Origin of the sequence: Caproicibacter sp., from assembly GCF_046707225.1 — a bacterium.
Classification (GTDB): domain Bacteria; phylum Bacillota; class Clostridia; order Oscillospirales; family Acutalibacteraceae; genus Caproicibacter.
Genome location: NZ_JBJKOP010000056.1, coordinates 1 through 47,977, shown reverse-complemented (window position 1 = coordinate 47,977; position 47,977 = coordinate 1). Strand labels below are relative to the sequence as shown.

The 47,977-nt window shown below is 54.8% G+C and carries 50 protein-coding genes and 1 pseudogene; 24 read left to right on the top strand and 27 right to left on the bottom strand.

The annotated features are described in order from the left end of the window. Positions 1–152: 152 nt before the first annotated feature. From ACLQ3M_RS15240 to ACLQ3M_RS15230, 3 genes are all read right to left on the bottom strand, one after another. The gene (locus ACLQ3M_RS15240) at positions 153–1,019 is read right to left on the bottom strand and encodes a carbohydrate ABC transporter permease (protein WP_411678556.1); all 867 of its coding nucleotides are present in this window, start codon (positions 1,017–1,019) and stop codon (positions 153–155) included. Positions 1,020–1,031: 12 nt separating this feature from the next. Beyond that, positions 1,032–1,919 (bottom strand): carbohydrate ABC transporter permease, encoded by an 888-nt coding sequence (locus ACLQ3M_RS15235; protein WP_411678555.1) that lies wholly within the window; start codon positions 1,917–1,919, stop codon positions 1,032–1,034. A gap of 113 nt (positions 1,920–2,032) precedes the next feature. Continuing rightward, positions 2,033–3,358 carry an extracellular solute-binding protein gene (locus ACLQ3M_RS15230; protein ID WP_411678554.1) on the bottom strand — a complete coding sequence of 442 codons (1,326 nt, stop codon included), beginning with the start codon at positions 3,356–3,358 and terminating at the stop codon, positions 2,033–2,035. A 189-nt stretch (positions 3,359–3,547) separates the two neighbouring features. On the opposite strand from ACLQ3M_RS15230, the gene ACLQ3M_RS15225 reads away from it, so the two are divergent. The 4 genes from ACLQ3M_RS15225 (at position 3,548) to ACLQ3M_RS15210 (ending at position 7,820) form a co-directional block, all read left to right on the top strand. Further along, positions 3,548–3,790 (top strand): hypothetical protein, encoded by a 243-nt coding sequence (locus ACLQ3M_RS15225; protein ID WP_411678553.1) that lies wholly within the window; start codon positions 3,548–3,550, stop codon positions 3,788–3,790. After that, positions 3,744–5,918: a glycoside hydrolase family 3 C-terminal domain-containing protein gene (locus ACLQ3M_RS15220; protein WP_411678552.1), complete on the top strand. Its 2,175-nt coding sequence runs from the start codon at positions 3,744–3,746 to the stop codon at positions 5,916–5,918. The genes ACLQ3M_RS15225 and ACLQ3M_RS15220 overlap by 47 nt, the downstream gene beginning before the upstream one ends. 310 nt (positions 5,919–6,228) lie before the next feature. Next, a complete protein-coding gene (locus ACLQ3M_RS15215) occupies positions 6,229–7,461 on the top strand; it encodes an ammonium transporter (protein ID WP_411678551.1) in 1,233 nt (410 codons plus the stop codon). Positions 7,462–7,478: 17 nt separating this feature from the next. Beyond that, positions 7,479–7,820 carry a P-II family nitrogen regulator gene (locus ACLQ3M_RS15210; protein WP_411678550.1) on the top strand — a complete coding sequence of 114 codons (342 nt, stop codon included), beginning with the start codon at positions 7,479–7,481 and terminating at the stop codon, positions 7,818–7,820. 147 nt (positions 7,821–7,967) lie between these two features. On the opposite strand, the gene ACLQ3M_RS15205 is transcribed toward ACLQ3M_RS15210, so the two are convergent. Continuing rightward, complete coding sequence (locus ACLQ3M_RS15205; protein WP_411678549.1) at positions 7,968–8,588, bottom strand: HAD family hydrolase; 621 nt, start codon at positions 8,586–8,588, stop codon at positions 7,968–7,970. Between the two features lie 135 nt (positions 8,589–8,723). On the opposite strand from ACLQ3M_RS15205, the pseudogene ACLQ3M_RS15200 reads away from it, so the two are divergent. After that, positions 8,724–8,876: pseudogene (locus tag ACLQ3M_RS15200) on the top strand (hypothetical protein); the annotation flags it as partial. 112 nt (positions 8,877–8,988) lie between these two features. Here ACLQ3M_RS15200 and ACLQ3M_RS15195 read toward each other — a convergent pair. Continuing rightward, positions 8,989–10,011 carry a hypothetical protein gene (locus tag ACLQ3M_RS15195; RefSeq protein WP_411678548.1) on the bottom strand — a complete coding sequence of 341 codons (1,023 nt, stop codon included), beginning with the start codon at positions 10,009–10,011 and terminating at the stop codon, positions 8,989–8,991. Positions 10,012–10,356: 345 nt separating this feature from the next. On the opposite strand from ACLQ3M_RS15195, the gene ACLQ3M_RS15190 reads away from it, so the two are divergent. The 7 genes from ACLQ3M_RS15190 to ACLQ3M_RS15160 all read left to right on the top strand — a co-directional run bounded on the left by ACLQ3M_RS15190 (position 10,357) and on the right by ACLQ3M_RS15160 (position 14,319). After that, positions 10,357–10,635, top strand: coding sequence for a FeoA family protein (locus ACLQ3M_RS15190; protein WP_411678547.1), 279 nt, complete (start codon positions 10,357–10,359; stop codon positions 10,633–10,635). Between the two features lie 29 nt (positions 10,636–10,664). Beyond that, on the top strand, positions 10,665–10,889 hold the full coding sequence (locus tag ACLQ3M_RS15185) for a FeoA family protein (RefSeq protein ID WP_411678546.1): 225 nt from the start codon (positions 10,665–10,667) through the stop codon (positions 10,887–10,889). 62 nt (positions 10,890–10,951) lie between these two features. After that, positions 10,952–13,108 carry a ferrous iron transport protein B gene (feoB, locus tag ACLQ3M_RS15180; RefSeq protein WP_411678545.1) on the top strand — a complete coding sequence of 719 codons (2,157 nt, stop codon included), beginning with the start codon at positions 10,952–10,954 and terminating at the stop codon, positions 13,106–13,108. Between the two features lie 26 nt (positions 13,109–13,134). Beyond that, entirely contained in the window at positions 13,135–13,311 is a 177-nt protein-coding gene (locus tag ACLQ3M_RS15175) for a FeoB-associated Cys-rich membrane protein (protein WP_411678544.1), read from the top strand. A gap of 120 nt (positions 13,312–13,431) precedes the next feature. After that, on the top strand, positions 13,432–13,575 hold the full coding sequence (locus tag ACLQ3M_RS15170) for a hypothetical protein (RefSeq protein WP_411678543.1): 144 nt from the start codon (positions 13,432–13,434) through the stop codon (positions 13,573–13,575). 13 nt (positions 13,576–13,588) lie between these two features. After that, entirely contained in the window at positions 13,589–13,714 is a 126-nt protein-coding gene (locus ACLQ3M_RS15165; RefSeq protein ID WP_267459224.1) for a CPC_1213 family protein, read from the top strand. Continuing rightward, positions 13,711–14,319 carry an HDIG domain-containing metalloprotein gene (locus ACLQ3M_RS15160; RefSeq protein ID WP_411678541.1) on the top strand — a complete coding sequence of 203 codons (609 nt, stop codon included), beginning with the start codon at positions 13,711–13,713 and terminating at the stop codon, positions 14,317–14,319. Before ACLQ3M_RS15165 ends, ACLQ3M_RS15160 begins: the two co-directional genes overlap by 4 nt. Before the next feature lie 12 nt (positions 14,320–14,331). On the opposite strand, the gene ACLQ3M_RS15155 is transcribed toward ACLQ3M_RS15160, so the two are convergent. From ACLQ3M_RS15155 to hcp, 4 genes are all read right to left on the bottom strand, one after another. After that, positions 14,332–15,252, bottom strand: a complete 921-nt coding sequence (locus ACLQ3M_RS15155; protein WP_411678540.1) for an N-acetylmuramoyl-L-alanine amidase — start codon at positions 15,250–15,252, stop codon at positions 14,332–14,334. 82 nt (positions 15,253–15,334) lie between these two features. Continuing rightward, entirely contained in the window at positions 15,335–16,540 is a 1,206-nt protein-coding gene (locus tag ACLQ3M_RS15150; RefSeq protein ID WP_411678539.1) for a DUF438 domain-containing protein, read from the bottom strand. Positions 16,541–16,556: 16 nt separating this feature from the next. Continuing rightward, entirely contained in the window at positions 16,557–17,780 is a 1,224-nt protein-coding gene (locus ACLQ3M_RS15145; RefSeq protein ID WP_411678538.1) for an anaerobic nitric oxide reductase flavorubredoxin, read from the bottom strand. A gap of 110 nt (positions 17,781–17,890) precedes the next feature. After that, positions 17,891–19,456, bottom strand: a complete 1,566-nt coding sequence (hcp, locus tag ACLQ3M_RS15140; protein WP_411678537.1) for a hydroxylamine reductase — start codon at positions 19,454–19,456, stop codon at positions 17,891–17,893. A gap of 215 nt (positions 19,457–19,671) precedes the next feature. Here hcp and ACLQ3M_RS15135 point away from each other — a divergent pair, with 215 nt between their 5' ends. From ACLQ3M_RS15135 to ACLQ3M_RS15105, 7 genes are read left to right on the top strand one after another with little or no spacing between them, the layout of a single operon-like run. Continuing rightward, positions 19,672–20,655, top strand: a complete 984-nt coding sequence (locus tag ACLQ3M_RS15135; protein ID WP_411678536.1) for an NTP transferase domain-containing protein — start codon at positions 19,672–19,674, stop codon at positions 20,653–20,655. A 25-nt stretch (positions 20,656–20,680) separates the two neighbouring features. Next, complete coding sequence (locus ACLQ3M_RS15130; protein WP_411678535.1) at positions 20,681–21,700, top strand: XdhC family protein; 1,020 nt, start codon at positions 20,681–20,683, stop codon at positions 21,698–21,700. Then, positions 21,697–22,278, top strand: coding sequence for a nucleoside-triphosphatase (locus ACLQ3M_RS15125; RefSeq protein ID WP_411678534.1), 582 nt, complete (start codon positions 21,697–21,699; stop codon positions 22,276–22,278). The genes ACLQ3M_RS15130 and ACLQ3M_RS15125 overlap by 4 nt, the downstream gene beginning before the upstream one ends. A 4-nt stretch (positions 22,279–22,282) precedes the next feature. Further along, entirely contained in the window at positions 22,283–23,296 is a 1,014-nt protein-coding gene (locus ACLQ3M_RS15120) for a FecCD family ABC transporter permease (RefSeq protein WP_411678533.1), read from the top strand. Further along, positions 23,293–24,093, top strand: a complete 801-nt coding sequence (locus tag ACLQ3M_RS15115) for an ABC transporter ATP-binding protein (protein WP_411678532.1) — start codon at positions 23,293–23,295, stop codon at positions 24,091–24,093. Before ACLQ3M_RS15120 ends, ACLQ3M_RS15115 begins: the two co-directional genes overlap by 4 nt. Further along, on the top strand, positions 24,077–24,826 hold the full coding sequence (locus ACLQ3M_RS15110; protein WP_411678531.1) for a Rossmann-like domain-containing protein: 750 nt from the start codon (positions 24,077–24,079) through the stop codon (positions 24,824–24,826). Before ACLQ3M_RS15115 ends, ACLQ3M_RS15110 begins: the two co-directional genes overlap by 17 nt. Next, complete coding sequence (locus tag ACLQ3M_RS15105; protein ID WP_411678530.1) at positions 24,823–25,941, top strand: ABC transporter substrate-binding protein; 1,119 nt, start codon at positions 24,823–24,825, stop codon at positions 25,939–25,941. Before ACLQ3M_RS15110 ends, ACLQ3M_RS15105 begins: the two co-directional genes overlap by 4 nt. 271 nt (positions 25,942–26,212) lie before the next feature. Here the strand turns inward: ACLQ3M_RS15105 and ACLQ3M_RS15100 are convergent, their stop codons facing one another. From ACLQ3M_RS15100 to ACLQ3M_RS15080, 5 genes are all read right to left on the bottom strand, one after another. Next, the gene (locus ACLQ3M_RS15100) at positions 26,213–26,710 is read right to left on the bottom strand and encodes a phosphatase PAP2 family protein (protein WP_411678529.1); all 498 of its coding nucleotides are present in this window, start codon (positions 26,708–26,710) and stop codon (positions 26,213–26,215) included. Positions 26,711–27,106: 396 nt separating this feature from the next. Then, entirely contained in the window at positions 27,107–27,409 is a 303-nt protein-coding gene (locus ACLQ3M_RS15095; RefSeq protein WP_411678528.1) for a LiaF transmembrane domain-containing protein, read from the bottom strand. Continuing rightward, on the bottom strand, positions 27,402–27,926 hold the full coding sequence (locus ACLQ3M_RS15090; protein WP_411678527.1) for a hypothetical protein: 525 nt from the start codon (positions 27,924–27,926) through the stop codon (positions 27,402–27,404). The genes ACLQ3M_RS15095 and ACLQ3M_RS15090 overlap by 8 nt, the downstream gene beginning before the upstream one ends. After that, positions 27,907–28,359 (bottom strand): anti-sigma factor family protein, encoded by a 453-nt coding sequence (locus tag ACLQ3M_RS15085; protein WP_411678526.1) that lies wholly within the window; start codon positions 28,357–28,359, stop codon positions 27,907–27,909. Before ACLQ3M_RS15085 ends, ACLQ3M_RS15090 begins: the two co-directional genes overlap by 20 nt. After that, the gene (locus ACLQ3M_RS15080) at positions 28,356–28,871 is read right to left on the bottom strand and encodes an RNA polymerase sigma factor (protein WP_411678525.1); all 516 of its coding nucleotides are present in this window, start codon (positions 28,869–28,871) and stop codon (positions 28,356–28,358) included. The genes ACLQ3M_RS15085 and ACLQ3M_RS15080 overlap by 4 nt, the downstream gene beginning before the upstream one ends. Positions 28,872–29,527: 656 nt before the next feature. Between ACLQ3M_RS15080 and ACLQ3M_RS15075 the strand changes: the two genes are divergently transcribed. Next, positions 29,528–30,238 carry a hypothetical protein gene (locus tag ACLQ3M_RS15075; protein ID WP_411678524.1) on the top strand — a complete coding sequence of 237 codons (711 nt, stop codon included), beginning with the start codon at positions 29,528–29,530 and terminating at the stop codon, positions 30,236–30,238. A gap of 17 nt (positions 30,239–30,255) precedes the next feature. Then, the gene (locus tag ACLQ3M_RS15070; protein ID WP_411678523.1) at positions 30,256–30,543 is read left to right on the top strand and encodes a hypothetical protein; all 288 of its coding nucleotides are present in this window, start codon (positions 30,256–30,258) and stop codon (positions 30,541–30,543) included. Between the two features lie 72 nt (positions 30,544–30,615). On the opposite strand, the gene ACLQ3M_RS15065 is transcribed toward ACLQ3M_RS15070, so the two are convergent. The 13 genes from ACLQ3M_RS15065 to ACLQ3M_RS15005 form a co-directional block, all read right to left on the bottom strand. Then, the gene (locus ACLQ3M_RS15065; protein WP_411678557.1) at positions 30,616–31,944 is read right to left on the bottom strand and encodes a pyrimidine-nucleoside phosphorylase; all 1,329 of its coding nucleotides are present in this window, start codon (positions 31,942–31,944) and stop codon (positions 30,616–30,618) included. 2 nt (positions 31,945–31,946) lie between these two features. Continuing rightward, positions 31,947–32,378, bottom strand: coding sequence for a cytidine deaminase (locus ACLQ3M_RS15060; protein WP_411678522.1), 432 nt, complete (start codon positions 32,376–32,378; stop codon positions 31,947–31,949). Between the two features lie 124 nt (positions 32,379–32,502). Continuing rightward, positions 32,503–33,168: a deoxyribose-phosphate aldolase gene (gene deoC / locus ACLQ3M_RS15055; protein ID WP_411678521.1), complete on the bottom strand. Its 666-nt coding sequence runs from the start codon at positions 33,166–33,168 to the stop codon at positions 32,503–32,505. A gap of 16 nt (positions 33,169–33,184) precedes the next feature. After that, complete coding sequence (locus tag ACLQ3M_RS15050; RefSeq protein ID WP_411678520.1) at positions 33,185–34,111, bottom strand: ABC transporter permease; 927 nt, start codon at positions 34,109–34,111, stop codon at positions 33,185–33,187. Next, a complete protein-coding gene (locus ACLQ3M_RS15045; RefSeq protein WP_411678519.1) occupies positions 34,101–35,228 on the bottom strand; it encodes an ABC transporter permease in 1,128 nt (375 codons plus the stop codon). Before ACLQ3M_RS15045 ends, ACLQ3M_RS15050 begins: the two co-directional genes overlap by 11 nt. After that, entirely contained in the window at positions 35,203–36,753 is a 1,551-nt protein-coding gene (locus ACLQ3M_RS15040; RefSeq protein ID WP_411678518.1) for an ABC transporter ATP-binding protein, read from the bottom strand. The genes ACLQ3M_RS15045 and ACLQ3M_RS15040 overlap by 26 nt, the downstream gene beginning before the upstream one ends. Positions 36,754–36,850: 97 nt before the next feature. Continuing rightward, complete coding sequence (locus ACLQ3M_RS15035) at positions 36,851–37,945, bottom strand: BMP family ABC transporter substrate-binding protein (RefSeq protein WP_411678517.1); 1,095 nt, start codon at positions 37,943–37,945, stop codon at positions 36,851–36,853. 140 nt (positions 37,946–38,085) lie between these two features. Beyond that, positions 38,086–38,796, bottom strand: a complete 711-nt coding sequence (deoD, locus tag ACLQ3M_RS15030; protein ID WP_411678516.1) for a purine-nucleoside phosphorylase — start codon at positions 38,794–38,796, stop codon at positions 38,086–38,088. A 60-nt stretch (positions 38,797–38,856) separates the two neighbouring features. Then, complete coding sequence (locus tag ACLQ3M_RS15025) at positions 38,857–40,026, bottom strand: phosphopentomutase (protein WP_411678515.1); 1,170 nt, start codon at positions 40,024–40,026, stop codon at positions 38,857–38,859. Positions 40,027–40,042: 16 nt separating this feature from the next. Next, on the bottom strand, positions 40,043–41,035 hold the full coding sequence (locus ACLQ3M_RS15020; protein WP_411678514.1) for a LacI family DNA-binding transcriptional regulator: 993 nt from the start codon (positions 41,033–41,035) through the stop codon (positions 40,043–40,045). Between the two features lie 107 nt (positions 41,036–41,142). After that, positions 41,143–41,979: a YjjW family glycine radical enzyme activase gene (locus tag ACLQ3M_RS15015; protein WP_411678513.1), complete on the bottom strand. Its 837-nt coding sequence runs from the start codon at positions 41,977–41,979 to the stop codon at positions 41,143–41,145. Then, a complete protein-coding gene (locus tag ACLQ3M_RS15010; protein WP_411678511.1) occupies positions 41,976–43,481 on the bottom strand; it encodes a YjjI family glycine radical enzyme in 1,506 nt (501 codons plus the stop codon). The genes ACLQ3M_RS15015 and ACLQ3M_RS15010 overlap by 4 nt, the downstream gene beginning before the upstream one ends. A gap of 50 nt (positions 43,482–43,531) precedes the next feature. Beyond that, a complete protein-coding gene (locus ACLQ3M_RS15005) occupies positions 43,532–44,233 on the bottom strand; it encodes a Crp/Fnr family transcriptional regulator (protein ID WP_411678510.1) in 702 nt (233 codons plus the stop codon). Between the two features lie 189 nt (positions 44,234–44,422). Here ACLQ3M_RS15005 and ACLQ3M_RS15000 point away from each other — a divergent pair, with 189 nt between their 5' ends. The 3 genes from ACLQ3M_RS15000 to ACLQ3M_RS14990 all read left to right on the top strand — a co-directional run bounded on the left by ACLQ3M_RS15000 (position 44,423) and on the right by ACLQ3M_RS14990 (position 47,814). After that, on the top strand, positions 44,423–45,541 hold the full coding sequence (locus ACLQ3M_RS15000) for a PfkB family carbohydrate kinase (protein WP_411678509.1): 1,119 nt from the start codon (positions 44,423–44,425) through the stop codon (positions 45,539–45,541). Between the two features lie 32 nt (positions 45,542–45,573). Then, the gene (locus ACLQ3M_RS14995; protein ID WP_411678508.1) at positions 45,574–46,506 is read left to right on the top strand and encodes a pseudouridine-5'-phosphate glycosidase; all 933 of its coding nucleotides are present in this window, start codon (positions 45,574–45,576) and stop codon (positions 46,504–46,506) included. Positions 46,507–46,629: 123 nt separating this feature from the next. Beyond that, positions 46,630–47,814 (top strand): iron-containing alcohol dehydrogenase, encoded by a 1,185-nt coding sequence (locus ACLQ3M_RS14990; RefSeq protein ID WP_411678507.1) that lies wholly within the window; start codon positions 46,630–46,632, stop codon positions 47,812–47,814. The last annotated feature ends 163 nt before the right edge of the window (positions 47,815–47,977 follow it).

Below are 47,977 nucleotides of genomic sequence, written 5' to 3'. Positions count from 1 at the left end.
AGCTTAGCACTGCCGTGTCTGTTTGACCGTTTATCTCGCAGAATTTTCAACAAAAATATCGAAATCGCTGACTTTTCAACAGAAAAAGGAGCTGCCCCAAAACTTTCGTTTTGCAACAGCCCCTTTGTATAGGAAGAAAGTGAAGAGGAAGATTAACCTTTTATCGCGCCTGCAATCACGCTCTTTTGAATCTGGTTGCTGAACATCAGGTATATGATCAGCGTGGGGACCGTGGCGATAACAAGACCGGCCCCGATCGGCCCCCACTGGGTACCCTGTTGGCCGGAAAGCGACATAATGCCGACCGTGAGGGTTTTTATTTTGTCGGCGCTGATAAAAGTATTTGCAAACATCAATTCGTTCCAGGAGGAAAGAAAAGTGAAAATGGCGACGGTCGCGATGGCCGGGCGGACCAGGGGCAGAGAAATGTAATAAAATATGCGGTAGATGCCGCATCCGTCCAGACAGGCGGACTCTTCCAGTTCCTTCGGGATATTCTGCAAAAAGCCGACCAGAATAAAGATTCCCATCGGCAAAGCAAACGCAACATAGGGCAGGATGAGGGAAAAATAACTGTTGAGCAGGCTCATGTTCTTTAAAACAATGAACAGCGGCAAAAGCGTGGCGTGAAGGGGAACCATCATACCAAGAAGGATATAAGTCAGAAAAAGATGATTCCATTTCCAGTGCATCCGCACGATGGCATACGCGGAGGTCGTCAGCAGGATGGTAGAAACAATAATGGTAGCCCCTGTTACGATGATGCTGTTCATAAGGTAGACGGCAACGTTTCCGCTTGTCAGCACCGTAAAGTAATTGGAAAATCTCCAGACTTTCGGGATTCCCATGGCGTTTCCGCTGTAAATTTCATTGTTGTTCTTAAAAGAGAAAAGAAAAAGCCAAATCAGGGGGTAAACCTGTATCAGCGTATACAGCCCCAGAAAAGCGAACAGGACAATCGAAGAGACTTTAACTTTCTTCTGCTTTTTTAGAGCAGGATGGTCGGAATGTATTTTCATATGTATCACCACTTAAGATTCATCTTGGTCGTTGCTGAAGAGTTTTTTGATTACCAGTGTGAACACAAGGCATTCCGCAATGATAAAAATGGCCATTGCGCTGCCGTATCCGTATTGATAGCGGGAAAAAATGGTCGTGTACATTAGTGTAGTGGGAACTTCCGTAGAATGCAGCGGACCGCCGCCCGTCATTACGTAGATCAGGTCAAATGCCTTAAACGACCCGGTGACGGCAAAGATGATACAAACGCATAGGATTGATTTCATCAGGGGAATTGAAATATGAAAAGCAATTTTTAGCTCGCTGGCCCCGTCGATGCGCGCCGCTTCGTAAATGTCCGGTGAAATTGATTTTGCGCCTGCGTAAAGCAGCAGCATGTGGTATCCGACGTATTGCCACAGCATGGCGGCGAAAACACAGGCCAGGGCGGTTTTTGAGTCGGCCAGCCAGGCGTTTGTAAGGGAATCGAGGCCGACCGCCCTTAGAACCCCATTGAGCATTCCGTAATCGGAATTGTAGATTTTCATCCATAATTGCCCGATTACGACCGTGGAGATGATGACCGGGATGAAGTACACCGTCCTGAAAAAACGTTCCCCTTTGACTCCTCTCGCAAGAATCAGCGCCAACAGCAGTGAAATCGGAAGCTGGATGCCGACCGAAATCAGGGCCAGAACCAGAGAATTGACGACCGACTGCATAAAGCCGTCGGTATTGTTAAGAAACAGATTTTTATAATTTGTAAATCCGACGAATACTCCTTTGGAAAAGCCGTCCCAGTCCAGGGTGCTGTAATGGATCGAGAAAAAAATGGGTAAAACGACAATGATCGTAAAAAGGAGGAATGTTGGAAAAGTGAAAAGAAAAATTGCTTTTTTATCGCGCAGCATTTTTTCCATGATAGTTAGCCTTCTTTCCTGAATCTTTCACAGCGGACATTTTTTAGTAGGAAAGGGATTTTCCCTGTTAAACTTGCATAACAGGGAAAATCAGACTTTTCCGTCGGGCAGATTCAGGACTTGTTGACTTTTTGCTGCATTTGTTTGGCAAAATCCTGCGGGGAAATTTGTTTTCCGAACAGGCTTTGCACAAGGTCCAGATGGGTCTGCGCGTCGTCCCCGGTCAGATACAGGTCCCAGGCGGGAACGCTGCCGGTCGAGCCCTTGACGATATTATCCATGATCTCTTTGGACAGAGGATCGATTTTTGACTGGTCGAGAGAATCGTATTTCCATTCGGGCAGACCGCCGCCCGTCAGATACATGCCGCTCGAAAATTCGGAGGCGAGGTATTTGATAGCCTGAACCGCTTCGTCCTTATGCTTGCTGTTCGCGCTGACGCACAGGGCGTCGGCACCGCCGCCGAGGTATTCGGTATCCGTCCCTTTCGCGCCCGCGATCGTCGGGAATTTCACCGCGCTGACCTTTCCCTTCAGGGAATCGTCGATGACCTGCGCGTCAAAGTTACCGCCGAAATACATCGGGATTTTGCCTTGGGTAAACATTGCGACGGATTCGTCGCGCGTAACTCCCAGGACATCCTTAGGGAACGCCCCCGCGTCCACCAGGTCCTGCAGCTTTTGCGCCGCTTCGGCAAACGCCGTCTGATCGTAGGATTCCTTCTTGTTCAGGGCATCCAGACAGAGCTGAGCGCCGCCCTCGCGGAGCGCGATCATGTCGTAATACCACATGCCGGGCCATTCGTCTTTTTCTCCGACCGTCATCGGCGTAATTCCTTTTGATTTAAATGTTTTGACCGCGGTCAGCAATTCGTCAAAAGTGGTCGGCACTTTGACGCCGTTCTGCTTGAACAAATCGTCGTTTACATAGAGCGCGCCGGCTTGCTGATTGTAAGTAAGCCCGTATATCTTTCCGTCAAAAGTGATGTTGGTCAGCGCGCCGGACAGCAATTTATCCTTTGTGCCGTCGTTCAGATAATCGTCGAGGGGCAGAATCTTTCCCGCCTTGGCGAAGGGCTCGGTGAAGCCGCCGGCCCAGGTGTAGATGATGTCCGGGGCGCTGTCCGCCGCAATTGCGGTTTTGATTTTGGTTTTGTAGGCGTTGTTTTCAGTGGAGCTCGCTTCGATCTGAATATTCGGGTGATCCGAATTCCACTGCTTAATGGTATTCTCCATGGTGTGCTGGGTGTCGTTCGTGTAGTTGTTCCAGAATGTCAGCGTGATTTTTTCAGCGGGGGCCGACTGAGAAGCCGTCCCTGCCTGCGACGAATTTTCCGTGCTTTGCGCGCTGCCGGCGGATGGGGAACCGGCACATGCGGTAACCGTTGTCAATAAGACGGACAAACTCAGTATGCCAGCGAAAAGATGCTTTGCCTTCATAATTTCTCCTCCTTAAAATAAGTCCGAATCAAAAAAGGCGGGATACGAAAGATTCACGGCCTTTTTCTGATTAAGCGGCGTGTTGTAAAAGTGGTCACATTTGCAGATCTGTTCCCGTCAAAATATTTGACCGGAACGAAATATGGCAAAGGCATTAAAAATGATTTATCAGTTTTCAATTAAAAGAGTATGCAAATTAACGAAATATTATTTAATTGCTCTAATGCCTTTCGTGAACATTATAAAAAGGTTCTATCTTTTCTTCAATACGCTTTGCCAAATAGAGCAAAAAATGAGCAAAAATCGGCAAGGGCTGATAAGACTACTACCTCTCAAAACGATAAGATAATATCAAACGCTGCAATTACAGATTTGGAGGCATTCCATGACGACGAATTTACCGCACTACCTGAACGAGGAGCTGAGTTTTGAAGAAAGGGCCGGGGACCTTGTCTCGCGCCTGACACTGGAAGAAAAGATCTCCCAGATGCAGTATGAGTCACCGGCGATTGAACGTCTCGAAATACCGAGTTACAACTGGTGGTCAGAGGCGTTGCACGGGGTTGCGAGGGCGGGGGTGGCTACGGTGTTTCCGCAGGCGATCGGAATCGCCGCAACCTTCGACGAGCGTCTGGTTCAAAAAATGGCGGACTTGATTTCCACCGAGGGCAGGGCGAAATACCATGAATACCAGCGCAAGGGCGACCATGATATTTTTAAGGGGCTGACGTTCTGGTCGCCCACCATTAATATTTTTCGCGATCCGCGCTGGGGGCGCGGGCAGGAGACCTACGGCGAAGATCCATGTCTCACCTCCCGGCTTTGCGTCTCTTTTATCCGGGGCATTCAGGGCAATCACTCCAAATATCTGAAAGCGGCCGCCTGCGCCAAGCATTTTGCCGCTTACAGCGGCCCGGAGGACGGACGCCACAGCTTTAACGCGGAGGTTTCCCAAAAGGATTTGTGGGAAACCTACCTGCCCGCTTTTGAGGCGGCGGTCTGCGAAGCCGGAGTAGAGGGCGTGATGGGGGCTTACAACAGGCTGAACGGCGAGCCTTGCTGCGGCAGCAGAACCCTTCTGGTCGAAATTCTTCGGGACGAATGGGGATTTAAGGGTTACACCACGTCGGACTGCTGGGCGATCAAGGACTTTCACGAGGCGCATCGAGTGACACAAAATATTGAGGAATCTTCCGCTCTTGCGCTGAAAAACGGCTGCGACCTCAACTGCGGCTGCGCGTTTGCCAGCCTGGTCAAAGCCTACCGTGCAGGATTGGTGACGGAACAGCAGATTGACGGGGCGGTTTATCGCCTTATGCTGACCAGAATGCGTCTGGGGATGTTCGACAAAGCCGAGCACGTGCCCTACGCATCCATTCCATATGAAAAAAACGATTGTGAAGAGCATCGGGAGTTTTCCGAACAAACGGCGGAAAAGTCGCTGGTGCTGCTGCGCAACCGGAACGGAATCCTTCCTTTGGACAGAGAGCGGCTCCGTTCCATTGCCGTAATCGGCCCCAATGCCGACAGCCGGACCGCTCTACTCGGGAACTATTTTGGGACTCCGTCCGAATCCGTAACGGTACTGGAAGGAATCCGGCGGTCTGTCGGCCCGGAAACGAGGATCTATTATGCGGAGGGCTGCCATCTTTATCAAAACAGCATGATCCACCTCTCATGGAAGAACGACCGTCTGGCGGAAGCGGTCTCCGCCGCGGAGCGGGCGGACGTGGCCATCGTCTGCCTGGGATTGGACGCCAGCCTTGAAGGGGAGGAGGGCGACACTTCCAATGAGTTTTCCTCCGGCGACCGGCAAAACCTGAAACTGCCGGGCAATCAGGAGACGCTCCTGGAGGCTGTGCGGGCCACGGTCACGCCCGTCGTAGTCGTGCTGATGTCCGGCAGCGCTCTCGCGGTCAGTTGGGCGGATGAACACGCCGACGCGATTTTGCAGGCCTGGTACCCCGGGTCTCAGGGCGGAAGGGCAGTCGCGTCCCTGCTGTTCGGCGACTTTTCCCCCGCGGGAAGGCTGCCCGTGACCTTTTATCGCTCCGACGACGACCTGCCGGATTTCAAAGATTATTCCATGGAGAACAGGACTTACCGATTTTTTCATGGAACACCTTTATATCCGTTCGGTTACGGCCTGAGCTATACCACATTTTCTTATGAGCAGCCGGTAGTGGAAAAAGAAATTTCAGTCGGTTCCGACGCCGAAGTTACGTCGTGGGTCCGAAATACCGGAACACGGGAATCGGACGAGGTCGTCCAGGTGTATCTGCGGGATCTGAAGGCAAGCGTACGGGTCCCAAGGTATCAGTTGGTGGGATTCCAAAGAATCCATTTAAAGCCGGGAGAGAAGGCACAGGTGAAATTTATCATTTCCGCGCGCCAGATGGCGCTGATTGACAACAGCGGAAACTGTATTCTGGAACCGGGAGAATTCCGCGTTTTCGTGGGCGGAAGCCAGCCGGACGAACGGAGCGCGGAGCTTTTGGGGGAGGCTGTTCCCTCAGCGGTCTTTACGGCGACGGGCTCCCCTTTAAAAATGCGAAGATAATTGCCGCCAAACGGATGGGCCGCGTTGCAGGGCGGCAAACGACGGATGACCGTCAAAATCCTTGTTTTCTGTAAAAAATCTAAATAAGGAAAAACCGGGGAGAAAAGTTACATTTTTCAGTTTGCACGAACATTTATTAATTTTAAGCCTTGATTTCCTTAAATAAATATGCTATTATGCCTCTATCATATTGTTTGGCAATGAGGCCGGCAATTCCTTTTGGGGATTGCCGGCTTTCTTTTTTTAATGCTGGCCGGTCGGATAGCACTTATCCCCGGCCGCGGGAAACGGAAGATGGAGGATGTTTTGAATGAATCACGGGGACGCGGCATGGATGCTGACAAGCTCGGCGCTGGTTTTATTGATGACGCCGGCTCTTGCTTTGTTTTATTCCGGGATGACCAAACGAAAGAACACGGTAAATACCATTATGAGCTGCATTCTCACGATGGGGCTTTCTGCGGTGCTTTGGATTTTAGTCGGATTTTCCCTGTCTTTCAGCGGGGATCTCGGCGGTGTGATCGGCAATCTTCAGTGGGCCGGCATGGATTTTAACACGCTTTCCGATTCGTCCTATCCCCCCAATACGCTGATTTTCGCGATCTTTCAAATGATGTTCGCGGTGATTACTCCCTCGCTGATTGTAGGCGCTATTGTGGAACGAATGCGCTTTTCCTCGCTGTTTATATTTATCGCGGTCTGGTCGTTTTTGGTCTATTTCCCAATGGCGCATATGGTTTGGGGCGGGGGATTCCTGATGAAAATCGGCTCGGTCGATTTTGCGGGAGGCAACGTGGTTCACATCACCTCGGGCGTGAGCGCGCTGATTCTTTCCATTGTTTTGGGCAAGCGGAAAAATTACGGAAAAATATCCTACCACCCGCACAATGTTCCCTTTGTTTTTCTGGGCGCGGCGCTTCTCTGGTTCGGATGGTTCGGGTTTAACGCCGGAAGCGCCGGGGCGGCAAACGCGCTGGCGGCTCACGCATTTATGACAACGAATACCTCCGCGGCCGCCGCGATGCTGTCCTGGATTTTTATTGAGAAGTACAAAGACGGCGCCCCTACTCTGGTGGGCGCCTCCACGGGTCTGGTGGTCGGGCTGGTCGCGATCACTCCAGGTTCCGGCTTTGTGCCGATCTGGGCTTCTCTTGTCATCGGCGCGCTGGCGAGCCCGATTTCTTATTTCTTTATTTCCGTCGTTAAGAAGCGCTTCGGGTACGACGACGCGCTCGATGTATTTGGATGCCACGGGATCGGCGGAATTTGGGGCGGCATTGCGACCGGCCTGTTCACGCAAAGTTCCATTAATTCTTCCGCAAAGTGGAACGGTTTGTTTTTCGGCAGCACGGAGCTGTTTCTTCGGCAGATCGCGGCGATCGGCGTAGCGGTAGGATTTGCCGTTGTCGGGACGCTCCTCGCTGCTGCGATTGCAAAGTTGGTGACAAAGGGGCTCCGCGTCTCGGAAAAGGAAGAGGCGATTGGCCTGGACATTACGGAACACGGGGAACCGGCTTATCCGGCTTTTAACGGAATGGATTGATCGGAGGAGGATTGGGAATGAAGAAAATTGAAGCATATATTCGCCCGGAACAGCTCGAGGATGTGAAGGAAGCTTTAAAATCGATGAATGTCAACGGAATCAGCGTGACTCAAATCATGGGCTCCGGCTGTCAGCGCGGTTACCGCGAGTTCATTCGGGGAACGGAAGTCGATTATAATTTTTTGAAGAAGATTAAAATCGAGCTGGTCGTGCCGGATTCCCGCTTGGAAGAAATTTTGAGCAAAATTATCGAGACGGCCAAAACCGGAAAGATCGGCGACGGTAAAATATTTATCTCGGAAATATCGGACGCGATCCGGATTCGTACCGGCGAACGCGGCGAATCGACGGTACGCTGAAAATCAAGAGGTCACATCCGCAATCAGAGGGAACACATTGCTGCCGGTTTTCAGAAGAAACAGAGCGGCCCCGCTTTGCCCGGGGGCCGCTCTGCTTTTCGTAATCGGGAAAAGGACCGAATTCCCCGATTATCGTTCTTTCATCCTTTAACGCGTAAGTTCCAAAACTTCTTTAATGCTGTCGATTTTCTTCGTAGCCTCCGGAACGTTCCCAAAGCCGTACGCTGCGTAGAGAAAGGGGATTCCGGCTGCCGCCGCCGCGTCGCAGTCGCCCTGCGTGTCGCCGATGTAGACCGCGTCTTTCAGACCGTTTCGCTCCATCAGCAGGCGGATGTTTTTCCCCTTGCTTTTGCCCGTGTTCCCAAAAGATTCAAAATCGGAAATATAACGCTGCGTTTCGCTCTTTTTAAGGAACAGTTCGATGTATCCGCACTGGCAGTTGCTTACGATGAAAAGACGGTGGTCTTTGGAGAGTTGTTCAATCGTTTCTTTGGTGCCGGGATAAAGCAGGTTTTCCGTGTTTTCCTCCAGAGCCTCCTGCTCGTTTTCGCAGCACTGACGGATCAGCAGTTTTTTTGTATGCGAATCCGCTTCGCGGAACAGATCGTCCGCAATGATGTCCATGGATTTGCCGAATTCTTTTTTCAGAACAGCCGGTGTGATTTCCGCGGAGATTCCTCCGACTTCCCGGACCGCTTTGGCCCATGCGGTTGCGACTACTTTTGTGGAATCCCATAGAGTTCCGTCAATATCAAAAATAATATTCATGCTAAAACCCATTCCTGTTATTTATTGTTGTTACTAGTATCATAAAATACAATGTCCGTTTGGTCAATACCCGGCGGATGCTTGTCCGCCTAATTTGCCGGAAACCGCCGATTTGTTACAGGAGGGAGTTGTTGGATCAGACAGTTATTCAGCCTGCATGTATCCTGCGAGTCACGCGGCGGCGGAATCGGCAAAAGCCTTTTCCGGGCAGTCTGTGAGAGCGCAAAGAGCCTTGGCGAAAAAAACTCTATCTCTCGCGCATTATCCGAAGGATCACAGGCTTTTTATCGCCGTAGGGGGCTGTACGGAGGCGAAAGAAAAAGCTCACGGAAGCCGATCCTGCGGCTGCCGGAGGGAGCCTCTTCTCACTTGAAAATTAGGACAGGATGGAAGAATTCCGTTAGTTCAGCTTCAGGATTTCTTCTGCGATTCTTTGGCTGCCGAATCCGTCGAGATACGAGTTCATCCGCACAGCCGTTTCCCTTCGCAGGGAATTGTTTTCCGTCAGACTTTTCAGGTGTGCTGTGATGCGAAACAGGCAGGCGTCATAATTGCCGATGATGTCGCCGGCGTAAGGCGCGATGCGGTCAAAATGGAACTGCTTGCCGCACTCGGACTGTTCCGCCGTCAAGGCAAAGCACACGGTGGGCGTCCCGCAGGCGCACAGCTCATACAAGTGCATGCCGCAGGCCGATACGGCGGCGTCACAGTTTCTCATCACAGCAGCCATATTTTCGGGATTTGCAACAAGCTCCACATTCCTCAGCCGCGACGCCTGCTTTTCCAGAGGAGATATTCCACGGTTCAGGAATTCCGGTGCGAGAATAAAATTTAAATTCGGAAAAGCGGAGGAAAGGTCTTCGGCAAGCCTCCCGACAGGACCGGTTTCGGCAAATTCCCCTACGGGCATCAATATATTCATCACCCGGTCGCGGACAATGGGCCGCAGTTCGCGAAATTCTTTTCGCAGCGGGATATACCGGGCGCCCAAAAGCAGTTTCGTGCTGCCTGCGCAATATGCTTCCGAATAAAAATCGATGCGGCAGGCGTTGCTGTAATTGATCAGCAAATGAATTCCCGGAAAAACCTGCTCCTGCTGCATTCCAAGATAAATCAGCTCGGCGGCCTGGTTCAGCGATTCAAAATAACCGGCGGAGATATGGGGAAGATCGACCAGAAGTTTCGCGGCCTTTTCCTTTTTCAAAAGAGGTATCAGGCGCTCCGCCTCGGATTCCGGGTTGTTAAGGTGATCTAAAACAATGGATTGGAATCCGCTCCGTCTGATTGGTTCCGATGCGTTCGCTTCCGTTAACAGGAACACGGAGTGTTCCCCGCGCCGGCGGAGCTCTTCCGCAATCGCAAGGCATTCGGTAAGGTGCTCCGGCGCGGTTTCAATGTCCGCGTCGGTTCTGATATACAGCATGTTAACCTCTCCTCTGCTCCGCTGCCGATCCGCCGGTTCGCTCCGTTCAGGCCTTTGGCAAAGATCGCTGAGCCTCACCTTGATCTGATGGGGATTGTCTATCCATTCATATTCCGCGAACCCGCGGGATATTCGCGTTTGCATTTGGTAACGGTCCGGTACCCCGGCAGCGGTGTTTTCGTCCGTTTTTCCGGGGGAAGAACAGGCGAGCGCCGGGAAGGGGGGATTTTTTTAACCGAATGTACTTGACTTTTTGAGTTAGCAGAGGTAAACTAAACACACAAGTTAGCATATGCTTACCAAACGGGAGCAGAACAGGCAGTTGGATTTAACGGAGGTAGCGGCATGAATATGGAGCAGACGGTCTTAAGGGAACGAATTGGAAACAAGGCTGCGGGTTTTTCGGGGGTTATGCCTTTAAACATGGTCCGCCCGGGGCAAGCGGTATCGGTTCATTCCATACGCGGCGGAGATGAAACCCGGCGCTTTCTTGCAAGCCTGGGCTTTGTAACGGATGCGGCGGTCACCGTCGTTACGGAGCTTGGCGGAAATATTATTGTGAATGTCAAAGGGACCCGCGTGGCAATCGGCAGGTCGATGGCGAGCCGCGTTTATGTCGGTTGATTGAATGAAAAGTAAAGGGGGAAAGTCGAATGAAAACCTTGAAGGACGCAAAATGCGGTCAGACGGTGACGGTGGCAAAACTGACGGGGGCCGGCGCGCTAAAGCGCAGAATTATGGATATGGGAATCACAAAAGGTGCTGAAATTCTGATCCGCAAGGTGGCACCGCTTGGTGACCCGATTGAGGTGAACGTTCGGGGCTACGAGCTCTCCATCCGCAAGTCGGAAGCGGAAAACATTCTTGTGACGGAATGAGGAGAAGAAGATTTTTTTCGCAGGCTAGTTAGCGTATGCAAACCATTAAAGGAGGTAAATTGATGGAGATAAAGATTGCGCTTGTAGGCAACCCGAACTGCGGCAAAACGACGATGTTTAACGACTTGACGGGTTCCAGCCAATATGTGGGCAACTGGCCCGGCGTGACGGTGGAAAAGAAAGAGGGAAGGCTGAGAGGGCATCGGGACGTCACAATTACTGATTTGCCGGGAATTTATTCTTTGTCGCCCTATACGCTGGAAGAAGTGGTCAGCCGAAACTATTTGATCAACGAGCGGCCGGATGCAATCATTAATCTGGTGGACGGAACCAATCTGGAGCGCAATCTCTACCTGACCACACAGATTCTGGAACTGGGGATTCCGGTTGTTCTGGCACTGAACATGATTGACCTGGTGCGAAAAAGCGGGGACAGGATCGATGCCGAAAAGCTGGGGGAAGCCCTGGGCTGCGAAGTGGTCGAAACCTCTGCCCTGAAAGGAACCGGTTCCCTGCAGGCTGCGGAAAAAGTAATTAAACTCGCAAAGGAAAAAAAGCATTCGACTCCGCAGCGTAAATTCGGCGAAGAGGTGGAGCGCGCTTTGGATGCTATCCGAGATCTGGCGAATGGAGCAATCAAACCGGAGCTTGCGCGCTGGTATGAAATAAAGATTTTTGAGCGCGATTCCAAAGTAATGGAAGCGCTGACTTTGCCGCAGGAAACCGAAAGCAAACTGGATTCCGTCATTGCGGAAGTCGAAGAAAAAATGGACGATGACAGTGAAAGCGTCATTACAAACGAACGGTATGAGGCCATTGCAAAACTGATGAAAACCTGCGTCCATAAAAAACGCGTCGGTATGAGCACTTCCGATCAAATAGACCGGGTGGTGACGAACCGCTGGCTTGCGCTTCCGATATTCGCGATCGTCATGTTTGTCGTTTATTATGTTTCCATCTCTTCTCTGGGAACCATTGTAACGGATTGGACGAACGACACCTTGTTCGGCGGGTGGATTCAGCCGGCGGTTGCCGAATGGATGACCGGCGTCGGCGCCGCCGACTGGATCAGCGGGCTGGTGGTCGACGGCGTCATCGGCGGTGTCGGCTCCGTGCTGGGATTCGTTCCGCAGATGTTCATCCTGTTCTTTTTTCTCTCGATTCTGGAGGACTGCGGCTATATGGCGCGCGTTGCCTTCATCATGGACCGCATTTTTCGGAAATTCGGCCTCTCGGGCAAAAGCTTTATCCCGATGCTGATCTCTTCCGGATGCGGCGTGCCCGGGATTATGGCAACCAAGACGATTGAAAACGAAAAAGACCGCAGGATGACCATTATGACGACGACTTCCATTCCGTGCGGTGCGAAGCTTCCGATCATTGCGTTAATCGGGGGAGCAATGTTCCCGAATATTGTGTGGATGGCCCCGGCAATGTACTTTATGGGGGTTCTGGCCATCGTCATTTCGGGAATTATGCTGAAAAAGACAAAGCTGTTTGCGGGAGAACCCGCTCCGTTTGTCATGGAGCTGCCGCAGTATCACATTCCGGCCCCGAAAGGCGTTCTGATTCATATGTGGGAACGCGGCAAGGCGTTTATCGTGAAGGCCGGTACGGTAATCTTTGTCGCTTGCGGCGCGATCTGGTTCCTTTCCAGCTTTGGATTCGCTAACGGCGGCTTCGGCATGGTGGATGAAAACGCGAGTATCCTCGCCGCCTTCGGGCGCGTGATCGCGCCTGTTTTCGCCCCTCTGGGTTTTGGCAACTGGCAGGCCGCGGTCGCCACGGTTTCCGGGTTGGTGGCAAAGGAAAACGTTGTGGGAACGTTCGGCGTGCTGTTCGGAATCGGCGGAGATGTGGCGGAAGACGACCCCGGCCTGCTCAGGCAGATAGCGATCATGTTCCCCTACGGCTCGGCGGCGCTCGCCTTCCTGGTTTTCAACCTTCTGTGCGCCCCGTGCTTCGCTGCCATCGGCGCCATGAAGCGGGAAATGGCCAGCTCAAAGTGGACATGGTTCGCGCTTGGGTATCAGACGGTATTCGCGTACTCTGTCGCGCTGATGATTCACCAGTTCGGCGGCCTGATCTTCGGAGGCGTCTCCTTTGGCGGAGGAACCGTTGCCGCGCTGGCTGTTTTGGCCGTCCTGCTTTACTTTTTGTTCCGGCCGAACCCACAGGATCAGGTCAGGCAAGGTTCCGCGGCGAGCGCGGCTTTATAAGGCAAAGCGAAAAGAGGTTTGACAGTATGTTCCAGTGGCTTGCCGCAAACGCGGCTACAATTTTAATCAGTATCGCATTGGCGTCTTTGTTCGTTCTGGCTGTCAGGAATATGCGCAAAACCCGGAAAAGCGGGGGATGCGCGGGCTGCGGCGGCGACAGGTGCAGTCGCTGCTCCCAGGCGGAGCAGAGTCCAAAGCGGTAAAATCATGATGAAAGGGGCTGCCGTTCAAATTGAACGGCGGCCTTTTTTCATGTCTGCACAAGGCCCGGCTCCGGAATAAACGCGGCGGGGAGAGACACACTACCCTTCGAGGTGAATCTTATGGCGGAACAAAAGAAAAAGAAAACGCAAAACCCACAGAAAAAATTAAAGGACGCCGTTTTGAACGACGCCGGAAACCAAACTGATTTTAATCCAAACCACAATACGCGCAAGGTCGCCCTGGGACCCAACACAAAACGCTGAAGGAGGAGACGGAATGGGGAATCGCACGAAAAACGAAAAGAAGCATGACGGAAAATTTCCGTCCAAACATGTGAATCACGACCCGCGTACGGAAAGCGCGAAAGCGGTATTTCCGGCGGAAGATAAAAATAAAAAATGAACGGCAGGGAACTGTATCTTGAGTTGAACCGGCATTTGCTGCGGGACGCGGAGCCGTCCCGGTATCTGAACCGGATTTGCGGCGACCCGCTTTTCCGGCAGGTGCCGTTTGATATGCTCGACCGGCTCAGGCAAACCGCGCAGTCCCCGATCTATCATCCCGAAGGCAGCGTCTGGAACCATACCATGCTGGTGGTGGACGAGGCGGCAGGACAAAAAGAAAAAAGCGCCCGTCCCGCGGTTTTTCTGTGGGCGGCGCTTTTGCACGACATTGGAAAACCCGATGCTACAACAATCCGGAAAGGGAAAATAACCTCTTACAACCATGAAATCATCGGAGAAAGGCTTGCCGTTGAATTCCTCAGGTGTTTTACAGATGACGAAGACTTTATCCGCGCGGTGGCGGCACTGGTCCGCTGGCATATGCAGATTCTGTTTGTTGTCAAGAGCCTTCCGTTCGCGGATCTGGAGGGAATGAAGAGAGAGGCCGATTTTCATGAGATTGGTTTGCTTGGCTTTTGCGACCGGATGGGCCGGCTGAATGCCGACAGGGAAAAAGAAAAGAAAAACCTCAGACTGTTTTATAAGCAGTGCGGGCCGCGGTGAAAATCAACTTTATCAGGTGACCGTGACCAGACACTGGGCGGTCAGGCCGTTGCCGGTTTTTGCCTGAATCGTCGTGCAGCCCTTTGAAATGCCCAGAACCGTCCCGTTCTGAACGACCGCGACCCTGGAATTGCACGAGCTCCAGGACGTGCGGTTGTCGTACACATTGCCGTTGATCAGCGTAACCGCGGAATTCAGCTCACAGGTTTTTCCCGCCTTGACACTGACGGCGGTCTTGTCCATTTTGACGGAAACAGGGATGTATTCGTTCAGAGCGACGCACCGGGCAAGACTTTGCGCGATGGCGTCCGTGTTGCTCTCGATCCAGGCGACATCCTGCGGATTGTCGTGATACGCCGTTTCGATCAGGCAGTGCGTCATTTTCGGCATATACATCTCCCACAGCGCGTCGTTGGTGTCAAGGCTGACGGCGCTTTTGTCCGGATAAATAAAATTCGTCTTCAACAGGTTGGCAAAACGCAGGCTTTGAGCACTGTCCGACGGATAAAAAATCGTGGTGCCGTTCGTTTTGGGGCCGTCGTCCCGCGCGTTGGAGTGAATCGCAAGATAAAGGTCGCAGCGGTTTTCCTCCGCCTGCCTGACCCGGCTGACAATCGTGTTTCGCTGATTTTCACGGCTGCCGGTTTGGGCGCTTGCAAGGACGTAACCGATTCCATACTGCCGGAGATAGGGGATCATGGCAAAGGCAACCTCCCGCATATGGAGCTCCTCACTGCCGGAACCGTCGCAGTAGGGATTCCAGGTCTGGCAGGAGGGGCTTAAATAGACGCGGTATGTAGGAACGGAATAGGTTGGGCGGGTAGTAAAAATTCCGTTCCGTTCGGCGGCCGATGCCTGTTCGACGGCGGAGCCCAGTACCGCGGCCGCCGTCAGGGCAAGGCAGAGCATTATTTTCAGTTTTTTCAGACGCATCGTGAGTCACAGGCTTTCCTTTTTTTATATCTTAATTATAGAACATTTTTCCCGAAACTTCTACAGGATGCGCCTGCTTTTTTTAATCGGACATCAATCGCTTTTCCCCCGTAATTTCCTGAATCGGCTGAATATCCTGCGTTACCTCCAGAACTCCGAGGTATTCCTTTTTTTCGTTTCTGACGGCAAAATACCGGATGTAGATATATCTGCCGCCCATTTTGATCCAGAAATCCTCGTGATCTTTTCTGCCGGCTTTCAGATCCTCCACGATTTTTTCCACGATATGCACGCTCGCCGGCGGATGGCAGTTCGCCACCTTGCGGCCGAGAATTGCCTTGGTTCTGGGGAATACCCGCTCTGCTCCCTGTGAAAAATATTTGACCGTGTCATCCCGACCCACAAAGGTCAGGTCTACCGGGAGGGTGTCAAGAATCCGGATCAGCTCCTCGATTTTCAGAGTGCCCGTGGGCAGCGCCACGGTTCCCGGCAGGCTGGTTTCTTCCTTTAACCGGTCGGCACCGCCTTTTTGTGGGCCGGGCTTCCACACAGGCGCTTTTTCAATCAGGCAGAGCCCGAAATCTCCGCTTTCCTCGTCGATTTGTTTCCACTCGTCCTCCGTCAGGTTTTCCAGAAGCATGGGCAGCATGATATTTTCTTCTTTGAAAATCATTTCGGCAATTTGATTCAAAAGGGCTTCGATCGGTTCTTTCAGCTGCCCGGATTCCCGCAGATTCAGATTTCGGCTGATTTGCTTAATTTGTGCTCTGATTTCGTCGTCGACGCCCCACATGACCTTCGGCGGGGCGGTAATGCCGTAATGCTCCAAATAGGGAAACAGGAGATTCTCTTTTTTCAGATAATGCCGGTCGATTTCCGCCAGCTTTGCAAATCGGGCCTTGACGGCCTTCTCCGCGTCTTCCTCCGGAAGTTGGGGCAGATAGCTGCGGATTTCACCGAGCAGCCGATCCACCGCCCTGTTTTCGGCTTTCAAAACATTCGCCGGATGTCCCGGTATTTTCGAGGGATCCGCCGGCCGGTGGATTTCTTCGATCGATCCCTTGAAAACGGCCGCGTGAACGTCGCAGAGGCGTTGTACTTCAGAGACCGGCAGGCCATCCGCAACCAGAGCCTGCTCCGCCTGAGCGATTTCCTCTGCGGAGACCCCCTCAAAGGTTTTTGCAAACTGCCCTTTGACCTCTTCCACACTTTTGCCCGACTGCAGCTGTGCGATCAGGTCTTTGATCACTTTCTGACGGTATTCCCGGTTGTTGATTTCTTCGCTCATTCAATCTCCTCCTTATCTATTGCGGTCTGTCTTCCGAATCCTGCGCCTGTTTTTTCAGCAGGGCGGCAAACTGTCTGCCGTATTCCTCACACGCCGAACGCTCGGCACGGTCTGGCACCCAAAGGCTGCGGCGGCCGTCGTTCAGAATTTGAAAACCGCAGGCGGCAAGCTCCCCTGTCATCTGCTTCACCGCTTCTCCGCTCCAGCCGTAACTGCCGAAAGCCGCGGCACTTTTTGCCTGAAATTTCAGGCCTTTCATCATTTCCAGAATCCCGCCGATGGAATACAGGTATCCGTTGTTGATGGTGGGGGAACCGAGAAGAACTGCCTTAGAACGGAAAACTTCGGTGATCACGTCATTTTTATCTTTTTTGGAGGAATTCATCAGCTTTACGGTAACCGTCGGGTCTTCTTTCCGGATGCCTTGGGCGATGGCTTCGGCCATTCTCCGGGTCGAATTCCACATGGTGTCGTAAACAAGGGTGATCTGGTTCTCCCGGTACCGGCCGGCCCATTCCAGATATTTGCCGACTATCTGAACGGGGTTGTCCTTCCAGATGACGCCGTGGCTGGGACAGATCATTGAAACGGGAAGTTTCAGCGTAAGAACTTCGTTGATCTTCCTGGTTACAAACCGGCTGAACGGCGTGAGGATGTTCGCGTAGTATTTCAGCGCTTCCGCCCAAAGCTCCGCCTGATCCACCGTATCGTTGTAGAGCGATTCCGTCGCAAAGTGTTCGCCGAACGCGTCGTTGCTGAACAGGGCGTTTTCGCCTGTCAGATAGGTAAACATGGAGTCCGGCCAGTGAAGCATGGGGGCTTCCACAAAGAGGAGCGTGCTTTCCCCAAGCTCCAGTTTATCGCCGGTTTTGACCACTTTAAAATTCCAGTCGCGGTGGTAGTGTGCTTTCAGGATTTTCGCTCCGTTGGCCGTGCAGTAGATCGGCGTTTCCGGGATTTCGCGCATCAGTTCCGGCAGGGCGCCGCTGTGGTCGATTTCGCTGTGGTTCGCAATGATGTAATCAATGCGGTTCAGATCGGTTTCCTTTTTCAGCTCGGCGACGAATTCTCTGCCGAACGGCTGCCATACCGTGTCGATCAGCGCCGTCTTCTGGTCCCGGATAAGATAGGAGTTGTAAGAAGACCCCCGGTGTGTCGAGTATTCATTGCCGTGGAATTTTGTCAGTTCCCAGTCGATTTTGCCAACCCACGTGATTTTCTCCGACAGCTGTTTCCCCATGAATGCCGCCTCCGTGTTTTTGTTTTAGCTTTCCTCGCGGGAACGGGTTTTAGTCATTCAAATTGGCAGAAGATAGAAATACCCCCGCGGATGCGGGGGTATGGCGGGGATCATCGGTTCAGAATTTTTTTCAGGTCTTCTTCCGGCGTGCTGATCGGGGAAATGCCGAACTGTTCCACCAGAACATTCAGGACATTCTTGGAAAGGAACGCGGGCAGCGTCGGCCCGATGTAGATGTTCTTGATTCCGAGGGACAAAAGCGAAAGCAGGACGCAGACCGCCTTTTGCTCGTACCACGACAGAACAATGGAGAGCGGCAGGTCGTTTACGCCGCACCCGAACGCTTCCGCCAGAGCGGACGCGACGCGCACCGCGCTGTAAGCGTCGTTGCACTGCCCCATATCCATGATACGCGGCAGACCGCCGATAGAGCCGAGGTCCAGGTCGTTGAAACGGTATTTCCCGCAGGCCAGGGTCAGAATCATGCTGTCCTTCGGGGCCTGCTTGACAAATTCCGTGTAGTAGTTGCGCCCCGGCTTTGCGCCGTCGCAGCCGCCGACCAGAAAGAAACGGCTGATTGCGCCGGACTTTACTGCTTCCACAACTTTATCCGCCGCGCCGAGCACGGCGCCGTGGGCAAAGCCGGTCGTCACCTGCGTACCTCCGTTGATGCCGGTCATAACGCGATCTTCCGCGTAACCGCCAAGCTCCAGAGCCTTTTCAATCACCGGGGTAAAATCCTTTTCCTCACCGATGTGGACCATATCGGGGTAGGCCACGACTTCGGTCGTGAAAACGCGGTCGCGGTAACTGTCCTTTACGGGCATCAGGCAGTTCGTGGTAAACAGGACCGGCGCGGGAATGTCTTTGAATTCCTTCTGCTGGTTCTGCCAGGCGGTACCGAAATTGCCTTTGAGCTGCGGGTATTCCTTCAGCTTGGGGTAGGCGTGCGCGGGCAGCATTTCTCCGTGCGTGTACACGTTGATTCCCCTGCCCTTGGTTTGTTCCAGCAACAACTGAAGGTCGAGCAGATCATGGCCGGAAATGACGATGAACGGGCCTTTTTCAATCGTCAGCGGCACGGTGACGGGCACGGGGGAGCCGTAGGTTTCCGTGTTGGCCCGGTCAAGCAGTTCCATGCACTTCAGGTTTACTTTGCCGGTTTCCATGACAACCGGCAGAAGCTCATCCATGCCGAATGTTCCGCCGACCACGGCAAGGCCCTTGTAGAAAAAGTCGTTTACTTCCCCGTCCGTGTAGCCGAGCACCAGGGCGTGGTACGCGTAAGCGGCCATGCCGCGCAGACCGAACAGAATCAGTGATTTGAGCGAACGGATGTCTTCGTCGTCCCGCCACAGGCGGTTCATGTCATATTCTCCGGCGACCGCCTCGGCAAGCCTGCTCCGCTCCGCGCGGACCGCGCCGATCCGGCGACGGATGTCTTTGTTGTCGAAATTGACGTTTGTAATGGTGGTGAAGAGTCCCTCGATGATCACGCGGTCCGCCGACGCGCCGTGATCACGCCCGTAAAAGTCCCTGGCGAGCCCGATCAGGGCGCCGGTCAGCTCATCCTGCAAAAGAGCGGTGTCCTCTTGCTTGCCGCAGACGCCCTGCGCGCCGGTGCAGCCGCTGCATCCCGCCGTCTGCTCGCATTGAAAACAAAACATATTTCCCATTTTTTCTATCTCCTTCATATTTTTTAAAATATTTCGTTTTGATGTTCTCTTCTATGCCTGTATTATAAAACGGATTCCAATGAATTTCCGTTGGAATTCCAACGAATGGAGAGGAAATTATGGGGGGCTTGTGACATATTTTGCTTGCGAAAATAATACTCATTTGCTAAAGTCTGTTTAAAACAGTGCAGGTACAAGGATGTGAAACGGCTCGGATGAAACAAAATCAGCCTTTGGCCGGGGGCGGCAGACCCGTTCGGCGAGAAGGAAAAAAGACGGGAGCGGTGGTTACGGCCGCGGGGATGTCTTCCCGCATGAGTGAATTCAAGCCTCTTCTGAAAATCGGATCCATCAGCATCGTGAGGCGAATCATTTCCACTTTGCAGCAGGCCGGCGCGGATCCGGTTGTCCTGGTGACGGGAAACCAGGCCGACGCGCTGGAACGGCATGTCGCGCATATGGGCGTTGTCTGTCTTCGCAACGAAAACTACCGAAAGAGCCAAATGTTTGACTCCGCGAAGATCGGATTGTCCTATCTGCAGAATCAATGCGGGAAGATCCTGTTTACCCCGGTCGACGTGCCGCTTTTCACCTGCCGGACCGTCCGCGATCTGCTGCGGACCGACGCTGCGGTCGCGTCGCCGGTCTGCAACGGCGTTGAGGGGCATCCGCTGCTGATTGCCTCGGAAGCGGTGCCGAAGCTGCTTTCCTACCGGGGAGAACGGGGGCTGGCGGGCGCGGTGGAACACAGCGGGCTTGAAAAGAAGCTTGTGGAAGTCGGGGACGAGGGCGTGCTGTTCGACATGGATACCCGGGAAGATTATGAGCGTTTGCTGCAGCGGCACAACAGGCAGATGTTTCGTCCCCAACTGCGGCTCTGCCTGGCACGGGAAGACGTGTTTTTCGGGCCGGGAACCGCGCTGCTGCTTCGGCTGATCCAAACGACCGGCTCGGTGCGGAGCGCCTGTGCCCAGATGGACCTGTCCTACAGCAAAGCGTGGAAGATGATCCGGGCGATGGAGGAGCAGCTTCGCTGCCCGGTTGTCGAACGGCATCAGGGAGGAGAGGGCGGCGGGAAAGCTCGGCTGACCGGGCAGGGCGAGCAGCTGCTCGCGCTCTATGATTCCTTTGAAGAGGAAAGCAAGGCGGAGGTTCAGAAAATTTTTCATCGGCATTTTCCCGACGGCTTCGGCGGCTGACGAAATCAGAAAAAGAGGGAGTCGGATGGAACGGCTGTTTCACGGGATTCGACAGCGGCTTTTGCAAAACAAAGACATCGTTCTTGTCACGGTGATCGCAAGCTCCGGCTCCACGCCGCGAGGTGCCGGGGCCCGCATGGCGGTCGGCGAGGAGGGAAGATTCTGCGGAACGATCGGGGGAGGCGCGGTGGAGTACAGCGCGGAACAGATCGCGCGTGGGGCGTTAAAGAAAAAGGAGTCGATGATTCACAGCTTCTGCCTTTCCCCGAATCAGGTCGCGGATCTTGGGATGATCTGCGGGGGCAGCGTCACGGTTCATTTTCGGTATATTTCCCATACGGACCGCGATTTTCTCTCTCTGACGGAGGCTGTTCTTTCGATGTTCAGCCGAAGGGAAACCAGCTGGCTTTTAACGGACCTGACCGAGGGTACCGGAGCGATGGGCGTTTACGGGGTGAAGTCCGGCCTTTTCGGGATCGGAGGCCGGACGGCGGAGGAGGTGGGGCAAATTCTTACGGCGCGGACGCAGAAAATACGGATGGATGGAAGAGAATACTACGCGGAAGAACTGGTCCGTTCCGGTCGGGTTTACATTTTCGGCGGAGGCCATGTGGCGCAGGCGCTGGTGCCCGTGCTGTCGCATGTGGGCTTTCGCTGTGTGGTGGCGGACGACCGTCCGGAGTTTTCGACGCGCGAGCTGTTTCCCGACGCGGAAGAGGTGCTGCTGGTCGACTTCCGGAATCTTCAGAAAGATATTTCGCTGACGGAGGACGATGCGGTCTGCGTCATGACGCGGGGGCACGCGTCCGATACCGACGTGCAGCTCCAGGTGCTGAAAACACCTGTGCGATATGTGGGCGTCATGGGCAGCAGCCGCAAAATTGAGGCGGTTTCAAAAATTCTTCGGGAGCACGGAATTCCGGAAGAACGCGTTGGAGAAATCCACACGCCGATCGGTCTTGAGATCAAAGCGGAGACGCCCGCGGAAATCGCGGTGAGCATCGCCGCCGAACTGATTCTGGAACGCGCCCGGAGCCCGGCGTGAGCCGGCATCTGCTGCTGGAGGGTGCGAGCGGGGTCGGGAAAACTACGCTGATTCTCCATACGCTCGGCAGTTTTCGCCGCAGGGCGGGGGGCTTTGTCACTCAGCGAATGGCGGACGAATCTGGTTTTACAAAGGGCTTTTGTCTGACCCCGGCCGGCAGGGCGGAGTCCGCCGTCATCCCGTACCGGCCGGAGCAGCCCGGCGTTTTTCTTCTTCGCGGAGTCGACGGGGCGAACGCATTTGCAAAGGCGGGATTCAGGCTGCTGGAACAGCCGGAGCGTTTCCCTTTTCTGCTGCTTGACGAAATCGGGGGAATTGAACTTTTGAATCCCGCTGCCTTTTTTCATCTGGGCGAATTGTTTTTTAAAACAACTCCCATTCTCAGCGTTTTAAAAAGTGTGGAAAATTGTGAGCGGATGATTGAAAACGGCGGCGCGCCCGGCGAGATGCTCCAAGAGAACCTGCTGTTTCGAAAAATGCTTGCAGAAAATCCGGAAGTTGAGCTGCTTTCTATGAACCGGGAAAATCGGGATTTGGTCAAAGAGAAGATTGTCGAATTGATCGGGAAAGTCAGGTGATCAAATGGTTTCCGCCGCGCGGTATCGCATCCGGGTGATCTTTCTGGGCGTGTTGCTCTGCGTCTGTCTGGTCGGCTCCCTGGGCCTGGGACGTTATGCGGTCGACCCCGCCGAGGTCTTAAAAATACTTCTGTCCAAAGTAACGGCCTTAAAACCGGACTGGCAGGGACAGGCGCAGACCGTGGTGCTCCAAATCCGGCTGCCGCGCGTTGTCATGGGGGCGCTCATCGGCGCGGGGCTGGCCTGCGCGGGCTGCGCCTACCAGGCGATTTTTCAGAACCCGATGGCGTCGCCGGACGTGCTCGGCGCTTCCAACGGAGCCTGCTTTGGGGCCGCACTGGGGCTTTACTGCGGCGCGGGTTATACCGGCACGTCGCTGCTTTCTTTTTTTTGCGGCATGGCCGCGGTCGGAGTGGTCCTGCTGATTTCCGTAAGAATCAGAGGGAACGCGACGCTCGGTCTGATTCTTTCGGGCATTATGGTCGGTTCGCTGGGGTCGGCCGGAGTTTCCTACATCAAGCTGGCCGCCGACCCGAACAATACGCTCCCCGCCATTACGTACTGGCTGATGGGGTCACTCGCCTCCATTCGGAATCAGGACGCGGCGTTCGCGGTGCCCCTGATTCTCGCGGGAATTCTGCCGATTTATCTCTGGCGGTGGAAAATCGGCGTTCTGACGGCTGGGGACGAGGAGGCCGCCGCCATGGGGGTGAATGTCGCCCGAATGCGCGCCGCTGTGGTTGCCTGCGCGACGCTGATTACCGCGGCCTGCGTGTCCGTCAGCGGCATGATCGGCTGGGTGGGGCTGGTCATCCCGCATTTCGCGCGCATCCTGGTCGGCGGCGATTTCCGCCGTTCGCTGCCCGCGTCCATGCTGGTCGGGGGCAGCTTTCTGCTGATGGTAGACAACTTTTCCAGACTGCTTTCAACAAGCGAAATTCCAATCGGAATTCTGACCGCGATGATCGGCGTGCCGCTTTTTTTATATCTGATTCTAAGGGAGGGGAACAGGCTGTGAGCCTTTGCGTGGAACGCCTTGAATTTTCCTATCGAAACAAAAAAATATTGGAGGACGTCTCATTTCGGGCGGAAAACGGGAATCTCCTCTGCCTGCTCGGCTGCAACGGGGCGGGCAAAAGCACGCTGTTTCGCTGCATTCTCGGACTTCTGCCCTTTGACGCGGGAAGCGTCCGGCTGGACGGCGAAGACGTCCTTTCTCTCTCGTATCGGGAAAGAGCAAAGAAAATCGCTTATATCCCGCAAAGTCAGCCTTCAGTCTTCAATTATTCCGTAATGGACCTTGTCCTGATGGGGACCACACCCCAGCTCGGCGGATTTTCCTGCCCCGGACAGATGCAGACAAAGCGGGCGGAAGAAGCGCTGGGGCTTCTGGGAATTGAAGAACTGGCCGGGCGCAGCTACGCGCGCCTGTCCGGCGGAGAGCGTCAGCTGGTACTGATTGCCAGAGCAGTGGCCCAACGGGCGAAAATGCTGCTGATGGACGAACCCTGCTCCGGGCTGGATTACGGAAATCAGGTTCGCGTTATGGAACGGATCAAAGAGCTGTCGGGGCAGGGATACCTGATTCTGATGTCCACGCACAGTCCGGGACAGGTCTATCTGTACGCCGACCGGGTGCTTGTGCTGATGAACGGAAAAATCAGGTGCGGCGGTCCTCCGGACGAGGTCCTTGACGCCGAAATGCTGAAAACGGTTTACGGAATACCCGTTTCCCTTGAACGGGTCAACGGCGTCCCCGTTTGCATTCCGGAGAATCGACGGACGGGAGGGAACGAGCATGTGGGAACTGTATGACGCGCTGATCGGCGGGGTTGATTCCGTCGAGCCGCTTGACGAGGTTGTCATGGGAGATGCCTGGACAATGGTGACGTCCGGCGGGCGCTGCGGAGTCGCCATGAGCATACCGGCTCAAAGCAGGCCGCGTCTTTTTCGCGGGGACTATCAGGGCCTGCCGCTGAGGGAGGCGGCGGGCCTTGTCAAGTCGTGGAATCTGGCGGAGGGCGGGGTCGGAATGGCGGCGATCAATGCTTTTTACAACACGAAAGAACGGCTGGACCGGTACGGGGCGCGCCAGCCGGAACATGAATTCTGTACGGCGGGAATCGAACTTGCGGGGAAACGGGTGGGATTCATCGGGCATTTTCGAATGCAGGGCGATCCGCTTGCGGAAGCAGAAGACACCGTGATTCTGGAGAAAAGGCCGCAGCCCGGGGATTATCCGGACAGCGCCTGTGAGTATCTGCTGGACGGCTGCGGGGTCGTTGTCATCACGGGGAGCGCCCTGACCAACAAGACCATGCCGCGCCTTTTGCAGCTTTGCCGGAAATCCGTTGTGGTTCTGGCGGGACCGAGCGTTCCAATGACTCCCCGGCTTTTTGATTTCGGGGTTTTCCGCCTTGCGGGCCTGATTGTTACGAACCCTGTGAAAATGAAGGAATTCGTGCTTTCCGGGCGGCACGGTCCGCCTTATCAATACGGAGAATGGTTTCGTCTGGATCATCAATCTGAAAAGGAGATGATAAATTGAAAAAGGAACTGATCGGTTTTTTCAGCGTGGTTACGGTGCTCTGTCTGGTGTTTGCCGGCTGTGCCTCCGGTTCCGCGGCGCAAGCAGCGTCTCAGCCGGCAACGGCTTCGTCCTCTGCCGCCGGGCCGTCCTCAAAAGACGCGGGGCAGAAGACCCGTGTGTTTACGGACAGCGCCGGGCGGAGTGTGACGGTTCCGTCGGTCATCCGGTCGGCCGCTCCCTCCGGGCCTCTGGCACAGATCGTGCTGTACACGGTCGCCCCCGATAAACTGGCGGGGCTTGCGAGCAATTTTTCCGCCGACGCGAAGAAATACATCGATCAAAAGTATTGGAGCCTACCAAAGTTCGGGCAGTTTTACGGGAAAAACGCCAGCCTGAATCTGGAGGCGCTGACGGCGGCCGCCCCGGACGTGATTATCGATGTGGGCGAGGCAAAAAAAACGATCCGCGAGGATATGGACGGCCTGCAGAAGCAGCTGAACATCCCGACCGTATTTATTGAAGCCACGCTGGACGACATGGACCGGGCCTACACGATGCTGGGCGACCTGCTGGGCGAATCCGACCGCGCCGCCAAGCTGGCGCAAACCTGCGGGCAAACGATCAAAAACGCTGACGAGATCGCTTCCGGCATTCCGCAGAATCAGAGAATCCGCGTTTACATGGCGACGGGGGACGCCGGCCTGAATACCAACGCGGCTGGTTCCATCCACGCCGATGTCCTGGAGCGCGTCGGAGCCGTCAATGTGGCGAACGTACAGGCGGTCAGTTCCGGCGGCGGCAGCGAAATATCCTTTGAGCAGCTTCTCAGCTGGAATCCGGATGTGATTCTGGCCGACAGTGAAAAGCTGTATCAGAGGATCACTTCCGACTCCGCGTGGGCATCGCTGAAAGCGGTAAAGGATGGAAAAGTTTATCGAATTCCGAGCACGCCGTACAGCTTTCTTGGAAATCCGCCTTCCGTGAACCGGGTTGTCGGCATCGACTGGCTGGGGAATCTGCTGTATCCGGACAAATATCAGATGGATCTCAAGAAAAAGATTTGCGATTTTTACAGTCAGTTTTATTCGATTTCTCTGACCGACGAACAATTTGCCTCCATCATGCAGCCGTAACCAACAATACAAACCTGACCGGGCGCTACGGCCTACTTGGCTCCCGCTCCAGCATGCAGGATGCCGTTGATCTTCCGTCCAGGGCTTACGGCGGCAGTACGCCGGAAAGTTATCTGAACGTTCTGAAAAGCGAAAGTGCGGCAGGAAGTTTGATTGATGGCCTGGGCTGAAAGGATACGGATACAAGCAAAGCCGGCGCCCTCATTCGGCGCCGGCTTTGCAGCTCGTAAGATCGTGTTTCAACAATTCGGGTCCATCCTGTTGATTGTTTTTACAGACCGTACGCGGATGAAACCAGAATTGCACAGAGCACGCCGAGCAGGGAGCCGGCCAGCGTGTCGGAGGGATAATGAACGTTTAGAAAAATGCGCGAGAAGGCAATCAGACAGGCAAGAATGATCGCGGCCGCGCAAAGCGGACTGTTCACTAGGAAAAAAACGGTGGCCGCCGCAAAAGAAGAGGAGGAGTGCCCGGAGGGGAACGAGTAGCCGCCCGGGGCTTTGATCAGCAGGGAGGAATCATGCTCGGCGGCGAAAGGCCTGGGCCGCCCGACCAACAATTTCAGCAGCTGGCCTGTCAGGTGAGAGAGCGCGAGCGAAAAGATCAGAATGTAGACAAATCTTCTGCTTTTTCCCTCTAATATCCAAACCGCGGCGTAAATCAGCCAGACCGCCCCGGCGTTGCCGATTCTGGAAATCTGGGGGAAAATGAAATCGGTGATCCGGTTGTGGCAGTGAAGCTGAACGTATTCAATTACTTTTGTGTCCATTCTCGTCCTCCGTCAACGCATTCATCCTGTCGGGCTCTCAAGCGGCGGTGCCAAGGAGATTGACATCGCCTGCAGGCAAGCGGTAATATAAAGACATCAGATCTGAGCTTCTGTAATCAATTATTAAAACAGGGAGGCTGCTTTGAATAAAAGTCTTTGGATTCATTTGAGTATTTGCTTGGTATTTGCCGTTATCTGGATCATAGGTGCAGGCTTGAACAGCATCAATGAAACCTTATTTGAATTGATTGGCTTGATATTATCGGTTTCATATTCAGCGCATCACGTCGCGGCAGGGAGAAAAAAGCGGCAATCTTCGTAAAAGCCCTGTTTGCAGATTTTGCAGGCGGGGCTTTTTCAGTTGAGCTCCGACGAAGCGCCGTGGCCCAATGGAAGTTACGGCCAGCGCAGATAATTGCAGTTTTCCGCCGCGAGCTGTGCCGCCGCCATAAAAACGGTAAAGAAAGCCAGAATCATGATAATGAAGACGGAGCCTGCGTCATACCGCATCTTTTCTTCCCGGTTCATGGCGTAGGCCAGCAGGGTTTCGATGCCGAGAAACACGAGAATCAGGGGCCAGAGCGAAGTGATCAGGCGGATTGTCACGGCGGGGACCGCCAGCCTGAGCAGGAACAGAACCCCGAAGAAGACCATTGAGACGCCGGCGGTCAGGGTGCCGACTCTTCTGTTTTTAATCACGGTGATCCAGATCCTCCTTTTTTCCCTTGATCAGCCGGATGCCGATCAGGATAATCACAACGCCCAGAAACACCTGCGGGAATACGGAAAGCAGTGCCTGAAAATATCTTGCCGCCAGCGGCAGAAGCCCGAACCGGAACTGCGAAAGCAGTTTTAAACCGATCAGATAAATCCCGAAAAAGATGAGCGCGATCCCGGCGTAGAGTCCCCCCTTGCCGGAGAACTTTCCGTTCAGCTCCGAAAGTCCGTTCAAATGGAAAAGGTACCGGTCTTGCGCCGCGCCGAATTCCTGATCATCCGCCCAGGCAAGGTTGATGCAGTCAAAAAAGGAGTAGAACCACAGCACGGGAAGAAGATAGAGCAGCGGCCCGATGCCGAGCCAGGAGGACAGGAAGATAGTCAGGAAAAACATAGACATCAGGGAAAGCCCCCGCTTCATAAAACCCAGAAACATATGCCCCGCGCCGGGCAGAATAGCGAATAGTACGGTCAATCCCTTACTTCTTTTTTTCGGCATGTTGAAAGACCTCCCAGTGAAGAATTTGTTGTGAAAAACCGTTCAGGCGTGAGCTGATTTGTTCCACAGCGCTGAATCCCGGCGCCGTAATATCCAGATAGGAATTCTGCGCTCCGGCAAGCGTTCTGAGCGTGCCGGAGAAAACGAGGAACAGCGCCGCGCAGGCCGCCAGGGCGACCCGGGCGGAGTACAGGAACAGTTCCGCGCCCGTTTCCCTTTGGGGAAGGCGGCGGCGGACCTCTTCCGCAAAGCCGGCAGGCGGGACCGAGGGCTTACCGGAATCGAACGCTTCCGCAAGGCGTTCGGCGCAGATTTCGCAGGAGCCAAGATGCTCCGCGACTCGGAGCATTTCTTCCGGCCCCAGTTTTCCTTCGGAAAAATCCAGAAGAATCTGTTCTTCCGCGTGACCGTCGGGCAAAAAAAGTCCGTTCATTGTTGTTCCTCCTCCCACAGGGCTTTCAGCAGTTTTTTCGCGCGGTACAGCCGCGTTTCCAAGGTCCTTATGTTTTGGCCGGTTTCCCGTGCCAGTTCAGAAAGCTTCTTCTCATCGCAAAAATAGCTTTCCGCCACACTCCGGTACGGCTCCTTCAGTCGGCCGCACAGTCCGCGGATATGTTCCTTCGACATCCGGTCTTCCGCCTGTTCCTCCGGCAGGCCGCCCGGGTCGCGGAGCAGGGCGGCGTCCTCTTCGGGAAGCGGCAGGCTTTTTCTGGCCGGGCTTTTCAGAAAGTCCCTGCATTTATTCACGGCGATGGCGGCCAGCCATGCTTTGGGATTCTCTCCGTCGAATCGATTCCAGTTCCGGTACGCGGATAAAAAGGTTTCCTGCGCCAGATCTTCGGCGTCGAAATAATTTTTGGTCATGGTCAGGCAGATGGTGAAAATAAGAGACTGATACCGTACTAGGGTGCATTCAAATTGTCGCACATTAATACGCATCACCATCCTTTTTTGTCTGCCATCATTATAAACGAGTCTTCGGCAGAAAACACTTCAATCAGCAGAATCTTTTTGAGTTTTTATCCGAAAAAAAAGCCGAACGCAAATACGTCCGGCCCTGTCCTTAAAGCCTGTTGATTTTACAGCAAAAAGGAAAAATCAGGGATTTTTTCTTGACTTCACGGCAAAAAGGGGTATAATTTACCTGTAAGGCACAAAAAGTGCAGTGCAGGGGAAGGTGTAACCAGCACCGACCCCCTGCATACGGAGAACAGACCTCCATACGCAACTGAATCCTCAGCACACTGCGTCCACTATTATAACTCTGTTTTGTCCTTTTGTACAGGGGGAAAAATCGGGGGATTGCGCGTGCATTCGGCAACGTTGTATATGGATGAAAAATCCGTGTACGGCGTTTTTTTGTGCCCTGCGGGCCGCCCGAACGGGGCCGGATGCACCACCATCCTCTCCGTTCCCGCGGTCCTTATTATTCTTAGCATTCAAGTTTCAAGGGAGAATTTTGATACAAATAGTTATATTGCAATATAAAAATACATAATTGATTCGACTTTACTTTTTCCTAAGTCTGTTGATAGGAATTATTTGACAAGAATGGCTGCTAATTTTATAATAAGTAAAAATAATCGGGAAGGAGGGAGAAGATGAAAAAATATTTTTCACATGATTTATCCATGAGCGTCTTTCTCCTTGTGATGGTTGGGTTTGCCGTCTATCTTTCCGTTACCTGCGCGAATATGAAAAGCTGGGGTAAAATTGATTATTCGGCCGGTGAAGCGGAGTATGGGAGCAATCGCCCGTACAAGGTTCAGGAATGTACGCGGGAAGATTATGCTGCAATGAAAGACGCGTATCGCGGCGGAAGCTACGGAGCGGATACACAGCGGATCCATTTATGGATTGACGGGAAAAATCTCCCGCAGACACAGGACCTGTCCGAATCGGATGCAGAGTCAAATGATTCATGGAACAGCAAATACTATTTTGTTGAGGAAAAAATTCTGCTGGACTACAAGTTCGCGCTTGATTTTCAGGCTTATGTCCATGCGCTTGCGGGCAAAGACGGCAGGGTACAAAAGATTGTGGAAATTGCGGCGCCCTATCTTTCCATGGGCGGAAACGCCTCCGGCAGCCGTTTTACCGGCGCCGGAGGGCTGATGAACGGAAAGGACGGGGCGGAAATGGATTTTAACGGTGTTATGAGCTTTGAAGCGGATAATACAGTACCTGTGTTCGGCGAAAATTACAGCCAGATCGCCGCCGGTACCGATGCGGGGACGAAGTATCAGTACTTGGTGAGAAACGAGCGTTTTCGCTGGAGCTGGAGCGATTTGAGTCCGTCCGGTCAGGCTTAGAAAGAGGGGGAACAAAATTGCTTGGAAAACTTTCCAATAGAACGCTTTCAACCAGAATCATGGTTTGGCTGTGCGCGGGACTGATTTTCTTTTTGCTTGGTGCCGCGGTCAATGCGAATTGGAGCGGCATGGTTCAGGGGAATCAGGATTTTGCACGGCTGATCGCGTACGCTCGCGCTCTTTATTACAGAATACGGGTGGTCGTTTGGGCCATCATCAGCTTTTTCCTTATCTGGCATGGCTGCGACGTTCTTTACCGGCTGCTGTCGGTTTGCCAGAGCTTTCAGGAAGAACAGCAGAGATGAACTTTTCCGTTGCTCCAAAGAAAACCGCCGCAAGTTAAACTTTGCGGCGGCTTTTTGATCTGCGAAAGCGGATTAACCCTTGGGGACGGAATACTCCACTCCGTCTTTTGTCACGCGGGCGTGCACCAGCGGAATTTGCGCGGGCGGCTCCGCGCCGATCTGCACGGCGGCCCGGAACAGTTTTTCGGCCTCGTCGCATTTTTCCTGCGAAGAGGTGAAAAATGTCGCGAGCGATTCGCCGGCGGCTACCCGGTCGCCGACCTTTTTATGCAGCACGATTCCGGCGCTGAAATCGATGGGGTCCTCTTTCTTTTCCCGCCCCGCGCCGAGCTCGACGGAAGCGATGCCGCATTCCTCCGTGTTCATCGCGTGGAGAAACCCGTCCTTCCGCGCGGGAATTTCGTGCCGGACAGCCGCCTGTGTAAACTTTGAATTGTCGTCCAGTACGGAAACGTCCCCGCCCTGCGCCGCGACCATTTCGCGCAGCTTTTGAAACGCCCCGCCGTTTTCGATTTGCCCCTTCGCAAGGGCGCGGCATTCCTCGACGCTGCCGTGCCCGGCCAGATACAGCATGTTCGCCGCGAGCTCGATGCAGATGGCGGTCAGGTCCTTCGGGCCGCGTCCCCTCAGTGTCTCGCAGACCTCGCAGATTTCCAGACTGTTGCCGATCGCGTTGCCGAGCGGGCGGTCCATATCCGTTATCAGCGCGACGGTTCGGCGGCCGACGTGCTCGCCGATGGAAACCATCGCTTCCGCGAGGCGCACGGAGTCGTCAACTGTTTTCATGAATGCGCCGCTGCCGGTTTTTACGTCCAGCAGGATGCAGTCGGAGCCCGCCGCGATTTTTTTGCTCATGATGCTCGACGCAATCAGCGGAATGCTCTCGATAGTCGCGGTCACATCCCGCAGCGCGTACAGCTTTTTGTCTGCCGGAACCAGATTCCCGGACTGCCCGATGACGCTGACGCCGACTTTTCGCACGATATCGAAGAAGGTCTCGCGGTCCAGGGCGGTTTTCATGCCGGGGATGGACTCCATTTTGTCCACCGTGCCGCCGGTGTGCCCCAGGCCGCGTCCGCTCATTTTTGCGACGCGGACCCCGAGCGAAGCCACAATCGGAGCGATGATCAGGGTCGTTTTGTCGCCGACCCCGCCCGTGCTGTGCTTATCAACCTTGACCCCGTCGATGGAGGAGAGGTCGACCATTTCGCCGGATCGCGCCATGCTCATGGTCAGGTTCGCCGTTTCCCGCTCCGTCATGCCCTGAAAATAAATCGCCATCATCAGCGCGGAGGCCTGATAGTCCGGAATATCACCCCCGACGTACCCGTCGATGAAAAATTGAATTTCCTCCTGCGACAGCTCTCCGCCGCTGCGTTTTTTCGAGATAATATCGTACATTCTCACAGGGATTTTCCTCCTTCTTCCAGATTCCTGCCGCTGAATCCAAGCGGAAGCAGCTCGTGCAGGGAAAGCGTTTTTCTTTCTTCCGGCGATTTTGCGAGGATCACTTTAAATTCGTCCGGGTCGCAGAATTCCATCATGACCTGACGGCAGACGCCGCAGGGCGGGCAGAAATCGGTAATGTCCTGTCCCGCTTTTCCGCCGACAATCGCAATGGCTGCGAATTCGCGCTCGCCCTCGCTCACCGCTTTGAAAAACGCGGTCCGTTCCGCGCAGTTGGAGGGGGTGTAAGCGGCGTTTTCGATATTGCACCCCTGATAGACCCTTCCGCTTTTCGTAAGAAGCGCCGCGCCGACCTGAAAGCCGGAATACGGCGTATAAGCCATTTTACGCGCTTCGATTGCTGCCGCGGCCAGTTCTTTTTCGTCCATAAAAACTCCTCCCCCACGGAGCGAAAGCGCCCCGTGCCAAAAAAATCCGGGCGGCGGGAAGACCCGCCGGCCCGGTTAAAACCGCAGATCATGTCCTGTGAGCGGTTTGCGGTTTTTTATACGGTCAATAACCGTGAGCTTCCTCATTCTTGATCAGCTTGATGATGCGGCTGGTTCCCAGGCGGGAAGCGCCCAGGGAAAGAAAACGCTCCGCGTCATCCAGCGTTTTGATGCCGCCGGCCGCCTTAATCCTGATGTTCGGGCCGACGTGCCCGCGAAACAGGGCGACGTCCTCAAACGTCGCGCCGGCCGTGGAAAATCCTGTGGAAGTCTTGATGAAATCCGCGCCGGACTCGGTCACGATTTCACACATACGGATTTTTTCCTCCCGGGTCAGCAGGCAGGTCTCGACGATCACCTTGAGGATCCGCTCGCCGCAGACCGCCTTGAGCTTCCGGATTTCATCGAGCTCTTGGTCATACAATCCGTCTTTGATCCAGCCGATATTGATGACCATATCGATTTCATCCGCGCCGTTTTGGATGGCGTCCTTTGCTTCCAGTGCTTTTACTGCGGAGGTAGAGTACCCGTTCGGGAATCCGATGACCGTGCAGACGGCCATTTTGTCCCCAAGGTATTCTTTTGCGCGTTTGACGTAAGACGCGGGGATGCAGACGGAGGCGGTCCGATATTTGACGGCGTCGTCACAGATGACCCGGATTTCGTCCCACGTCGCGGTCTGGGTCAGCAGGGTATGGTCCACTGCGCTCAGCATTTTCTGAAGATCCATTGTTATCCTCCCGTTTTTATCTCTGTCCCTTTTCATAGGGCAGGCCGTCCGCTTTCGGCGCGACGGAGCGCCCGACGAACAGAATCAGCACCACAATGGTGAGAATATAGGGCAGCATGGCAAGAATCTGGCTCGGAATCGTCACGCCGCTGTCGCTGCCGCCGAGAACCACGGTCAAAGCCTGTGCCAGACCGAACAGCAGGCAGGCCCCATAGGCCCCGTAAGGAGTCCATTTGCCGAAAATAACGGCGGCCAGCGCGATGAACCCCTGGCCGCTGATCGCGGTCGGGTTGAATTGGGAGATGATCGCGAGCGTCATCGAAGCGCCGCCGAATCCGGAAAGCACGCCGGAGGCCAGAACGCAGGAATAACGCGTGCGGCCGACGTTGATGCCGAGCGTGTCGGAGGCTGCGGGGTGCTCGCCGACGGAGCGAATGCGCAGGCCCCATTTGGTTTTATACAGGAAGAACCAGATAAACACCGTGGCAATCAGGCCGAGCACCACCGTCACGTCGACGTTCAGGTTTGCCGCCGGGGTTCCGGCGAAGGCGTCCTCCCCAAACAGTCTGGGCAGCGTGGCAACCGGCGGGGTCATGGTGGCGTCCTTAAACAGAAGACGGCAGAAGAACAGCGCGAAGCCCGGGCCGATCAGATTGATCGCGATGCCGGAAATCGTCTGGTCCGCGTTGAAGGTCACCGAGGCGATCGCGTGCAGCAGGGCGACAAGTCCCCCGGCGACGCCCGCCGCAAGGAAACCCAGCCACGGGTTGCCGGTAAAGTAACTGACGGAGGCGCCGGTAAACGCGCCCATGGTCATCATGCCCTCAATCCCGATGTTGACGACGCCCGAGCGCTCCGATACAACGCCGCCAAGCGCGCCGAAAACCAGCGGGGTGGAGTACATCATGGTGATACCGATGAGTAAAAGAAGCTTACTGAACATGGCCGGCACCTCTCTTTTCCAGCTTTTCCGCAAGCACGGGAACGATCTTTGTCAGCGCGACGAAAAATACAATCGTGCCGATCATAATGTTGATGATTTCGGTTGGGGCGCCGACATCCTGCTGGACGCTCTGCCCGCCGTAGAGCAGTCCGCCGAACAGCAGCCCGGCGAAAATACAGCCGATGGGGGATGAGCCCGCGATCAGCGCCACGGAGAGCCCGTTAAAGCCGTTGTTTTCAAACGCCGCCAGAGTGGAAATCTTATGCGGCGCGGTCCCGGTGATGGCAAGGGCTCCCGCCAGGCCGGCCAGGGCGCCCGCGATGACCATCGCGTCGGTGATGTTTTTGTTCACATTGATGCCCGCGAATTCCGCGGCGTCGCGGTTGAATCCGACGGCGCGCAGCTCATAGCCCTTTGCCGAGCGGTACAGCAGGTACCAGATGAACGCGGCCATCAGCACCGCAATGAGAAACCCGAAATTCACGTCGGTTTTCAGCATGATCTCGTACAGCCACTTGTGCGGCTTTAACGCCGCCATCCCCGCCTTGGAGGTTTTCCAGTCGGGCAGAAGCATGGTGTAGCTGGAGGGATTGACCGGATAGGTGCTGGTGGAGTTCGGCATGTGGTAGGAGGCGGAGGCAACGACAAAATTGGACAGATACAGTCCGATCCAGTTCAGCATGATGCTGGTGATAACCTCATGAATGCCGAATCTCGCCTTCAGGTACCCCACGATCCAGCCGAACAGCGTGCCGCCCAGCACGCCCGCCATAACAACCACGGGAATCTGAAGGACGGGGGGGAGGTCCAGCTTGACCCCGACTAAAACAGCCGCGACGGCTCCCGCGATGTACTGACCTTCCGCCCCGATGTTGAACAGGCCGGTCTGGAAAGCGAAGGCAACGCTCAGGCCGGTCAGAATAATCGGCGTCGCCTTGATAATGACATTGGAAATGTATTTGGGCCTTGCAAAGATTCCGTGAAACAGAGCGCCGAAGGATTGCCCGGGATTGTAGCCCGCGGCAACAAGCACGACCGCGGCTACGATAAACCCGAATAAAACGGCAATCAGAGTCGAGGCGATCGGTTTTTTAAGTATTTTCGCTGCCAGTTTCATTCGGCTTGCCTCCCGCCATTAAAAGTCCGATGGTATTTTCGTCAACCTGTCCCTGCGGGAACGAAGCGACGATGCTTCCCGCGTAGATCACGCCGATCGTGTCGGCGACGTTCATGACTTCGTCCAGTTCCAGCGAAATCAGCAGAACGGCCCTGCCCGCGTCGCGTTCGCGAACCAGCATCTTATGCACGTATTCGACCGCGCCGACGTCAAGCCCGCGCGTCGGCTGCACCGCGATGAGAAGCTCCGGTTCGTTCGAAATTTCGCGCGCGATGATGACCTTTTGCTGGTTGCCTCCGGAAAGTCCGCGCACCGGCTGGCTTTCACAGCCTGCGGGCCGGATGTCGTAATCCTCGATCAGCTTCCGGGCAAAACCGGTCATTCTGGAGCGGTCGATCATTCCGCGGCGGGTGAATTCGGGGGTTCGGTATTTTTCGATCACCGCGTTTTCCGCGACCGTAAAGGGGAGCACCAGACCGCGTCTCTGCCGGTCTTCGTGGATGGTGGAGACCTTGTGGTCGATCACGTTGCGCGGCGTGGTGTTCTGAATTTCAACGCCGTTGATCTTGATCGTGCCGCTCTGCGCGCGCGTCAGGCATGTGATGGCTTCCACCAGTTCTTTCTGGCCGTTGCCGTCGATCCCCGCGATCCCCAGAATTTCGCCGCGCCGGATTTTCAGGGAAAGGTTTCGAACGGCTTCCAGCCCGCGTTCGTTTTTGACGGTCAGGTTTTCAATTTCAAAGATCACGTCGCCCGGTTTTGCCGGCTCTTTTTCGACGACCAGCTTCACCGCGTGCCCGACCATCATGGTAGCCAGCTGTTCCTCGTCCACATCCGCGACCGGCACCGTGTCGATATACTGCCCGCGCCGGATGATGGTGCATACGTCCGAGGATGCTTTGATTTCCTTGAGCTTGTGCGTAATGATGATGATGGTTTTTCCGTCGCTGATCAGGCTGCGCATGATTTCGATCAGTTCCTCAATCTCCTGCGGCGTCAGCACCGCGGTCGGTTCGTCCAGGATGAGAAGGTCCGCCCCGCGGTAGAGTGCCTTCAGAATTTCGACGCGCTGCTGCATCCCGACGGAAATATCTTCGATTTTGGCGTCCGGGTCAACCTCCAGACCGTATTTTTTAACGATTCCGAGGATATCTTCGCGCGCTTTTTTCGTATCTATGATTCCGAATTTGCCGGTAACCTCGTTACCGAGGATAATATTCTGTGTTACGGTAAAATTGTCGACCAGCATAAAGTGCTGGTGGACCATGCCGATTCCGTGCTCGATTGCCGTATTTGGATTTTTAATCTCTGTTTTCTTGCCATTGATATAGATTTCGCCCGAGTCGGCCTGGTACAGGCCGTACAGGATGTTCATCAGCGTGCTTTTTCCGGCGCCGTTTTCCCCCAAAACAGCGTGGATGGAACCTTTTTTTACGTTCAGATCCACATGATCAAGGGCACAAAAGGAGCCGAACAGTTTGGTGATACCGTGCATCTGCACCGCGTATTCCGTGCTGACTTCCATGGCAGATCCCCCTTGCTTTCCATTCTTCCTCCCACAAGGAACGGGGCGCCCAAAGGAACGCCCCGCCCAAAAGGAAAGGATAACCGGGTTTATGAAATTATTTCAGTGCTTTAATAAACGCGTCGTAGTCGTCTTTGCTGGCCGGAGGAACAATCTCTTTATCCTTGATTTTCTGCTCCAGAGCCATTGCCGCTTTATAGGTGTCGTCGCCCATCAGCTTATGCTCTTCCGGAATGCCTACGCCGTCTTCCGTCAGGCCCAGGCTGTAAGTTTTGCCGCCGATTTCCTTGCCGTCGACCGCGTCTTTGGAGACCTGCTCAACCGCTTTGTCAACGCGCTTCATGGCGGAAGTCAGAACGTTATTGGGAGCAAGGAAAGCCTGATCCTTATCCACGCCGATGGCGTATTTGTTTGCTTCCTTCGCCGCTTCGATGACGCCGACGCCTACGTTGCCGGCCGCGTGGAAGACAATGTCGCACCCGCCGGAGTACATGGATTTCGCGATCGCCTTGCCCTTTGCGGAATCGACGAAGCTTTCGGCGTACTGCGAAACTACGTCGATCTTCTTGTTGAGTTCTTTTGCGGCGTAAGCAACACCGGCTTTGTAACCGTACTCAAACTGATCAATGACGTCGCTTTTCTGTCCGCCGACAAAGCCGACCTTGTTGGTCTTTGTGGTTTTGCCCGCGATATAGCCGACAAGAAAGGACGGCTCCTGTGCACGGAATACCACGCAGGTGACATTGCTCGGCACGGTTTCATAGGCGTTGTCGATAATGGCGTAGCCGATGTCCGGATTCTGTTTTGCCGCGTTCTGCAGCGCGTCCGCCATTGCATAGCCGACGCCCCAGATCAGCTGGTTGCCGTCGTCGGCGGCTTTGTCAAGGTTGGTGGCGTAGTCGGACTCCTGTTTGGATTCGGAATAATTTGCCTTAACGCCCGGCACATCCTTCTCGAGCTGCTGCAGGCCTTCCCAGGAAAGCTGGTTGAAAGACTGGTCGTTCACCCCGCCGGTGTCCGTTACCATCAGAATCTTGTAGTTTGTCGCGGCTGCGGATGAGCTACCCGCTGCGGAGGCCGCCTGACTGGATGCTTTGCTGGACGCTTCACTGGACGATCCCGTCCCCGAACTGCAGGCCGTTGCAGAGACAGCCATGAGGGCTGCGAGCAGGAACGCTGCCAACTTTTTCATTTGATTTCCTCCTAAAGTTTTGATATGAAATACCACAATTAGTGATATTACACTTTTTATCGGCATAAAACAAGACTTTGACTGATTCCATTGAAAAATCCTTAATTTTTTTAGAAAAAAACTGTAAAAAACCTTAGAAATTAAGCCAGAGAAAGAGCCAGCTCCATCATTTGGGTAAAGCCTGTTTCGCGCTCTTCGGCGGACAGGGATTCGCCGGTAAACGGGCAGTCGGAGATGGTAAGAAGGCAAAGCGCGTGCTTTCCCGCTCTCGCAGCATTCATATAAAGGGCGGCGGCTTCCATTTCGACCGCGAGAACGCCCATTTTTCTCCATAATTTCAGAGCGTCTTCCTGATCGCTGTAAAATGAGTCACTGGAAAGCACGTTCCCTACCTTTGAGGAAATGCCGAGTTCTTTCGCGTTTTCAACCGCGCGGGACAAAAGGCCGTAATCCGCGGTGGGTGCGAACGTGCCCGGCAGACGGTACTGGGCGGCATAATTGGAATCGGTGCAGGCCCCGACCGCAGCAACGACGTCCTTGACGTGAACCCCGTCCGCGATCCCTCCGGCGGAACCGACACGGATAATGTTGTCGACCCCGTAGAAGTTGAAAAGCTCATAGGTGTAAATTCCGACGGACGGCATCCCCATTCCGCCGCCCATGACGGAAACCGGCTTGCCCTGATAAGTTCCGGTGAACCCGAGCATATTGCGCACGGTGTTAAAGCAGACTGCGTTTTTCAGGTATTTTTCCGCGATGTACTTCGCGCGGAGAGGATCTCCGGGCATCAAAACCGTTTTTGCGATTTCTCCGTCTTTTGCGCCGTTGTGCGGCGTTGGTACGTTTGGCATTGTTTACCTCCTGTTTTCGCGGAGCGTGTGCCCCAAAAAGTAAATGCGGTGAAGAGCAGGTTATTTTATGATTTGATCCAGCCTGGAACAACCTGTGATCTTGGAAGCAATTCCGAAATAGTCGAGTATGGTCGCGCCGATGTCCGCAAAAGTCGGCAGCGTGCCCAGATTCGCCCCCCGGTCAACCGCATTCCCGTAAACAACCCAGGGAATGTATTCCCGCGAGTGGTCGGTGCTTGGGGTGCTGGGGTCGCAGCCGTGGTCGGCGGTAATCATCAGAAGATCGTCCGGGCGAAGCCCTTTGATGATTTCAGGCAGCTTTCGGTCGAAATACGACAGAGCTTTCGCATAGCCTTCCACGTCGTTGCGGTGACCGTACAACATGTCGAAATCCACCAGATTGACAAAGCACAGGCCATCAAAATCACGACCGGTCAGCTCGATGGTTCGCTCAATGCCGTCCGGGTTATCTTTTGTACGAATCGCCTCGCCGATACCCTTCCCTGCAAAAATATCGTTGATTTTGCCGACCGCGATGACACTGAGCCCGTTTTCCGAGAGCTGGTCGAGCATGGTGACCTTCGGCGGCTGAATTGAAAAGTCGTGCCGGTTCGAGGTGCGCGTGAAGTTGGGAGATTCACCTACAAACGGCCGGGCAATCACGCGGCCGACCCCGTGCTTTCCCGTGAGGATTCCGCGGGCGATGCGGCAGTCGCGGTACAGTTCCTCAAGCGGAACGACCGATTCGTGCGCTGCAATCTGGAACACGCTGTCCGCCGAGGTGTAAACGATCAGTGCGCCGGTTTCCACATGCTCTTTTCCGTAGTCGCGGATAACGTCGGTTCCGGAATACGGTTTGTTGCAAAGAACGCGGCGGCCGGTTTTTTCCTCAAATTCCCGAATCACCTCCGGCGGGAAACCATTCGGGTAAGTCGGCAGCGGCTTCGGGGAGTTGATTCCCGCGATTTCCCAATGCCCGATGGTCGTATCCTTTCCCTTCGATACTTCCCTCAGGCGCGCGAACGCGGCCTGAGGTTCCGGCTCGCCTGGGCGGCAGGTTACGCCGTCAATATTGAAAAGCCCCAGCTTTTGCATATTCGGCATGGAGAAGTTTTCAATGGTGGCGCAGGCGGCAAGCGTGTTGCTGCCCTCGTCCTCGTATTCCGCCGCGTCCGGTTCAGCCCCGATGCCGACGCTGTCCAGTACGATTAAAAAGATTCGTTTTCCCATAATCCGCTTCCTTTTATCAGATTTGTTTGGTTGTCTCACGTATTTTCAGCGAAACGGGAAAAATGATTTCCCGCTGTTCAATTTTTCCTTTTTCCACCTGTTCCAGAATCAAACCGACCGCCCGACGCCCGATTGCCTCGATCGGCTGCGCCACGGTGGTCAGTGCGGGCGTCATCAGTTCGCTGAGTTCCACCCCGTCGTAGCCGACGATCATGACGTCGTCCGGCACGCTGCGGCCCTGTTCGTGCAGAAGCCGGTAAAGAGACAGCGCGGCCATATCGCTGACGGCGAGGATTCCTTCCGCGTCCGGAAAACGCCGGAACAGTTCCCGCGCGCCGTCCCGTCCCTCCCGGTAGTCGAATCCGCTTTCGACGAACAGCGGCTGGATGCCGTGTTCGTTGCAGGCGTCCACATACCCGAGAAACCGCTGCTGACTGCTGGTATACTGCTGAGGGCCGCGCATCAGGACGATTTTTCGGCATCCGCAGCGAATCAGGTGTTCGGTGGAAATTTTACCGCCTTCGTGGCTGTCCGACTGAACGGAGGCGCTATAGCGCGCCCCGGCGCTTTTATCCAGAACAACGATCGGCAGACGGCAGGATTCCAGTTCCTCGTCAAGATGCTCGTTGTTTGCCGTGATGATGATGCCGTCGGCGTTCATGGAGGACAGCATTTTAATATAGGCGACTTCCTTTTCCGGATTCTGGTCGGTGTTGCAGAGGATGACCTTGTAACCGTTGCGGAAGGCCTCATCTTCAATCGCGCGGCCGATTTCACTCAGGAAGATGTTGAGAATGCTCGGAACGATATACCCGATCATGCGGGAAGATTTTTTGTAAAGGGAACGGGCAATCTCATTTGGATTGAAACCCGTTTCAGCAATAGCTTTCCGCACTCGCCGTTCTTTTTCTTTGGAAACCTTCGCCGTCCCGTTGATCACGCGCGATACGGTGGCCGAGGAAACTCCAGCTAATCTGGCGACGTCACTGATATGGGCCAAAAAAACCACCAGGACTTTCTTATTTGCTGTTTGAAATCGGTTTCATGAACATATTGTACAGCATTGAAAAGACCTTGTCAATATTTTTATGAATTTTGTAAAATAATTTTTGTTCCTTATTTGACAATGATCCGGCGAAAACCCGCAGCGGCGGCCAGTTCGCGCAATTCCCGCATTCGCTGTGAGGAGGGGGAGAGGAGAGAGGAAAAATCCCCTTTTACGCCAAACGGCCGGAAAGAGATCAAAACAAGGCGGGCGCCCGGCGATTCGGAACCCAATGTTTGCGCGATTCCGCGAATCGCCGCTTCGGCGTCAACCTTTTCGTCCAGGCAGACAATGCGGACCTCCTCCAGTTTTCCAATCGCCGAAAGATGGCGAAGGTTTTCCTTTACGACCGCGTTGTCGCCGCCCGTCAGGCTTTGAAAAGTCTGAGCCGACCAGGCTTTCACGTCCAGCATCACGCCGTCGCAGAGTTTCATCAGTTCGGGAAAAGCGGAGAACGAAACGGTTCCGTTGCTGTCCAGAAGGCAGGAAAGGCCGCGCGGCCTTGCCAGTGTAAAAAACTCAGTTAGGAACTGCGGGTACAGGGAGCATTCCCCGCCGGAAACCGTGACGCCGCGGATGAACGGAATGTTTTTTTCCACTTCCGCCATGACCTGCCGCGCGTCCATTTCACGGACCTTCGGCGAAGCGCGGTTTGGGCAGACGGCGATGCAGGTGTCACAGGAAACACAGTTTGCATTGTCCCAGAAAACACGGTTGTCCCGCAGGGAAAGCGCTCCCGCAGGGCACTTGGATACACAGGCACCGCAGGAATTGCAGAGCCGCTGTGTTTCGGGGTTGTGGCAGTAGCCGCACGCAAGATTGCAGCCCTGCAGAAAAACGGAGGTTCGGCTGCCGGGGCCGTCCACCGTGCTGAATGGAATGATTTTGTTAACGGGGGCTTTCGTCATCCCATGCGCACCTTTCGCTTTTCCAGATGGTTCGTCGCGTAGCTCGCCGAACCAAGCTGGGTGGTGTTTTGCAGCACGGGCTGATGTTTGCGGTATTTTTCCATTTCGCTGCGCTTGACCAGGTACCCGGTGATGCGCACCAGATCGGTGTCGGCGGAATAGAAGCTCATATACTGCACGCCGAGGGAGAACGCGCCTTTCACAACGTCGAGAAGCGCGGCGGGGTTCTGTTCAACATTGCCCGCGATCGGGAAGATGTCGCCGACGCCGGCCGGAAAATAGCGGTGGAACCGCGCGCAATGGCGCAGGTGGTCGGAGAAGGAGTCCGGCTCGTCGCCGATGGCGATGCGCACGCCGGAGGTGATACCGAGGTCGCTGTCCAGCCCGACCTGCGCGTGAAGCAGAAATTTTCCGCCGGTCAGCGGGGAGTAAGCCGCTTCGTAACCGTTTACAAGCTCCTGAATCCGGTCCATAATTCTTTGACCGAGGTCGTCGGCTTCTTTGTCGCGTCCGTAAATCCTGCCTTTTTCCTTCATCAGCGTGTTGACACATTCCGCCATCCCGGTTACGCCGAACATCGGCAGAAAGCGGTCTTTGGAAATCAGTCCTTCTTTCACAAGGAAATTCGACTCAAAGAACCCGGACTGCTCCACAATGAACCGGATGCGCTCGTTCATGTAGTCCGCGATCAGACCGAGGCATTCCGGAAGCAGTGTGTTCAGAAAATGTTCTTCGCTTTCCGCTTCCTTGACCAGCTCGGTCAGCGTGACGCGGGTGAGCGTGTACGCTCCGCCGCAGACCGGCAGAATGTTGTAGCAGCTTGCCACGCCGTAGCGTTCGCCGAACGGCGCGCGGTTCGCCGGATCGTTGCAGACGGCCGGATTGGAACAGGCCAAAGAGCAGTTGATGACCTCTTCCATAAAGGAATCCGGCGTTACGGCAGGGTCGTATTTTATCGTCAGGTTGGGGACCGTGTTCTGAATTTCCCGCTCCACCTTTAAAATCAGGCGGCCGGCGCGCGTTTCGTCCGGCCCCAGATTCGCGTGGCAGAAGGAATCGGTAATCGTCCGGTCCAGATAGGTCAGAAACAGGCGCAGTTTTTCACAGATTTCCGCGTCGGTGTGACCGTCCAGGAACGGGTCGATCAGTTTGTCGACGCTGCCGAGGTAGACTGGAAAATTGGTAATGGACGGAACATGACGGTAAAGAATCATCAGCGAAAACAGCAGCTCGTCCAGCGTCTTCGGCGGGTCAAGCTTCAAAAATCCGCTTCCCTGCCGCACAAACCGGTCGTAGTCGGGCAGAATATAACGCGGGCGGTACGGTGCGCCACCCTCAAACAGGTCGTTGATTGCCCCGGATTCAAAATAGTGCTTTGTGCGCGGGGGAATCTTCAGAACCTCCAGCGCGTTTTCCGCGCACTTTGCCAGACCCATCAGCTTCTGCTCATGGGTCAGTTCGCGGGATGTCAGTGTTTGGTAGGTGCCTTCCCGGTCAAACATTGCGTTTCCTCCATTCTGTCACATTTTTATTGATAAAACTTTTCACAAACCTATTGAAGGCGAAGATCGAATTCACGCAGAAGCGCCTGCCGCTGCACGGCGTCCAGTCTGATCTTGCCGTGGGTCACGTCCACCAGCTTTGCCTGCGCAAGGCTGCGGATTACCCGGTTGACGGTGCGAACGCTGCACCCGGTCCGCTCCGCGATTTCCGCGCGGGTCACAGTCAGCCTGACGCTTTCCTGCGGTTCCCGGCACGCTTCATAAGCGCGCAGAAGCACCTGCATGACCCTACCGGGCGCGTCCAGAAAATGGCGGGTTCTTTCGTTAACCGCCTGATCCAACAGTGCGCCCACAATGCTGCGGACCCGTTCGGAAAAAAATTCGGGGTTGCTTTTCATCCACTGCAAATAGGTTCCCGCCGAAAAGGAGAGAAGGCGGCAGGGGGAGACGGCTCTGACTTCGGCCAGATACTGGTTTTTCCCTGCCAGAAGCTCGTATTCCCCGAAAAACTCAAAAGGTCTGAATTCCGTGACCGTATAGCTGGAAAGACGGGGCCGGCTGATGATGACGGAAACACGGCCGCTCAGCAGCAGATAAACCCGCTCGCAGGCATCCCCCTCGCGGATCAACGCTTCTCCGGGGGCCAGCGAAAGAGGAAGAACAGAAGCCCCGCAAGGAAAGGATTTCATCATCGGTTCCAGTTTTTCCCGCAGCGCTTTGCCCTCCGACCCGAGGGCTTCGAAAAGATTCATACCGGTGCCCCCTTTCCTTTAAATATAATTTCCTTCTGGTTTTATTATATCAAACCGGGAACATAATAAAAGGACTTCTGTCCTGTTTTAGAAAATTCAATCGGGATCTTGACTTTTCGTCTGCTTCCTGATAAGATGAACTTGTAAACAAAAGATTACATATATAAACATTTGTTGGGGGTAGAATGAATGATTACACAGCGGGAACGGCAGATTCTGCACTGGATTGAAAACAATCCGCTGATTTCGCAGCAGGAGCTGGCGGAAAAAGCGGGAATTACCCGTTCCTCCGTCGCGGTTCACATCTCCAACCTGATGAAAAAGGGATTAATCCGCGGCAAGGGCTACATTTTGCAGCGGGACCCCTATGCCGTTGTTGTCGGCGGGGCAAATATCGACATCGGCGGCAAGCCGTTCCGGGCGCTGATCCCCAAAGACTCCAACCCGGGGCGCGTAACCCTTTCGTCCGGCGGGGTGGGCAGGAATATCGCCGTCAATCTGGCGCAGCTGGGCGTTGGAGTAAAGTTTATCACCGCGCTGGGGGACGACGCGTACGCGGCGCAGCTTGCGGACGGATGCCGTAAGGCGGGGCTTGACCTTTCGGAATCCCTGACTGTTCCGGGCGGGGCGACCTCCACTTACCTTTATCTCACGGATGATGCGGGGGATATGGAGCTGGCCGTTAACGACATGGAAATTTATGAGAAGCTCACGCCTGAATATTTAAAGACAAAGGCGGATCTGATTGAGAACGCGGCACTGTGTATTCTGGACACCAACCTGACGGCGGAAACGGTGCGCTATCTGGCGGAAAATATTCACTGTCCGCTGTTCTGCGACCCTGTGTCCGTCGCGAAGGCCGGCAAGATTTCCGGGCTGCTCGGGCATCTGCACACGCTCAAGCCGAACCTGCTGGAGGCGGAGCTGCTCAGCGGCGTGAAAATCAAGGATGACCGTTCCTTGGAACAGGCCGCGGAGATCCTGCTGGAGACGGGCCTCGAGCGCGTATTCCTTTCGCTGGGAACCCGGGGCGTTTACTGTGCGGACCACAGCGAGAGCTTTCGGCTGCCGTGCTTTCCGTCGTCTGCGGTCAACGCGACGGGCGTCGGCGACAGCTTCCTTGCCGCCGTGGCATGGGGCTGGATTCAGGGGCTTTCACTGCGCGAATGCGCTGAAGCCGGTCTGGCCGCCGCCTCCGTCTGCATTGAAAGCCCGCAGACCGTCAGTCCGAAGCTGAATCGGGAATCCCTCCTGAACCGGCTGAACGCGTCGAAGAATACCGGCTGTAAGTACCATTCCGAATTATGACTGTATGACTGAAAGAAAAGGAGATTAGTAACATGAAATCACTTGAAAAATATCTGACCGTATCGCCGGAAGTCAAAGAGGCGCTTGCAAACGGAAAACCGGTTGTGGCGCTGGAATCCACCATCATTTCCCACGGAATGCCGTACCCGAAGAACGTGGAAACGGCGATGAACGTGGAAAAAATCATCCGCGACAACGGTGCGGTTCCCGCGACGATTGCGGTAATCGGCGGCAGGCTTCGCGCGGGTCTGACAGAGGAAGAGATCACCTACCTCGGCAAAAAGGGCCTTGCGGTTACCAAGGCGAGCCGCAGGGACCTGCCGGTCCTGGCGGCCCGCGGGGAGGACGGGGCGACGACCGTCGCCGCTACCATGATTATTGCGGCTCTGGCCGGTATCCCGGTCTTCGCGACCGGCGGAATCGGCGGGGTTCACCGCGGAGCGGAAGTTACGATGGATATTTCCGCCGATCTGGAAGAATTGGCCGAAACCCCGGTAATGGTTGTCTGCGCGGGAGCAAAATCGATTCTCGACCTTGGCTTGACGCTGGAGTATCTGGAAACCAAGGGCGTTTCCGTTTTAGGGTATCAGACGGAGGAGCTTCCGGCATTCTTCACCCGCACGAGCGGCTTTCATGTGGATTACCGTGTGGATACGCCGAACGAACTGGCCCGTATTTACCGCGCAAAACAGGATTTGAATCTGGGCGGCGGCCTGCTGGTGACTAACCCGATTCCGGAGGAATACGCCATGGATCCGGACTATATTAACCGTTCGATTGACGAAGCCTGCGCAGAAGCCAAACGGCTGGGAATCACGGGGAAGGAGATCACCCCGTACCTGCTGGACAAAATCCAGAAAATCACGGGCGGAAAAAGCCTGGAAGCCAACATTAAACTGGTTTACAACAACGCGGCGCTGGGCGCGAAGGTTGCCTGCGAGCTGTGCGGGCTCGAATCAGAATAAAAGCATGCGGCCCTCTGTCTGCGGACAGAGGGCCTTTTCTTTTTGTCTGGCTTATCAGGCGGCGGAAAAGGTGTTATACTAACTAAGATGAACCGGAATCCGGATCACGGAAAGGAGACAGACATGAACGGTTTTACTTATTATTCACCGACCAAAGTAGTGTTCGGGGGCGGCAGCGAGCGGGATGCGGCGGCTGAAATCCGCGCGTTCGGCGGCAGTAAGGTGCTTCTGGTTTACGGGGGACACAGTGCGGAAAAGAGCGGACTGCTTTCCAGAGTTTGCCGCACGCTGGAAGAAGGCGGACTGCAGTACCGGTGCATTGGCGGCGTGAAGCCGAATCCGCGTCTGGATCTGGCGGAGCAGGGCGTGAAGCTGGCGCTGGAATACGGGGCGGATTTTCTCCTTGCGGTTGGCGGAGGGAGCGTGATTGACACGGCGAAGGCGATTGCCCTCGGCGCCGCTCACCCCGAAACCCGGCTCTGGGATTTCTGGCTGAGAAAGGCGGAACCGAAAGGAAGCCTGCCCGTCGGCGTGATTCTGACGATTTCCGCGGCGGGAAGCGAGACAAGTGATTCCGCCGTGCTGACCAATCAGGAAACCGGCGAGAAGCGCGGACTGAGTACGGCTTACAACCGCCCCCGCTTTGCGTTTCTTGATCCGGAGCTGACGTTTACGCTTCCGAAATATCAGATTGCCTGCGGCGCTGTCGATATTATGATGCACACGCTGGACCGCTATTTTACCCCGACGGAGGGGAACGAGCTGACGGATGAGCTTGCGGAGGCGCTGCTGCGCGTGGTGATCCGCAACGGCCCGAAGGCTTTGGAAAAGCCCGACGGGTATCAGGCGATGAGCGAACTGATGTGGGCGGGCAGCGTTTCCCACAACGGCCTGACCGGCCTTGGCGCCCTGACGGATTTCGCGACGCACCAGCTGGGGCACGAGCTCAGCGCGATGTTTGACGCGGCGCACGGCGCAAGCCTTTCCGCAGTCTGGGGGTCGTGGGCGAAATACTGCTATGAAACCAAGCCGGAGCGCTTTGCCCGGTATGCACGCAATGTCTGGGGCGTGAGCGGCGGAGAGGGGACCGAAGAGGCGGCGCTGAAAGGAATCAAAAAAACGGTTGCCTATTTTAAATCCCTGGATATGCCCGTCGATTTTTCCAGCCTCGGCATCGGGGTGCAGAGCGAAGAGACGCTGCGCGAGCTTGCCGACCGCTGTGTGTTCCGCGGCGAGAGAAAAATAGGACATTTCCGTGAATTGGACCGAGAGGACGTGTACCGGATTTACAGGTTGGCGAATCATTGACAAGGCAAAGGCCCGTGGGCAAGATTGCCCGCGGGCTCAGATTGTCGAAGAACCCACCTGACGCGTTAAGCGAAGGATGGGCTCTTTTTACAATTTGCGTGAAGAGAAAATAGAAAATGAAAAATCAACATAAAGCCGGAAGAATGACGATCCCGCCACTTCC

Coding starts and splice junctions, on each gene's coding strand:
- ACLQ3M_RS15100 (WP_411678529.1), bottom strand. CDS start 26,710: ATGGACACAAAAGTAATTGAATACGTTCAGCTTCACTGCCACAACCGG.
- ACLQ3M_RS15025 (WP_411678515.1), bottom strand. CDS start 40,026: ATGGGAAAACGAATCTTTTTAATCGTACTGGACAGCGTCGGCATCGGG.
- ACLQ3M_RS15065 (WP_411678557.1), bottom strand. CDS start 31,944: ATGTACGATATTATCTCGAAAAAACGCAGCGGCGGAGAGCTGTCGCAG.
- ACLQ3M_RS15045 (WP_411678519.1), bottom strand. CDS start 35,228: ATGAAACTGGCAGCGAAAATACTTAAAAAACCGATCGCCTCGACTCTG.
- ACLQ3M_RS15005 (WP_411678510.1), bottom strand. CDS start 44,233: ATGAATCTTTTCGAAGCCCTCGGGTCGGAGGGCAAAGCGCTGCGGGAA.
- ACLQ3M_RS15175 (WP_411678544.1), top strand. CDS start 13,135: ATGTTCCAGTGGCTTGCCGCAAACGCGGCTACAATTTTAATCAGTATC.
- ACLQ3M_RS15150 (WP_411678539.1), bottom strand. CDS start 16,540: ATGAGCGAAGAAATCAACAACCGGGAATACCGTCAGAAAGTGATCAAA.
- ACLQ3M_RS14995 (WP_411678508.1), top strand. CDS start 45,574: ATGAAATCACTTGAAAAATATCTGACCGTATCGCCGGAAGTCAAAGAG.
- ACLQ3M_RS15135 (WP_411678536.1), top strand. CDS start 19,672: ATGAAACAAAATCAGCCTTTGGCCGGGGGCGGCAGACCCGTTCGGCGA.
- ACLQ3M_RS15155 (WP_411678540.1), bottom strand. CDS start 15,252: ATGCGTCTGAAAAAACTGAAAATAATGCTCTGCCTTGCCCTGACGGCG.
- ACLQ3M_RS15130 (WP_411678535.1), top strand. CDS start 20,681: ATGGAACGGCTGTTTCACGGGATTCGACAGCGGCTTTTGCAAAACAAA.
- hcp (WP_411678537.1), bottom strand. CDS start 19,456: ATGGGAAATATGTTTTGTTTTCAATGCGAGCAGACGGCGGGATGCAGC.
- ACLQ3M_RS15040 (WP_411678518.1), bottom strand. CDS start 36,753: ATGGAAGTCAGCACGGAATACGCGGTGCAGATGCACGGTATCACCAAA.
- ACLQ3M_RS15235 (WP_411678555.1), bottom strand. CDS start 1,919: ATGGAAAAAATGCTGCGCGATAAAAAAGCAATTTTTCTTTTCACTTTT.
- ACLQ3M_RS15090 (WP_411678527.1), bottom strand. CDS start 27,926: ATGCCGAAAAAAAGAAGTAAGGGATTGACCGTACTATTCGCTATTCTG.
- ACLQ3M_RS14990 (WP_411678507.1), top strand. CDS start 46,630: ATGAACGGTTTTACTTATTATTCACCGACCAAAGTAGTGTTCGGGGGC.
- ACLQ3M_RS15075 (WP_411678524.1), top strand. CDS start 29,528: ATGAAAAAATATTTTTCACATGATTTATCCATGAGCGTCTTTCTCCTT.
- ACLQ3M_RS15000 (WP_411678509.1), top strand. CDS start 44,423: ATGATTACACAGCGGGAACGGCAGATTCTGCACTGGATTGAAAACAAT.
- ACLQ3M_RS15215 (WP_411678551.1), top strand. CDS start 6,229: ATGAATCACGGGGACGCGGCATGGATGCTGACAAGCTCGGCGCTGGTT.
- ACLQ3M_RS15160 (WP_411678541.1), top strand. CDS start 13,711: ATGAACGGCAGGGAACTGTATCTTGAGTTGAACCGGCATTTGCTGCGG.
- ACLQ3M_RS15010 (WP_411678511.1), bottom strand. CDS start 43,481: ATGTTTGACCGGGAAGGCACCTACCAAACACTGACATCCCGCGAACTG.
- ACLQ3M_RS15080 (WP_411678525.1), bottom strand. CDS start 28,871: ATGGTGATGCGTATTAATGTGCGACAATTTGAATGCACCCTAGTACGG.
- feoB (WP_411678545.1), top strand. CDS start 10,952: ATGGAGATAAAGATTGCGCTTGTAGGCAACCCGAACTGCGGCAAAACG.
- ACLQ3M_RS15035 (WP_411678517.1), bottom strand. CDS start 37,945: ATGAAAAAGTTGGCAGCGTTCCTGCTCGCAGCCCTCATGGCTGTCTCT.
- ACLQ3M_RS15195 (WP_411678548.1), bottom strand. CDS start 10,011: ATGCTGTATATCAGAACCGACGCGGACATTGAAACCGCGCCGGAGCAC.
- ACLQ3M_RS15170 (WP_411678543.1), top strand. CDS start 13,432: ATGGCGGAACAAAAGAAAAAGAAAACGCAAAACCCACAGAAAAAATTA.
- deoD (WP_411678516.1), bottom strand. CDS start 38,796: ATGCCAAACGTACCAACGCCGCACAACGGCGCAAAAGACGGAGAAATC.
- ACLQ3M_RS15220 (WP_411678552.1), top strand. CDS start 3,744: ATGACGACGAATTTACCGCACTACCTGAACGAGGAGCTGAGTTTTGAA.
- ACLQ3M_RS15060 (WP_411678522.1), bottom strand. CDS start 32,378: ATGGACGAAAAAGAACTGGCCGCGGCAGCAATCGAAGCGCGTAAAATG.
- ACLQ3M_RS15240 (WP_411678556.1), bottom strand. CDS start 1,019: ATGAAAATACATTCCGACCATCCTGCTCTAAAAAAGCAGAAGAAAGTT.
- ACLQ3M_RS15210 (WP_411678550.1), top strand. CDS start 7,479: ATGAAGAAAATTGAAGCATATATTCGCCCGGAACAGCTCGAGGATGTG.
- ACLQ3M_RS15085 (WP_411678526.1), bottom strand. CDS start 28,359: ATGAACGGACTTTTTTTGCCCGACGGTCACGCGGAAGAACAGATTCTT.
- ACLQ3M_RS15050 (WP_411678520.1), bottom strand. CDS start 34,111: ATGTTCAGTAAGCTTCTTTTACTCATCGGTATCACCATGATGTACTCC.
- ACLQ3M_RS15145 (WP_411678538.1), bottom strand. CDS start 17,780: ATGGGGAAACAGCTGTCGGAGAAAATCACGTGGGTTGGCAAAATCGAC.
- ACLQ3M_RS15205 (WP_411678549.1), bottom strand. CDS start 8,588: ATGAATATTATTTTTGATATTGACGGAACTCTATGGGATTCCACAAAA.
- ACLQ3M_RS15225 (WP_411678553.1), top strand. CDS start 3,548: ATGCAAATTAACGAAATATTATTTAATTGCTCTAATGCCTTTCGTGAA.
- ACLQ3M_RS15185 (WP_411678546.1), top strand. CDS start 10,665: ATGAAAACCTTGAAGGACGCAAAATGCGGTCAGACGGTGACGGTGGCA.
- ACLQ3M_RS15230 (WP_411678554.1), bottom strand. CDS start 3,358: ATGAAGGCAAAGCATCTTTTCGCTGGCATACTGAGTTTGTCCGTCTTA.
- ACLQ3M_RS15165 (WP_267459224.1), top strand. CDS start 13,589: ATGGGGAATCGCACGAAAAACGAAAAGAAGCATGACGGAAAATTTCCG.
- deoC (WP_411678521.1), bottom strand. CDS start 33,168: ATGGATCTTCAGAAAATGCTGAGCGCAGTGGACCATACCCTGCTGACC.
- ACLQ3M_RS15190 (WP_411678547.1), top strand. CDS start 10,357: ATGAATATGGAGCAGACGGTCTTAAGGGAACGAATTGGAAACAAGGCT.
- ACLQ3M_RS15110 (WP_411678531.1), top strand. CDS start 24,077: ATGTGGGAACTGTATGACGCGCTGATCGGCGGGGTTGATTCCGTCGAG.
- ACLQ3M_RS15015 (WP_411678513.1), bottom strand. CDS start 41,979: ATGACGAAAGCCCCCGTTAACAAAATCATTCCATTCAGCACGGTGGAC.
- ACLQ3M_RS15120 (WP_411678533.1), top strand. CDS start 22,283: ATGGTTTCCGCCGCGCGGTATCGCATCCGGGTGATCTTTCTGGGCGTG.